At 62.8% G+C, this 55,449-nt stretch carries 60 protein-coding genes (1 of these 60 cut by a window edge); 34 read left to right on the plus strand and 26 right to left on the minus strand.

Annotated features, from left to right (window positions below):
- The 6 genes from L598_RS19955 to L598_RS19980 form a co-directional block, all read right to left on the minus strand.
- A partial coding sequence (locus tag L598_RS19955) for a TCP-1/cpn60 chaperonin family protein (protein ID WP_281407429.1) occupies positions 1 to 357 on the minus strand: 357 nt, incomplete at its 3' end.
- A 45-nt stretch (positions 358 to 402) separates the two neighbouring features.
- Positions 403 to 717: a co-chaperone GroES gene (groES, locus tag L598_RS19960; protein ID WP_144865517.1), complete on the minus strand. Its 315-nt coding sequence runs from the start codon at positions 715 to 717 to the stop codon at positions 403 to 405.
- 244 nt (positions 718 to 961) lie between these two features.
- On the minus strand, positions 962 to 1,648 hold the full coding sequence (locus L598_RS19965; RefSeq protein WP_144865519.1) for a D-lyxose/D-mannose family sugar isomerase: 687 nt from the start codon (positions 1,646 to 1,648) through the stop codon (positions 962 to 964).
- A gap of 4 nt (positions 1,649 to 1,652) precedes the next feature.
- The gene (locus tag L598_RS19970; RefSeq protein ID WP_186445125.1) at positions 1,653 to 2,462 is read right to left on the minus strand and encodes an ATP-binding cassette domain-containing protein; all 810 of its coding nucleotides are present in this window, start codon (positions 2,460 to 2,462) and stop codon (positions 1,653 to 1,655) included.
- Complete coding sequence (locus tag L598_RS19975; RefSeq protein WP_144865523.1) at positions 2,438 to 3,520, minus strand: ABC transporter permease; 1,083 nt, start codon at positions 3,518 to 3,520, stop codon at positions 2,438 to 2,440. Before L598_RS19975 ends, L598_RS19970 begins: the two co-directional genes overlap by 25 nt.
- A 119-nt stretch (positions 3,521 to 3,639) precedes the next feature.
- Complete coding sequence (locus L598_RS19980) at positions 3,640 to 4,665, minus strand: sugar ABC transporter substrate-binding protein (protein WP_144865525.1); 1,026 nt, start codon at positions 4,663 to 4,665, stop codon at positions 3,640 to 3,642.
- A 255-nt stretch (positions 4,666 to 4,920) separates the two neighbouring features.
- On the opposite strand from L598_RS19980, the gene L598_RS19985 reads away from it, so the two are divergent.
- From L598_RS19985 to L598_RS20005, 5 genes are all read left to right on the plus strand, one after another.
- Positions 4,921 to 6,153: an ROK family transcriptional regulator gene (locus L598_RS19985; protein WP_144865527.1), complete on the plus strand. Its 1,233-nt coding sequence runs from the start codon at positions 4,921 to 4,923 to the stop codon at positions 6,151 to 6,153.
- 147 nt (positions 6,154 to 6,300) lie between these two features.
- Positions 6,301 to 7,221 (plus strand): metal ABC transporter substrate-binding protein, encoded by a 921-nt coding sequence (locus L598_RS19990; protein ID WP_144865529.1) that lies wholly within the window; start codon positions 6,301 to 6,303, stop codon positions 7,219 to 7,221.
- Entirely contained in the window at positions 7,218 to 8,135 is a 918-nt protein-coding gene (locus L598_RS19995) for a manganese/iron ABC transporter ATP-binding protein (RefSeq protein WP_144865531.1), read from the plus strand. Before L598_RS19990 ends, L598_RS19995 begins: the two co-directional genes overlap by 4 nt.
- On the plus strand, positions 8,132 to 8,992 hold the full coding sequence (gene sitC / locus L598_RS20000) for an iron/manganese ABC transporter permease subunit SitC (RefSeq protein ID WP_186445126.1): 861 nt from the start codon (positions 8,132 to 8,134) through the stop codon (positions 8,990 to 8,992). The genes L598_RS19995 and sitC overlap by 4 nt, the downstream gene beginning before the upstream one ends.
- A complete protein-coding gene (locus tag L598_RS20005) occupies positions 8,989 to 9,834 on the plus strand; it encodes a metal ABC transporter permease (RefSeq protein WP_144865533.1) in 846 nt (281 codons plus the stop codon). The genes sitC and L598_RS20005 overlap by 4 nt, the downstream gene beginning before the upstream one ends.
- A gap of 62 nt (positions 9,835 to 9,896) precedes the next feature.
- Here the strand turns inward: L598_RS20005 and L598_RS20010 are convergent, their stop codons facing one another.
- A complete protein-coding gene (locus tag L598_RS20010; protein ID WP_144865535.1) occupies positions 9,897 to 10,163 on the minus strand; it encodes a glycine zipper domain-containing protein in 267 nt (88 codons plus the stop codon).
- Positions 10,164 to 10,448: 285 nt separating this feature from the next.
- Between L598_RS20010 and L598_RS20015 the strand changes: the two genes are divergently transcribed.
- The 3 genes from L598_RS20015 to sbmA all read left to right on the plus strand — a co-directional run bounded on the left by L598_RS20015 (position 10,449) and on the right by sbmA (position 14,664).
- A complete protein-coding gene (locus tag L598_RS20015) occupies positions 10,449 to 12,035 on the plus strand; it encodes a BCCT family transporter (protein ID WP_144865537.1) in 1,587 nt (528 codons plus the stop codon).
- A 158-nt stretch (positions 12,036 to 12,193) separates the two neighbouring features.
- Complete coding sequence (locus tag L598_RS20020) at positions 12,194 to 13,306, plus strand: YbfB/YjiJ family MFS transporter (protein ID WP_246658855.1); 1,113 nt, start codon at positions 12,194 to 12,196, stop codon at positions 13,304 to 13,306.
- A 98-nt stretch (positions 13,307 to 13,404) separates the two neighbouring features.
- Positions 13,405 to 14,664: a peptide antibiotic transporter SbmA gene (sbmA, locus tag L598_RS20025; protein WP_144865541.1), complete on the plus strand. Its 1,260-nt coding sequence runs from the start codon at positions 13,405 to 13,407 to the stop codon at positions 14,662 to 14,664.
- Between the two features lie 4 nt (positions 14,665 to 14,668).
- Here sbmA and L598_RS20030 read toward each other — a convergent pair whose 3' ends face one another.
- Complete coding sequence (locus L598_RS20030; RefSeq protein WP_144865543.1) at positions 14,669 to 15,658, minus strand: polysaccharide deacetylase; 990 nt, start codon at positions 15,656 to 15,658, stop codon at positions 14,669 to 14,671.
- A 254-nt stretch (positions 15,659 to 15,912) separates the two neighbouring features.
- Between L598_RS20030 and L598_RS20035 the strand changes: the two genes are divergently transcribed.
- The 8 genes from L598_RS20035 to L598_RS20070 all read left to right on the plus strand — a co-directional run bounded on the left by L598_RS20035 (position 15,913) and on the right by L598_RS20070 (position 22,124).
- A complete protein-coding gene (locus L598_RS20035) occupies positions 15,913 to 16,578 on the plus strand; it encodes a tetratricopeptide repeat protein (RefSeq protein WP_144865546.1) in 666 nt (221 codons plus the stop codon).
- 6 nt (positions 16,579 to 16,584) lie between these two features.
- Positions 16,585 to 18,021 carry a ribosome biogenesis GTPase Der gene (der, locus tag L598_RS20040; protein ID WP_144865548.1) on the plus strand — a complete coding sequence of 479 codons (1,437 nt, stop codon included), beginning with the start codon at positions 16,585 to 16,587 and terminating at the stop codon, positions 18,019 to 18,021.
- Positions 18,022 to 18,229: 208 nt separating this feature from the next.
- Positions 18,230 to 19,345, plus strand: a complete 1,116-nt coding sequence (locus L598_RS20045) for a cell wall hydrolase (RefSeq protein ID WP_246658860.1) — start codon at positions 18,230 to 18,232, stop codon at positions 19,343 to 19,345.
- Between the two features lie 205 nt (positions 19,346 to 19,550).
- The gene (locus L598_RS20050; protein WP_144865550.1) at positions 19,551 to 19,919 is read left to right on the plus strand and encodes an AtpZ/AtpI family protein; all 369 of its coding nucleotides are present in this window, start codon (positions 19,551 to 19,553) and stop codon (positions 19,917 to 19,919) included.
- A gap of 36 nt (positions 19,920 to 19,955) precedes the next feature.
- On the plus strand, positions 19,956 to 20,705 hold the full coding sequence (locus L598_RS20055; RefSeq protein ID WP_144865552.1) for a F0F1 ATP synthase subunit A: 750 nt from the start codon (positions 19,956 to 19,958) through the stop codon (positions 20,703 to 20,705).
- Between the two features lie 51 nt (positions 20,706 to 20,756).
- Complete coding sequence (locus L598_RS20060; protein WP_008595464.1) at positions 20,757 to 20,981, plus strand: F0F1 ATP synthase subunit C; 225 nt, start codon at positions 20,757 to 20,759, stop codon at positions 20,979 to 20,981.
- Between the two features lie 71 nt (positions 20,982 to 21,052).
- Complete coding sequence (locus L598_RS20065; protein WP_144865554.1) at positions 21,053 to 21,637, plus strand: F0F1 ATP synthase subunit B; 585 nt, start codon at positions 21,053 to 21,055, stop codon at positions 21,635 to 21,637.
- Position 21,638: 1 nt separating this feature from the next.
- Entirely contained in the window at positions 21,639 to 22,124 is a 486-nt protein-coding gene (locus tag L598_RS20070; protein WP_186445127.1) for a F0F1 ATP synthase subunit B, read from the plus strand.
- Between the two features lie 186 nt (positions 22,125 to 22,310).
- Here L598_RS20070 and L598_RS20075 read toward each other — a convergent pair whose 3' ends face one another.
- Positions 22,311 to 22,961 (minus strand): ribonuclease HII, encoded by a 651-nt coding sequence (locus L598_RS20075; RefSeq protein WP_144865556.1) that lies wholly within the window; start codon positions 22,959 to 22,961, stop codon positions 22,311 to 22,313.
- 152 nt (positions 22,962 to 23,113) lie between these two features.
- Complete coding sequence (locus L598_RS20080) at positions 23,114 to 24,268, minus strand: PA0069 family radical SAM protein (RefSeq protein WP_144865558.1); 1,155 nt, start codon at positions 24,266 to 24,268, stop codon at positions 23,114 to 23,116.
- Between the two features lie 163 nt (positions 24,269 to 24,431).
- On the opposite strand from L598_RS20080, the gene L598_RS20085 reads away from it, so the two are divergent.
- The gene (locus L598_RS20085) at positions 24,432 to 24,959 is read left to right on the plus strand and encodes a glycosyltransferase (RefSeq protein WP_144865560.1); all 528 of its coding nucleotides are present in this window, start codon (positions 24,432 to 24,434) and stop codon (positions 24,957 to 24,959) included.
- A 25-nt stretch (positions 24,960 to 24,984) separates the two neighbouring features.
- Positions 24,985 to 25,758, plus strand: coding sequence for a type III pantothenate kinase (locus L598_RS20090; protein WP_144865562.1), 774 nt, complete (start codon positions 24,985 to 24,987; stop codon positions 25,756 to 25,758).
- 102 nt (positions 25,759 to 25,860) lie between these two features.
- Here the strand turns inward: L598_RS20090 and moaB are convergent, their stop codons facing one another.
- From moaB to L598_RS20120, 6 genes are all read right to left on the minus strand, one after another.
- Entirely contained in the window at positions 25,861 to 26,418 is a 558-nt protein-coding gene (gene moaB, locus L598_RS20095) for a molybdenum cofactor biosynthesis protein B (protein WP_144865564.1), read from the minus strand.
- Positions 26,408 to 27,295, minus strand: coding sequence for a 4-(cytidine 5'-diphospho)-2-C-methyl-D-erythritol kinase (locus tag L598_RS20100; RefSeq protein WP_186445128.1), 888 nt, complete (start codon positions 27,293 to 27,295; stop codon positions 26,408 to 26,410). The genes moaB and L598_RS20100 overlap by 11 nt, the downstream gene beginning before the upstream one ends.
- Before the next feature lie 34 nt (positions 27,296 to 27,329).
- On the minus strand, positions 27,330 to 27,515 hold the full coding sequence (locus L598_RS20105; protein WP_144865568.1) for a hypothetical protein: 186 nt from the start codon (positions 27,513 to 27,515) through the stop codon (positions 27,330 to 27,332).
- 234 nt (positions 27,516 to 27,749) lie between these two features.
- Positions 27,750 to 28,622 (minus strand): S49 family peptidase, encoded by an 873-nt coding sequence (locus L598_RS20110; RefSeq protein ID WP_144865570.1) that lies wholly within the window; start codon positions 28,620 to 28,622, stop codon positions 27,750 to 27,752.
- A gap of 70 nt (positions 28,623 to 28,692) precedes the next feature.
- Entirely contained in the window at positions 28,693 to 29,475 is a 783-nt protein-coding gene (locus tag L598_RS20115; RefSeq protein WP_144865572.1) for a methyltransferase, read from the minus strand.
- A complete protein-coding gene (locus L598_RS20120; protein ID WP_144865573.1) occupies positions 29,468 to 29,695 on the minus strand; it encodes a DUF2007 domain-containing protein in 228 nt (75 codons plus the stop codon). The genes L598_RS20115 and L598_RS20120 overlap by 8 nt, the downstream gene beginning before the upstream one ends.
- A 154-nt stretch (positions 29,696 to 29,849) precedes the next feature.
- Here L598_RS20120 and L598_RS20125 point away from each other — a divergent pair, with 154 nt between their 5' ends.
- Positions 29,850 to 30,866, plus strand: coding sequence for a polyprenyl synthetase family protein (locus L598_RS20125; RefSeq protein WP_144865575.1), 1,017 nt, complete (start codon positions 29,850 to 29,852; stop codon positions 30,864 to 30,866).
- Positions 30,867 to 30,985: 119 nt separating this feature from the next.
- Complete coding sequence (locus tag L598_RS20130; RefSeq protein ID WP_144865577.1) at positions 30,986 to 33,040, plus strand: tetratricopeptide repeat protein; 2,055 nt, start codon at positions 30,986 to 30,988, stop codon at positions 33,038 to 33,040.
- Between the two features lie 155 nt (positions 33,041 to 33,195).
- Here L598_RS20130 and L598_RS20135 read toward each other — a convergent pair whose 3' ends face one another.
- Positions 33,196 to 33,519, minus strand: coding sequence for a hypothetical protein (locus tag L598_RS20135; RefSeq protein WP_144865579.1), 324 nt, complete (start codon positions 33,517 to 33,519; stop codon positions 33,196 to 33,198).
- Positions 33,520 to 33,695: 176 nt separating this feature from the next.
- Between L598_RS20135 and L598_RS20140 the strand changes: the two genes are divergently transcribed.
- Genes L598_RS20140 through L598_RS20160 form a run of 5 tightly spaced genes read left to right on the plus strand, consistent with a single transcriptional unit; the run spans position 33,696 to position 40,088 of the window.
- Complete coding sequence (locus tag L598_RS20140; protein WP_144865581.1) at positions 33,696 to 34,649, plus strand: glycine--tRNA ligase subunit alpha; 954 nt, start codon at positions 33,696 to 33,698, stop codon at positions 34,647 to 34,649.
- Entirely contained in the window at positions 34,649 to 35,236 is a 588-nt protein-coding gene (locus L598_RS20145; protein WP_144865583.1) for a cysteine hydrolase family protein, read from the plus strand. The genes L598_RS20140 and L598_RS20145 overlap by 1 nt, the downstream gene beginning before the upstream one ends.
- 3 nt (positions 35,237 to 35,239) lie before the next feature.
- Positions 35,240 to 37,645, plus strand: coding sequence for a glycine--tRNA ligase subunit beta (glyS, locus tag L598_RS20150; RefSeq protein WP_144865585.1), 2,406 nt, complete (start codon positions 35,240 to 35,242; stop codon positions 37,643 to 37,645).
- Positions 37,646 to 37,681: 36 nt separating this feature from the next.
- A complete protein-coding gene (locus tag L598_RS20155; protein ID WP_144865587.1) occupies positions 37,682 to 38,656 on the plus strand; it encodes an L-threonylcarbamoyladenylate synthase in 975 nt (324 codons plus the stop codon).
- A 19-nt stretch (positions 38,657 to 38,675) separates the two neighbouring features.
- Positions 38,676 to 40,088, plus strand: coding sequence for an FAD-binding oxidoreductase (locus L598_RS20160; RefSeq protein WP_144865589.1), 1,413 nt, complete (start codon positions 38,676 to 38,678; stop codon positions 40,086 to 40,088).
- A 20-nt stretch (positions 40,089 to 40,108) separates the two neighbouring features.
- Here L598_RS20160 and L598_RS20165 read toward each other — a convergent pair whose 3' ends face one another.
- The 4 genes from L598_RS20165 to L598_RS20180 all read right to left on the minus strand — a co-directional run bounded on the left by L598_RS20165 (position 40,109) and on the right by L598_RS20180 (position 43,032).
- Positions 40,109 to 40,699 (minus strand): histidine phosphatase family protein, encoded by a 591-nt coding sequence (locus L598_RS20165; protein WP_144865591.1) that lies wholly within the window; start codon positions 40,697 to 40,699, stop codon positions 40,109 to 40,111.
- Positions 40,696 to 41,514, minus strand: a complete 819-nt coding sequence (gene fabI, locus L598_RS20170) for an enoyl-ACP reductase FabI (protein ID WP_144865593.1) — start codon at positions 41,512 to 41,514, stop codon at positions 40,696 to 40,698. Before fabI ends, L598_RS20165 begins: the two co-directional genes overlap by 4 nt.
- Before the next feature lie 110 nt (positions 41,515 to 41,624).
- Positions 41,625 to 42,581 carry a DnaJ C-terminal domain-containing protein gene (locus L598_RS20175; protein WP_144865595.1) on the minus strand — a complete coding sequence of 319 codons (957 nt, stop codon included), beginning with the start codon at positions 42,579 to 42,581 and terminating at the stop codon, positions 41,625 to 41,627.
- 103 nt (positions 42,582 to 42,684) lie between these two features.
- Positions 42,685 to 43,032 (minus strand): RT0821/Lpp0805 family surface protein, encoded by a 348-nt coding sequence (locus L598_RS20180; protein WP_144865597.1) that lies wholly within the window; start codon positions 43,030 to 43,032, stop codon positions 42,685 to 42,687.
- Between the two features lie 162 nt (positions 43,033 to 43,194).
- Here L598_RS20180 and pdxH point away from each other — a divergent pair, with 162 nt between their 5' ends.
- Positions 43,195 to 43,809 carry a pyridoxamine 5'-phosphate oxidase gene (gene pdxH, locus L598_RS20185; protein WP_144865599.1) on the plus strand — a complete coding sequence of 205 codons (615 nt, stop codon included), beginning with the start codon at positions 43,195 to 43,197 and terminating at the stop codon, positions 43,807 to 43,809.
- Between the two features lie 98 nt (positions 43,810 to 43,907).
- On the opposite strand, the gene L598_RS20190 is transcribed toward pdxH, so the two are convergent.
- Both L598_RS20190 and L598_RS20195 read right to left on the minus strand, forming a co-directional pair.
- Positions 43,908 to 44,660 carry a crotonase/enoyl-CoA hydratase family protein gene (locus tag L598_RS20190; RefSeq protein WP_144865601.1) on the minus strand — a complete coding sequence of 251 codons (753 nt, stop codon included), beginning with the start codon at positions 44,658 to 44,660 and terminating at the stop codon, positions 43,908 to 43,910.
- Between the two features lie 10 nt (positions 44,661 to 44,670).
- Positions 44,671 to 46,446, minus strand: a complete 1,776-nt coding sequence (locus L598_RS20195) for an acyl-CoA dehydrogenase (RefSeq protein ID WP_144865603.1) — start codon at positions 46,444 to 46,446, stop codon at positions 44,671 to 44,673.
- Positions 46,447 to 46,615: 169 nt separating this feature from the next.
- Here L598_RS20195 and L598_RS20200 point away from each other — a divergent pair, with 169 nt between their 5' ends.
- Entirely contained in the window at positions 46,616 to 46,873 is a 258-nt protein-coding gene (locus tag L598_RS20200; protein WP_144865605.1) for a hypothetical protein, read from the plus strand.
- Between the two features lie 97 nt (positions 46,874 to 46,970).
- On the opposite strand, the gene purD is transcribed toward L598_RS20200, so the two are convergent.
- The gene (gene purD / locus L598_RS20205; protein WP_144865607.1) at positions 46,971 to 48,251 is read right to left on the minus strand and encodes a phosphoribosylamine--glycine ligase; all 1,281 of its coding nucleotides are present in this window, start codon (positions 48,249 to 48,251) and stop codon (positions 46,971 to 46,973) included.
- A 354-nt stretch (positions 48,252 to 48,605) separates the two neighbouring features.
- On the opposite strand from purD, the gene ubiA reads away from it, so the two are divergent.
- A complete protein-coding gene (ubiA, locus tag L598_RS20210) occupies positions 48,606 to 49,589 on the plus strand; it encodes a 4-hydroxybenzoate octaprenyltransferase (protein ID WP_186445135.1) in 984 nt (327 codons plus the stop codon).
- A 3-nt stretch (positions 49,590 to 49,592) separates the two neighbouring features.
- Here the strand turns inward: ubiA and L598_RS20215 are convergent, their stop codons facing one another.
- Together L598_RS20215 and L598_RS20220 are read right to left on the minus strand one after the other, a co-directional pair.
- Entirely contained in the window at positions 49,593 to 50,156 is a 564-nt protein-coding gene (locus tag L598_RS20215; protein WP_144865609.1) for a DUF6101 family protein, read from the minus strand.
- A gap of 214 nt (positions 50,157 to 50,370) precedes the next feature.
- Positions 50,371 to 50,616, minus strand: coding sequence for a DUF1344 domain-containing protein (locus L598_RS20220; RefSeq protein WP_144865611.1), 246 nt, complete (start codon positions 50,614 to 50,616; stop codon positions 50,371 to 50,373).
- Between the two features lie 226 nt (positions 50,617 to 50,842).
- Here L598_RS20220 and aroC point away from each other — a divergent pair, with 226 nt between their 5' ends.
- The 6 genes from aroC to L598_RS20245 all read left to right on the plus strand — a co-directional run.
- Positions 50,843 to 51,940 carry a chorismate synthase gene (gene aroC / locus L598_RS20225; RefSeq protein WP_144865613.1) on the plus strand — a complete coding sequence of 366 codons (1,098 nt, stop codon included), beginning with the start codon at positions 50,843 to 50,845 and terminating at the stop codon, positions 51,938 to 51,940.
- Positions 51,941 to 52,056: 116 nt separating this feature from the next.
- A complete protein-coding gene (gene ribB, locus L598_RS20230; RefSeq protein WP_144865615.1) occupies positions 52,057 to 53,157 on the plus strand; it encodes a 3,4-dihydroxy-2-butanone-4-phosphate synthase in 1,101 nt (366 codons plus the stop codon).
- Between the two features lie 87 nt (positions 53,158 to 53,244).
- A complete protein-coding gene (locus L598_RS20235) occupies positions 53,245 to 54,171 on the plus strand; it encodes a histone deacetylase family protein (RefSeq protein ID WP_144865617.1) in 927 nt (308 codons plus the stop codon).
- 3 nt (positions 54,172 to 54,174) lie between these two features.
- Positions 54,175 to 54,426, plus strand: a complete 252-nt coding sequence (locus tag L598_RS20240) for an exodeoxyribonuclease VII small subunit (protein ID WP_144865619.1) — start codon at positions 54,175 to 54,177, stop codon at positions 54,424 to 54,426.
- Positions 54,427 to 54,441: 15 nt separating this feature from the next.
- Positions 54,442 to 54,606: a PIN domain-containing protein gene (locus L598_RS21975; protein WP_348642778.1), complete on the plus strand. Its 165-nt coding sequence runs from the start codon at positions 54,442 to 54,444 to the stop codon at positions 54,604 to 54,606.
- A 31-nt stretch (positions 54,607 to 54,637) separates the two neighbouring features.
- Positions 54,638 to 55,449 carry the 5' portion of a pirin family protein gene (locus L598_RS20245; RefSeq protein ID WP_144865621.1) on the plus strand. 109 nt of this gene lie beyond the right edge of the window, so the window shows 812 of its 921 coding nt (coding positions 1–812); its start codon is at positions 54,638 to 54,640; its stop codon lies off the right edge, out of view.

The following is a 55,449-nucleotide window of genomic DNA, read 5'->3' on the forward strand; positions in this document are numbered from 1 at the left end:
GCCGCGCTTGAGGTCCATCGGGTTCATGCCGGCGGCAACGGCCTTGGCGCCTTCCTTGACGATCGCCTGGGCAAGAACCGTCGCGGTGGTGGTGCCGTCACCGGCAATGTCGTTGGTCTTCGAGGCCACCTCGCGCACCATCTGCGCGCCCATGTTCTCGAACTTGTCTTCAAGCTCGATCTCCTTGGCGACGGTGACGCCGTCCTTGGTGATGCGCGGTGCGCCGAAGGACTTGTCGATCACGACATTGCGGCCCTTTGGGCCAAGCGTGACCTTCACCGCATTGGCGAGAATGTCGACGCCGCGCAGCATGCGCTCGCGGGCATCCGTATGGAACTTAACTTCCTTGGCAGCCATTGGATACTCCTTTCAAGGCAGCATTCTTGACTGGTCGAAGCCCGCTCAGGCGGCTTTCTTGACCGTTTCTTCGGCCTCGATCACGCCCATGATGTCGGATTCCTTCATGATCAGGAGATCCTCGCCATTGAGCTTGATCTCGGTGCCCGACCACTTGCCGAAAAGAATGCGGTCGCCGACCTGAATGTCGAGCGGCTGCAACTGCCCGTTTTCGTTGCGGGCACCGGGGCCGACGGCGATGACCTCGCCTTCCTGCGGCTTTTCCTTCGCGGTGTCGGGAATGATGATGCCGCCGGCCGTCTTTTCTTCGGCCTCGATGCGGCGGACCAGAATACGGTCGTGCAAGGGACGGAACTTCATGTCGTTCTCCTCCAGGGACAAACAGTTTCGAGAGGTTCCTCCGCGCCGCATCCGAAAAGGCTTCGACGCGGGGTACGCGACCCTGACCGGCATCGCGTGCAGACGATTTGGTTTATCCATTTTCGCGTTTCAAGATGCCGACGAAAAAATTTTGGCACTCTCCCCGGGAGAGTGCCAGCGGCCTGCGAATACGTGCTTTTCCCGGAGGCTTCGTTATTCGACCCTTATCGCACCCGTCGGCGATCTACCCCAGCCACCGCTCATAGTCGGACACGAGCAGATGGGTCGGCTCCTCATCTTCCTCGATCTTGGAAAAGCGGCTGACAGGTTCGGCGAAGACATTGTCTGTCACGTCGTCATTGACCGTCGAAACCTCGCCAATGAAGACGTCTGCGTCCTCCGCCCAGAAGGCGTGCCAGACGCCCGGCATCAATGTGACGCTTTCGCCGGGCGACAGGCGCAGGATGCCGCCGGGCTCGAAACGGCACATCACGCCGTCGGTGGGGACGACCACCGGCGCCTCCTTGTCGATGGAGCCATCCGGCGCGGAAGCATAGAGCTTGAGCGCCAACGTGCCGCCGCCGCGATTGATGATGTCTTCCGCCTTGATATTGTGGCGGTGCATGGGCGAAAGCTGGTCGCGGCGCGAGATCATCGCCTTCTCCGCATAGAGCATGCCCTTGCCGCGCGTGAGATCGGCGGCATTGCCGTTGCGCAAGGTGAAGAGGAAAAGGCCGAGGCCGCCGAAATCGCCACGGCCGTAATCGGTGATATCCCAGCCGAGCCGGGCCTCCACGATGCCGGAAATCTCGCCGCGCCGCGCCTTCATTTCGGCCGGGGTCCAGTAGGCAAAAGGCGGCAGGCGGTAACCGAAGGAGCGGATGAAGGCATCGGCTTCGGCAAGGATGCGGTTGACTTCCGAACGTTTCATGGTCTCAAGCGGCCAGCGCTTCCTCGGGCGGTTTCCTGGCGCCGGTCATGAAGGCGACCGCATCCGACATGGAATGCTCCTTCGGGTTGATGACGGCGAGCCGCCGGCCGAGCCGGTGGATATGGATGCGGTCCGCCACCTCGAAGACATGCGGCATATTGTGCGAGATAAGCACGATCGGCAGGCCGCGGCGCTTCACGTCCAGGATGAGCTCCAGAACGCGGCGCGATTCCTTTACGCCGAGGGCAGCCGTCGGCTCGTCCATGATGACGACTTTGGACCCGAAGGCCGCGGCGCGGGCGACGGCGACGCCCTGCCGCTGGCCGCCGGAAAGGGTTTCGACGGCCTGACCTATATTCTGGATGGTCATCAGCCCGAGTTCCGAGAGCTTTTCGCGAGCGCGCCGCTCCATCGCCTGCCGGTCGAGCATGCGGAACACCGATCCGAGAATGCCGGGTTGCCGTATCTCGCGGCCAAGGAACATATTGTCGGCGATCGACAGGGCAGGGGAGAGCGCAAGATTCTGGTAGACGGTCTCTATGCCGGCGTCGCGCGCTTCCAGAGGCGATCGGAAGGCGACCGGCCTGCCGTCGAGATGGATCTCGCCCTCGTCCGGCGTGGTTGCTCCGGTGATCGCCTTGATCAGGGTCGACTTGCCGGCGCCATTGTCGCCGATAACGGCGAGTATTTCGCCCGGATAGAGGTCGAAATCGGCATGGTCGAGGGCAATGACACGGCCGTAGCGTTTGACGAGACCGCGGGCGGAGAGGATCGGCTGGGCTGTCTCGGTCATGCGGAAATCTTCCTGATCCATTGGTCGATGGCCACCGCGACGATGATGAGCAGGCCGATCATCAGATAGGTCCATTGCGGGTCGGTGCCCCATAGTCTCAAGCCAAGCGAGAAGACCCCGACGATCAGCGCGCCGAACAGCGTGCCCAGGATCGAGCCTCGGCCGCCGAAAAGCGAGGCGCCGCCAATGACCACGGCGGTGATCGATTCGATGTTGGAGAACTGGCCTGCCGTGGGCGAGACCGAGCCGATGCGGCCGATCAGCGCCCATCCGGCCAGCGCGCAGATGAGGCCGGCGACCACATAGACCGAGACCAGGGTGCGCTTGACCCGCACGCCGGAAAGCTCGGCCGCGACCGGGTCGTCGCCGACCGCATAGACATGCCGGCCCCAGGCGGTGTGGTTGAGCACGTACCAGATGAGAAAGACGAGAAGCACCAGCAGGATCACCGCATAGGTGAAAACTGCGCCGCCGACACGGAAGGAATTGCCGAAGAATTGCAGGATCGGCGCATTGGTCTCAATATCCTGCGCGCGGATGGTTTCGTTCGCCGAATAGAGAAAGTTGGTGGCCAGAAATATCTGCCAAGTGCCGAGAGTCACGATGAAGGGCGGCAGCCTCACATGGGCGACCAGCATGCCGTTGATCCAGCCGCATAGCGCGCCCACTGCGAAGCCGCTCAGGATCGCCAGCGGGGCCGGCAGGCCGTAGCGGAAGGTGAACTGTCCCATCACAACCGAGGTCAGCACCATGATCGCGCCAACGGAAAGATCTATGCCGGCCGTGAGGATAATGAGCGTCTGGGCCGCCGCCACAATGCCGGTGATGGCGACCTGCTGCAGGATCAGCGTCAGCGAAAAGGCCGAGAAGAAGGAGCCGCCGACGAGGAGGCCGAAGGCGATTACCGACAGGACGAGGATGATCAGCGGGACGGCGGCGGGACTCGAATGCAGGAAATGCTGGATGCGCAGGAAGAATGTCTTCTCGTGGCTCTCGAAGGAGGCCACGCCGCCTGCGCTTTGCGCCAGAACGCCTTCGAACTCCTGTGGTTCGCGCGATGCCGAAGCAGGCTCGACCATGGATTGTCCTCCCGTTTGCGCCAGCCGTTTCCCATCGGCGCCGGCGAGGGGCGGCCCGGACCGCCCCCCCGTCTGATACATCTTGCTGTAAAAGTGTCGGACCGATCCGCGAAACCGAATCAACCCCAGCACTTCTCCATGCCTTCCTCGGTGCCAATGGAAGGAACGCCATCGACGGGCTTGTCCGTTACCAGCGTTACGCCGGTATCGAAGAAGTCCTTGCCCTCGGTCGGTTCCGGCTTCTCGCCCGTATCAGCGAATTTCTTGATCGCCTCGATGCCAAGCGAGGCCATCAGCAACGGATATTGCTGGGAGGTGGCGCCGATGACGCCCTCGGCGACGTTCTTGACGCCCGGGCAGCCGCCATCGACGGAGACGATCAGCACGTCCTGCTCCCTGCCTACGGATTTCAGCGCCTGATAGGCGCCCGCAGCAGCCGGTTCGTTGATCGTGTAGACGACGTTGATGGCAGAATCCTTCTGCAGGCAGTTCTCCATTGCCGTGCGGCCGCCTTCCTCATTACCGTTGGTTATGTCGTGGCAGACATTGCGCGGGTCGGTCTCGTCTCCGATCCTGTTGGGGTCGCCGAGTTCAATGCCGAAGCCCTGCATGAATCCCTGATCGCGCAGGACGTCCACGCTCGGCTGGCTGGGGGTCAGGTCGAGATAGGCGATATGCGCATCCGCCGCGGCATCGCCGAGCGTCTTGGCGGCCCATTGGCCGATCAGTTCGCCGGCCTTGAAATTATCGGTGGCGAAGGTCGCGTCGGCGGCATCGGTCGGCTCGAGCGGCGTGTCGAGCGCGATCACCAGTATGCCGGCGTCACGCGCCTTCTGCACGACCGGCACGATGGCCTTGGTGTTGGAAGCCGTGATCAGAATGCCCTTGGCGCCGTCTGCAATGCAGCTTTCTATCGCCGCGACCTGGCTTTCATTGTCGCCGTCGATCTTGCCGGCATAGGTCTTGAGCGCAACGCCGAGTTCTTCCGCCTTGGCGGTGGCGCCTTCCTTCATCTTGACGAAGAAGGGATTGGTGTCGGTCTTGGTGATGAGACAGGCCGAGACATCGGCGGCATTTGCCGGAGCCGCAAAGGCGGCTCCAAGCGCGAGGGCGCCGAAGAGGGAATAGGTGACGGATTTCTTCACGAGGTTCCTCCCGAGTGACGAATGCCGGAATGGCCGGCTCCAGATCTCTGGCACTTTGATCGAGCAACGGATTACTCCGATGCCAAGCCTCCCGCTCCTCTCCCCGGATCATCTTACTGCCGGAGACGGGAGGCTTCCACCTCAAGCTCACACCGAAAGCCTGGTGCTGTCAATTAATAAATCCACTTGATTTATTAATTCCCCCTGTCAGATTGAGCATAGGCATCTGGCATACCCGACTGAGCCGGGGGAGGAATGGCTCGACCGAGCACCACGAAAAACGGCACGACAGCGGGCAGGGCGGCCAGCCGCGGCTCCAACCAGACCGGCGTGCGCGCCTATAACGAGCGTCTCGTCATGTCGCTGGTGCGCCGCCACAGCGGGCTGGCGAAAGCCGAGATCGCCCGGCGGACCGGGCTTTCGGCGCAGACCGTTTCGGTGATCATGCGCGCGCTGGAAAAGGACGGGCTTCTCGTGAGAGGAGCACCGGTGCGGGGTCGTGTCGGTCAGCCATCGGTGCCCATGCATCTCGACCCGGAAGGCGCCTTCTCTTTCGGCATGAAGATCGGCCGGCGCAGCGCCGACCTGGTGCTGATGGATTTCATGGGCACCGTGCGGGCGCAGCTTCACGAGGCTTTTCCCTATCCGACGACCGGGAACATGCTGCGCTTCATTGAGAAGGGGGTTTCAACCCTTGGCGCATCGCTTGATGCCCGGCAGCGTTCGCGAATAGCGGGCGTCGGCCTCGCCATGCCGTTCGAGCTTTGGAACTGGGCGGAGGAGGTTGGCGCGCCGGCGGGTGCCATCGAGGAGTGGCGCAGCTTCGATCTCATGGCGGAGGTGGCCGAAATCCTGCCCTATCCGGTCTTTCTGGAGAATGACGGAACAGCCGCCTGCGGCGCCGAGCTCGCCTTCGGCCATGGCGCGGACCATCCAGACTTCCTCTATCTCTTCATCGGTTCCTTTGTCGGCGGCGGGATCGTCCTCAACAATGCGCTCTATCCGGGCCGCACAGGCAATGCCGGCGCAATCGGCTCCATGCCTGTGCCGGGACCGGATGGCCGGCCGGTCCAACTCATCGAAGCGGCCTCGATCTTCGTGCTGGAGCGCATGTTGAAGGCCGGCGGCATCGACCCTTCGCCCCTGTGGCTCTCGCCGGACGACTGGAGCGATTTCGGTGCGCCGCTCGAGCAATGGATCGCCGGCACGGCGAAAAGCCTGGCCCATGCCGTCGTGGCTGCCTCCTCGGTCATCGATTTCCCGACCGTGATCATCGACGGCGGCTTTCCTGTCTCGGTAAAGACGCGCATCGTGGAGGCTACCGCCGCCGCGCTGCCGGATCTCGACCTGCAGGGGATCGCGGCCCCGCGCATCCTGGCGGGAGGGGTCGGAAGCAATGCGCGGGCGATCGGCGGCGCCAGTCTGCCGCTCTTCAAGCGCTACCTTCTCGACCGCAATGTGCTCTTCAAGGAAGTAATCGAGGATTGAGCCTCGTCCTGGACGGATCTTCTTTGCTCATATATTGCAATTCATTTGCATTTGCATCATATGAACAGTCATGGTTTGACTGCAGAAGGCTCGCATTGGTGAGCGCAGCTTGCCCGACATCCTGTTTTGCGACCCAAGGAGAAACATATGTTCGATAGGCTGAAGCGGCCGGTTCTGGCCGCAATGCTGGCGGCGGTGATCGCATCTCTTACGGCTGGCGGATCGGCATCGGCGCAGGAGAAATTCAAGGCGGTGACCACCTTCACCGTCATTGCCGACATGGCGAGAAACGTCGCCGGCGACGCGGCGGTCGTGGAATCCATCACCAAGCCGGGCGCGGAGATCCATAATTATGCGCCGACCCCGGGCGATATCCGGCGGGCCCAGGGCGCAAATCTGATCCTGTGGAACGGTCTCAATCTCGAAACCTGGTTCGAGAGATTCTTCCGCAACCTGAGGGATGTGCCGGGTGTGGTGGTCTCGGAAGGCGTGGAGCCTATGAGCATCACCGAGGGACCATATACGGGCAAGCCCAACCCGCATGCCTGGATGTCGCCCGAAAACGCGCTGGTCTATGTCGACAACATCCGCGACGCCTTCATGCAATACGATCCCGATAACGCCGAAACCTACAAGGCCAATGCCGAGGCCTATAAGGAAAAGATTCAAGCGGCCGTTGCGCCGATCCGGGAAAAGCTGGGCACCATTCCGGAAGACAAGCGCTGGCTGGTTTCCAGCGAGGGAGCCTTTTCCTATCTCGCGCGCGATTTCGGCCTGAAGGAACTCTATCTCTGGCCGATCAATGCCGACCAGCAAGGCACGCCCCAGCAGGTGCGCAAGGTTATCGACACCGTTCGGACCAATGGCATCCCCGCCGTCTTCAGCGAAAGCACGGTTTCCGACAAGCCTGCGAGGCAGGTCGCGCGCGAGACCGGCGCGCATTACGGCGGCGTGCTCTATGTCGATTCGCTCAGCGAGGCGGACGGTCCCGTGCCGACCTATATCGACCTGTTGCGCGTGACCTCCGATACGATCGAGAAGGGCCTGACCGAAGGGCTGTCCCAATGAACGAAAGCCTTGCCGATCCCGTTCCCGCCGACACGGGGCCGGGACTTTCCGTAAAGCCGGGACTTTCCGTAAAGGATGTGACCGTCACCTATCGCAACGGCCACACGGCCCTGCGCGATGCGAGCTTTGAGATACCGGGCGGCACCATCACGGCGCTGGTCGGCGTCAACGGTTCCGGCAAATCGACGCTGTTCAAGGCGATCATGGGCTTCGTGCGGCTGGCGAAGGGCGAGATTTCGGTTCTCGGCCAGCCGGCCGCGGCAGCGCTCAGGAAGAATCTGGTCGCCTATGTGCCGCAGGCGGAGGAGGTCGACTGGAACTTCCCGGTCCTGGTCGAGGACGTCGTGATGATGGGTCGCTACGGCCATATGGGCATGATGCGCATTCCGAAGGCCGCCGATCGAGAGGCAGTAACGGCCGCGCTCGAGCGCGTTGGCATGAGTGATTTCCGCACGCGCCAGATAGGCGAACTGTCCGGCGGTCAGAAGAAGCGCGTATTTCTCGCCCGCGCGCTGGCGCAGGACGGCCGCGTCATCCTGCTCGACGAGCCTTTCACGGGCGTCGACGTCAAGACCGAGGACGCCATCATCGCCCTGCTGCGCTCCTTGCGCGAGGAGGGCAGGGTGATGCTTGTCTCCACCCATAATCTCGGCAGCGTGCCGGAATTCTGCGACCGCACCATTCTCCTCAGAAACACCGTGCTGGCCTATGGCCGCACTTCCGAGACCTTCACGCAGGCCAATCTGGAAAAGGCCTTCGGCGGGGTTCTGCGGCATTTCGTGCTCGGCGGCGCCGGCCTTCACGACGATGACGACCAACGGCACCTTGCCGTGCTGACGGACGACGAACGGCCCTTGGTCTTCTACGGCGAGAAGGGCGCGATGCGTCAGAAGACGAGGGGGCCGAGCGAATGATAGCCATGCTTCTCGAGCCTTTCGGCTACGGCTACATGGTCAATGCCATGTGGGTGTCGGCCCTGGTCGGCGGCGTCTGCGCCTTTCTTTCCTGCTATCTGATGCTCAAGGGCTGGTCGCTGATCGGCGACGCGCTTTCGCATTCGATCGTTCCGGGCGTCGCCGGCGCCTATATGCTGGGCCTGCCCTTCTCCATCGGCGCCTTCTTTTCAGGCGGCCTTGCCGCCGCCGCGATGCTTTTCCTCAACCAGCGCACCAAGCTGAAGGAAGACGCCATCATCGGCCTGATCTTCTCGTCCTTCTTCGGGCTCGGCCTGTTCATGGTCTCGCTGTCGCCGACATCGGTGAACATCCAGACCATCGTGCTTGGCAATATTCTCGCCATCACGCCCGCGGACACGCTGCAACTCGCCGTTATCGGCTTCGTCTCGCTGGCGATCCTTCTCCTCAAATGGAAGGACCTCATGGTCGTCTTCTTCGACGAGAGCCACGCCCGCTCGATCGGCCTCAACCCGGATATGCTCAAGGTAGTCTTCTTCACGCTTTTGTCGGCCTGTACCGTCGCCGCGCTCCAGACCGTCGGCGCCTTCCTCGTCATCTGCATGGTGGTCACCCCCGGCGCGACCGCCTATCTCCTGACTGATCGTTTTCCGCGCCTGCTTGTGATTGCGGTTGCGATCGGAACCGTGACCAGTGTCATTGGCGCCTATGCGAGCTATTTCCTGGATGGTGCGACGGGCGGTATCATTGTCGTGCTGCAGACGCTCGTCTTCCTCGCGGCCTTCTTCCTCGCCCCGAAGCACGGCATGCTGGCTGCCCGCCGGCGCGCTGCGCAAGCGCTGGAGGCAAAGCCATGAGCATGGTCGAGACGCTGCTTGCGCCGTTCCAGTTCGAGTTCATGGTCTATGCCTTCATCATCTCGGTGCTGGTCGCGGTGCCGACGGCATTGCTTTCCTGCTTCCTCGTGCTGAAAGGCTGGTCGCTGATGGGCGATGCGATCAGCCACGCGGTCTTTCCTGGCGTGGTCATTGCCTACATTGTCGGCCTGCCCTATGCGATCGGCGCCTTCGTTGCCGGCATGATCTGTGCGCTGGCAACGGGCTTCCTCAAGGACAACAGCCGCATCAAGCAGGATACGGTGATGGGTATCGTCTTTTCCGGCATGTTCGGGCTTGGGCTTGTTCTCTATGTGAAAATCCAGTCCGAGGTGCATCTCGACCATATATTGTTCGGGGACATGCTCGGCGTGGGTTTGCGGGATATAGCCGAGACGGCGGCCATCGCGGCCCTGGTGGCGGGCGTTATCGCCTTCAAATGGCGGGACCTTCTGCTGCACGCCTTCGATCCGGCCCAGGCCAAGGCAGTCGGTCTGCGGGTCAATCTGCTTCATTACGGGCTGTTGTGCCTGATTTCGCTGGCAATTGTCGGCGCGCTGAAGGCGGTCGGCCTGATCCTCGCCATCGCCATGCTGATAGGGCCGGGGGCGGTCGCTTTCCTGCTGACGCGCAAGTTCAGCACCATGCTCGTCGCCTCGGCCGCCATCGCGGTGATTGCCTCTTTCCTCGGCGTCTATCTGTCCTTCTTCATCGACAGCGCGCCCGCGCCGACGATCGTTCTCCTTCTGGCAATCGCCTTTGTTGCGGCTTTCGTGTTCGCGACGCGCAGAGCGGCACGCGCCGAGGCGGGAGAGGCGGCATAGCCCGCCATAGAAAAAGGGCCGGAAACCTTTCATCCCGGCCCTTCAATCCTGCTTGTGAGCGATCAGTAGCCGCTCGGGCAGCGATCCACATATTCGCGTCCGTAGCGATCGCGATAGATACAGTTGTTCCTGTTTTCCGCCGAACGTCCGATCAATGCGCCGGCAACGGCACCGACCGCGCCGCCGATCACCGCGCCTTCAACATCATTGCCCGCTACCGCGGCGCCTACCGCAGCGCCGCCGGCGCCGCCGATCACCGCGCCTTGCTGGGTGGGCGTACAGGCCGCAACCGGCGCGATCAGCATGGCGACCATAATAAGTTTCTTCATGATATCCTCTCCTTTAAGGCATCGTCCTTCAACCGGCTGGAACGTCCGAGCGACGACTTTGTTCCCTTTTGACCAGTCATATGGCCAATTTCAGGCAATCCGGCGGGAAAATTATTGCGCGCTTGTGAGAGAAATTGCACTTCGAAGCTTCAAAATTAGTCTATTTCCGCCGGAAACAAGTCGTAATCGGAAAGATTTTGCTGTTCCTTTTGCGTCACGCTACCCTCGCAAAGACTATTGCGCCGCGAGGGGGAACGGCTCGTGGCGCCAAAAAAGGAGGGCATCATGAATGATACCCAGGCATCGGTTGACCTCGACCACGGACTGGAAGCAGGTCAGGACAACATCCGCTTTCTTGGTCTCGATGTGCACAACCCGGTTTTTTTCGTCTCCGGGGTGGCCATCGTCGCCTTCGTCATCGCGGCGCTGATCTTTCGCGAAAGCGCTGCTGAAGCTCTGGGCGGCCTGCGGGTATGGCTCACGTCCTATTTCGACTGGGTTTTCATGATCGCGGCCAATCTTTTCGTGCTCTTCTGCGTGGTTGTTGCGGCCTCGCCTCTCGGCAAGGTGCGCATCGGCGGAGCTGACGCGGTCCCGGAATTCTCCTATTCCGGCTGGTTTGCCATGCTTTTCGCTGCGGGAATGGGCATTGGCCTGATGTTCTTCGGTGTGCTCGAGCCGATGTATCATTTCAACAATCCGCCGCTCGGGCTTGCTCCGCCCGTCGTCGACGGGGCGCTTGTCGAAGGCGCGGTCGAGGATGCACGCGAATTGGGAATGGCGGCCACGATCTTCCATTGGGGCCTGCATCCCTGGGCAATCTACGCCCTGATGGGGCTGTCGCTGGCGCTGGCTACCTATAACAAGGGCTTGCCGCTTTCGATCCGCTCCGCCTTTTATCCCGTCTTCGGTGAGCGGATTCGCGGCTGGATCGGCCATGTCATCGACATCATGGCTGTTTTCGCAACGCTTTTCGGGCTTGCAACCTCGCTCGGCTTCGGCGCCTCGCAGGCTCTCGCCGGCCTTAATGCCCTCTACGGGGTGCCAGATACCGACACGATGAAGGTGGTGCTCATCATTGGCATCACGGCGATCGCTCTGGCTTCGGTTGTTGCTGGGCTGGATGCGGGCGTGAAGCGTCTGTCGGAGATCAACATGGTCCTGGCGGCCTTGCTTCTGCTGTTCGTGATCATTCTCGGGCCCACTCTAGCAATCATCACCGGCTTCTTCACCAACATGGCGGACTATGTGAAGAACCTGCCTGCGCTTGCCAACTGGGTCGGCCGGGAGGACGACGAATTCCTCCATGGCTGGACGACTTTCTATTGGGCATGGTGGATTTCCTGGTCGCCATTCGTGGGCATGTTCATCGCGCGGGTTTCCAAGGGACGGACCGTGCGCGAGTTCATCGTCAGCGTGCTCCTCGTGCCGTCGCTCGTCTCCGTGCTCTGGATGACAGCCTTCGGCGGCACGGCGCTCAACCAGTTCCTGGTGGACGGCTATGCCGGCGTGCAGCAGACCGTGGTGGACTACGTACCGGAGCTGTCGCTTTTTGCCATGCTCGAACCACTGCCGCTGGCGGGTTTCACATCGCTGATCGGCATCATTCTGGTGATCGTCTTCTTCGTGACCTCTTCGGACTCCGGCTCGCTGGTGATCGACACCATCACGGCGGGCGGGAAAGTCGACGCCCCTGTTGCCCAGCGCGTGTTCTGGGCGATCTTCGAGGGGCTGGTCGCCATTGCCCTGCTTCTTGGAGGCGGGCTTGCAGCATTGCAGGCCAGTGCCATCGCGACAGGCTTTCCCTTCGCGATATTAATGGTGCTGATGGTCTATGCGACCTGGCGATCCCTGATGACCGAACCGCGCTGATCGGAGCCGCGTGGAGTAAAAGGGAGCCCCGCTTCGGCGGGGCTTCTGCTGAGGGTGCTCCCGATCTTGCCGACGGCCGGGAATCGGGAATAAGTTCCCCCCGAATGCAGCGCGAATCGCACCCACCCCTCAGAATGGCATTTGCTGGAATGATCACCATGGCGGTTGTCATGGGGATCGGCCGCTTTGTCTATACGCCCATCCTGCCCGGCATGATGGAAGGGCTTGGCATATCCGCTTCGGATGCCGGCCTCATCGCTTCGGCGAACTATCTTGGCTATCTGATCGGTGCGATCCTTGCCGCCGGTGGATGGGCGCAGGGCCGGGAGCGGGCAATTGTGCTGGCCGGATTGGCCGCCAGCGCCATCCTTGCCGCCTGGATGGGCTTCACGGAGAGCGTTGCAGCCTTCCTGGCGATACGCTTTCTCGCCGGCATTGTCAGCGCGCTCGTCATGATTTGCGTCTCGACCATCGTGCTCGCGCGCCTGGTCTTGGCGGGCCGCAGCGATCTGCAAGCCGTCCATTTCGGCGGCGTCGGTCTCGGCATTGCGATTTCCGGGCTCATGACGGGGACGCTCTTTCTTGCCCATGCGCAGTGGCAGGCCGGATGGATCTGGTCCGGCGTGATTTCCGCCGCGGGTTTCCTCCTCGTCCTTGTCATGGTGGACCGAGCCCCGCGCGCCGCCGGGGCGGCCTTGCCGGAGCCGAACCTGCCGAAGGATCGCGCGCTCTATCAGATCATCTTCGCCTATGGCCTGTTCGGCTTCGGCTATATTGTAACGGCGACCTTCCTGGTGGCCATCGTCCGTCAGGCAGGGGCAGGGCAACTCTTCGAATCTACCGTATGGGTGGTCACAGGCCTTGCCATCCTCCCTTCCGTCTGGTTCTGGGGGACAGTGGCCAAGCGCATCGGCGCGATGGCTACCCTCGCGCTCGGCTGTTTCGTGGAGGCGATGGGCGTCGTCGCCAGTGTGACAATGGGCGGTCATGCCGGTCCCTTGATCGGAGGGGCGCTTCTCGGCGGCACCTTCATGGCCGTCACCGCGCTCGGCCTGCAGGCGGCGCGCGCCTTGGCGCCGGCAGCGCCGCGGCGGGCATATGCGCTTATGACCGCGTCATTCGGAACAGGGCAGATACTCGGACCCATGGCCGCCGGCTATCTGGCCGACTGGACGGGCAGCTTCCTGATGCCTTCCGTGATGGCCGCAATCGCGCTCGTATTTTCTGCCATCGTCGCATGGCAGGCGGGACGGGGACATCCGATGCGGTAGTGACGCCGTTGCGCTTGTCGGCAAGCGCCGGCGCCAATAAGAATGGCGGTCGGTGCGGTCCCGCCGCGCTGCAGAACAACACTCCAGAGGATCAGCCTGTGTTCGTATCTTTCTTTCCGCGGCCGACGCTGTTTTTTACGTCAGCCTGCATCTGGACCCTCGTGGCGGTGCTTTTCTGGTATTTCGGCGGCGAGGAACTCGGGGCCTTGTTCGGCATGCCCCCGCTGCCGGCCGGCACCCAGCCCATCATCGGTGTCTCCATCTTCTGGTCGCCGCAATTCCTCTGGTTCTACATCTACTACACGCTGGTCGTGCTGATCTTCGCCGGTTTCTGGTTCTGGTTCAGCCCGCACCGCTGGCAGATGTGGTCGATCCTCGGCACTGCGCTTATCATCTTCGCCACCTATTTCTCCGTGCAGGTCAGCGTGGCGGTGAATGCCTGGTACGGACCTTATTATGACCTGATCCAGCAGGCGCTGGCCAAGACCGAGCCCGTGACGGTTGGGCAGCTTTACGCCGGCATGGTCACTTTTGCCGGCATCGCCTTCCTAGCGGTGACGGTCGGCGTGCTCAACCTGTTCTTCATAAGCCACTGGATCTTCCGCTGGCGCACCGCCATGAACGAATATTACATGGCCCACTGGGACAAGCTGCGTCATATCGAAGGCGCGGCCCAGCGCGTGCAGGAAGACACTATGCGCTTTTCCACCACCATGGAGGGACTGGGCGTCAATCTTGTCCGCGCGGTGATGACGCTGATCGCCTTCCTGCCGGTGCTGTTCGCGCTTTCGGCCAATGTCACCGAACTGCCTTTTGTCGGTGAAGTGCCTTATGCGCTCGTGGTCGCGGCCATAGTCTGGTCGCTCTTCGGTACGGTGTTCCTTGCGCTTGTGGGCATCAAGCTGCCCGGACTCGAATTCCGCAATCAGCGCGTCGAAGCGGCCTATCGTAAGGAACTCGTCTACGGTGAGGACGATCCCTCGCGCGCTGACCCGCTGACGGTTGCCGAACTGTTCGCGAATGTCAGGAAGAACTATTTCCGGCTCTATTTCCACTACATGTATTTCAATATCGCACGCATTTTCTATCTGCAGGCCGACAACATTTTCGGCTTGTTCGTGCTGGCGCCGTCCATCGCGGCCGGGCGGCTGACCCTCGGCGTCATGACGCAGGTCCTGAACGTCTTCGAACAGGTGCGGGTGTCGTTCCAGTATCTCGTCACCTCATGGACGACGGTCGTCGAGCTTCTGTCGATCTACAAGCGCCTGCGGGCCTTTGAGGCGGCGATCGAGGGCGAACCTCTGCCGGAAATCGACCAGCAGTTCCTCGAAGGCAGCACTGCAGTGGAGGACGCTTGAGGATTTAGAGGTTCCCGGCATTGCCGGCGGCGGGAGGCGTTTCTTCTATATATTGCCGGTAGGAGACGCAGCGCACCTCGCCCCGGACGCAGACTTCCCTGGCGAAGCGTTCGAGCGCACGCCAATAGGCTCCGTCATTCATCAGCGTGAAGTGAAAGCCGATCTGGAGCGGCAGTCGCTTTCCGGAAAACTGCCTGTCAAAGGCCGCATGAAAGGCTGCATAGGCGCGCTCCTCGAATTCAGCCGAGCGCTCCGGCTTTTCCTTGGCGCCGGAATGACGGGCAAAGAAATTGTAGTCCATGGCGATCACGGGACGCCCCTTCGCGCCTTCGGGAATGAGGGGCAGCGAAAAGCGCATCACGCCTCCTTTCGCTGCCGGCATGACCGGTCCTTGTGAAACCGAGCCGGCCTCATAAACGAATCCCCTTTCCGCCAGCGCTTCGTAGAGCCCTGGCCCGGCCGACAGATAAGGTACACGAAATCCCTGGATTTCCTTGGCGGCGAACTGGCGCCAGCCTTTCGGCTCGAAGGGAATGTCATTGATCGTCCAGGCGTCGCGCAGAATGCGGTCGAACTGGTCGAACTCCTGCAACCACATTGCCTTGGACCAATCCTTGCCGTCGAAATGACCGCAGGCATGGCTGGCGATCTCGTGTCCCTCCAGCCGGGCAGCCCAGATCTGGCGCAGACGTTCCGCCACGTCTTCACGCGAATAACCGCTGCCGACATTCGTCCTGCCCGGCTTCATGCCGGGGCCGCGGTAAAGGTGGCGGGTTTCGGGCGACAGGAGATAGACGCAGGAGAGGAAATAAGTGAAGTCCGCGCCGGTCTGGCGCGCGAGCGCCCGGCTGCGTTCCCACTGGCTGTTATGCAGCGCGCCGTCAAAGGAGATGATGACATATTGGGGAGACAAGGCCCGGTCGCTCGCCAGGGCCGATGTCCAGGAAAGGCAAAAGGTCAACAGCAATATCGCGGCGCGCGAGAAAGCGGACATCCGAACGTCGATCTGAAATGAGAAGTCCCCAGCGAACAGGTCTGGCTAGGCTGCAATTATGGCGAGCATGGGATCGCCGCCGCCGTGAGATGCGGGGATGGTTAACATCCAATGCCGCCTTCGTTCCCGCGGACAGATAATGGATATAGGCCCGCCATTTGCGCATGCCCCCTTCCATGCGTGGGAAATTTCGTTAAAAGGCTGGCTCAACTCAGAACCGGAGCGATGCCGCCCCGGCAGGAACGGTTTTATTGATGTCCGACGACGGTTTCATTCGCGAGGTCAACGAGGAGATTCGCCAGGATCAGATGAAGGCGCTGTGGTGGCGCTATGGTCCGGCTGCGATCGTCATCGCCGTCCTCGCCGTTCTGGGAACTGCCGTCTATGTCGGCTACGATTACTGGCAGCAGACGCGCGCCAACCGGTCCGGTGATGCCTTTTCCCAGGCGCTCGAACTCGCCAATCAGGGACGCAGCGACGAGGCCCTTGCCGCACTGGAGGAACTGCAAAAGACCGGCCACGGAGCGTACCCGCTGCTCGCCCGCATGCGCGCGGCGACCGTGCTCGCCGACAAGGGAGATTATGAGGGCGCTGTAACGGCGTTCGACGAGGTGGCGAACGACCGCTCCGTGCCCGAGGCGATCCGCGACGTCGCCCGTATGCGCGCCGGTCTTATCCTGGTCGATCACGGTTCCTATGAGGATGTTTCCTCCCGGGTCGAGGAGCTTGCCGTCGATACCAATCCGATGCGCCATACCGCCCGCGAGGCGCTCGGCCTTGCCGCCTGGAAGGCGGGGCGGCTCAAGGACGCAATGAACCTTTTCGAGCAGATCGAGAACGACGCCGAAGCGCCGGCCAATGCTCGTCAGCGCGCCGGGACAATGACCGAGCTGATCGCCGGCTCCACATCCTCTTCGTGAGGAAGGATGAGCTTCAAGGTCGCCATCATCGGCAGGCCGAATGTCGGCAAGTCGACGCTTTTCAACCGGCTGGCCGGGCGCAGGCTGGCGCTTGTCGATGACACGCCGGGTGTGACGCGCGACAGGCGCGTTCATGCGGCGCGCCTGCAGGATTTGCGCTTCGAAGTCATCGACACGGCCGGTCTCGAGGATGCCGGTGCCTCGACGCTCGAAGGGCGAATGCGGGCGCAGACCGAACTGGCGATAGACGAGGCCGATGTCACCCTCTTCCTTATCGATGCCAAGGCAGGCCTCATGCCTGATGACAAGACCTTTGCCTCCCTGCTCCGGCGCCGGGGAAAGCCGGTCATCCTGGTCGCCAACAAGTCCGAGGCGCGTGGGGCCGAGGCGGGCCTGCTCGATGCCTGGGAGCTCGGCATGGGTGAGCCGGTGGCGATTTCGGCCGAACACGGGCTCGGCATGGGCGAGTTGCGCGATGCCATCATCGCCGCACTCGGAGAGGAAAAGGCGCTCCGCCGCGAACCGGAGACGGAGTTCCCGACCGCCGACACCATTCTCGTGGGCGACGACATCGATCCCGATGCCGAAGAGCCCGCCTACGATCCGACCAGGCCTCTGCGCATCGCCGTGGTTGGACGGCCCAATGCCGGCAAGTCGACGCTCATCAATACGCTGATCGGCGAGGAGCGCCTGCTGACCGGGCCGGAAGCCGGCATCACGCGCGATTCCATTTCCGTCGACTGGGAGTGGAACGGCCGCCGGATCAAGCTCTTCGATACGGCAGGCATGCGGCGCAAGTCGCGTGTGCAGGAGAAACTGGAAAAACTCTCCGTCGCCGATGGCCTGCGCGCCGTGCGCTTCGCCGAGGTCGTCATCATCCTTCTCGACGCGACGATCCCGTTCGAGAAGCAGGATCTGCAGATCGCTGATCTCATCATCCGCGAGGGCAGGGCGCCGGTCATCGCTTTCAACAAATGGGACCTGATCGAAAGCCCGCAGGAGATGCTTGCCGAACTGCGTGAGAAGACCGAACGCCTCCTGCCGCAGGTGCGCGGTGTGCAGGCGGTGCCGATTTCGGCCGAGACAGGCCGCGGTCTCGACAAGCTGATGGCGGCGATCCTGCGCACCCATCAGGTATGGAACACTCGCATTTCCACCGGCAGGCTCAACCGCTGGCTGGAAGGCGCGGTGGCGCAGCACCCGCCGCCGGCCGTGGCCGGCAGGCGGCTGAAGGTGAAATACATGACACAGGTAAAGACGAGGCCACCTGGCTTCGTGCTTTCCTGTTCCCGGCCGGAAGCCATGCCGCAATCCTATGTCCGGTATCTCGTCAACGGGCTGCGTGATTCCTTCGACATTGCCGGGGTGCCGATCCGCATGGCCCTGCGCACGTCCGAAAATCCCTATGCGGGACGCGCCCGCAAACGCCGATCCTCGACCTGACATTCTGTCGCAGACGAAAGGCCATTTTTCGGCCGTCGTTAACCGCTGATCAAGGTTAACAACCTACCTTCTTCGGAAACGGGTTGAGTTTGCGTTCGGAGAGGGTTGGGTGCATCTTCCACGTCTAGAGCCGCTGTTTCTATATGTAGAGCGGCTGGCTCCTCACTTTGTCCGCTTGCGGGCGACGATCGACCGGAATCGGGCTTTTATCGCTCCTCTGGCCGTCGGGCTTTGCCTGTCGGTGGCCTCGCCTACCGCCACGGCCTATCAGGACATGCGCAGCATGATATCCGGCCTGGAGACCGGATCGGACCGCTGGACGACCTTTGTCGAGCGCTCGGTCGCCGGTTCCGTGCATCAGGCCGAAATGCCCTTCATCGACAAGAGCATCCGCACGGGCGCGGTTTCCGGCGCGGGCGTCGAACTGCCCGGCATCGGCTCCGTCGCCTTTCGCGCCAAAGGGGGCTTCCGCGGCACGACGCCCGACGAAGTGCGGATAAACCGCGCCGAAAAGCAGGGCCGCGTTGCCAATACCGTTCCCGTCGCGCCGCCGAAATTCTTCAATGCCGGCTCGATCTTCGAGCAGAAAGCCTCTCTCCTTGGATCGTCGTCGGAATATGTGATGGCTTTCGTCAAGCCCGAGATCAAAGGGAAGGAGGTCCAGATCGCCTCGACCTTCTTCGTCAAGGAGACAGATAAGGCCGCGTCCAATTTGCCGCCGATGGTGGCTGAACTGGTCAACAACGACAAGGCCGACATATTGGCGACGGCCTTCGCACCGGCAGAGCCGAATTATGCGAAGGAATCGCCCTTCGCCAGCATCCTGAAGGACGAGAACGACGGCAGATTCATTCCGCCGGTGATGGACGACGACCATCCATGGGCAAAGACTCCATTGCCGCCGAGCGTCTTTTCCGAGCGCGAGCAGCAGTGCCTGGCCGCAGGCGTCTATTTCGAGGCGCGCGGCGAATCGGTGAAAGGGCAGGCTGCCGTCGCCCAGGTCATCCTGAACCGTGTGCGCAATCCCGCCTATCCGAGCACCATCTGCGGCGTCGTCTACCAGAACGACAAATGGCGCAACCGCTGCCAGTTCTCCTTTGCCTGCGACGGCATTCGCGACAGAGTGAAGAGCCCGTCCCACTACCGGATCGCGGAAGAGGTGGCGCTGGCCGTCACGGCGGGCAAGATCTGGCTTCCCGAGGTCGGGACCTCGACCCACTATCACGCCACCTATGTGCAGCCGCGCTGGGCCGGCGCGATGGAGAAGATGAAGAAGATCGGGCGTCACATCTTCTATCGCACCCATGGCGGCGGCTGGAACTAGCGGGCTGGCGGCGGGATTCCGCGGCGGATTCGCAACACTATTCCATCCCGCCGTCGCGCGCGCATTGTCGCACATGGTCAAGTTGTTGTTTTCATTGTATTAATCTGATGGTTTGCGGACCTTCGGCGTGGCTTGACTGGCGCGGGGCCGGTCTCTATGTTGCGCGCGACTTTGAAGCGGACAGCCGCTGACCGGCTTGCCGGGCATGGAGGTTGCGGTGGCCAACGGGGACCAGCCGAACGATCTGGATCGTCGGCGTCGCGAACTTGAGGCCGCGCTTGCATCTCGAAGGCCCAAAGAGCCGGAAGGGGGCGGAGACTCGAAGTCCGACGGCGTCGGAGGATTCGGCAATGCGCTGAGGCTTTCCAGCGAGTTCATTGCCGGGATTGTCGTCGGTGCGGGTCTTGGCTGGTTCATCGACAGGATGGCCGGTACGTCGCCCTGGGGCTTGATTGTTTTCCTGCTCCTGGGTTTCGCGGCCGGAGTATTGAATGTTCTGCGTTCGGCCGGGCTGGTCGCGGATTTCGGATCCAGGGCGCCCAAGCGGGCCCCGGATGCCGGTGATGAGAACTAGTTTGCGCTATGCGCGTTTGAGGATGAGGGGTACACGGTGGCAAACGATCCGATCCACCAGTTCCAGATTTCCAAATTGATCCCGATCGAGATCGGCGGCCTCGATTTCTCTTTCACCAATTCGGCAGCCTTCATGGTCGCGACCGTTGCGGCTTCGGGCGCCTTCCTGTTCCTGACGACCTCCAGCCGCGGCCTGGTGCCGGGGCGTTTGCAGTCCATCTCAGAGATGCTTTATGAATTCGTGGCATCGATGCTGCGCGACGCGGCAGGCTCCCACGGCATGAAGTTCTTCCCCTTCGTCTTCTCTCTCTTCATGTTCGTGCTGGTCGGCAATCTGCTTGGCTTGTTCCCCTATTTCTTCACGATCACCAGCCACATCATCGTCACCTTCGCGCTGGCGCTGCTCGTCATCGGCACCGTGATCGTTTACGGCTTCTGGAAGCACGGCCTCGGTTTCCTGAAACTGTTCGTGCCGAGCGGCGTGCCGGCGGTGCTTGTCCCGCTCGTGGTTCTGATAGAAGTCGTTTCGTTCCTTTCCCGCCCGGTCAGCCTCTCGGTTCGTCTTTTCGCCAACATGCTGGCCGGTCATATCACGCTCAAGGTTTTCGCCGGTTTCGTGACATCGCTCAGCGCCTTCGGCGTGGCCGGCATGGCCGGAGCGGTTCTTCCCTTCGTCATGGTGGTCGCGATCACCGGCCTCGAAATTCTGGTGGCCTTCCTGCAGGCCTATGTCTTTGCGGTTCTGACTTGCATGTACCTCAACGACGCCTTGCATCCCGGCCACTAGAGAACCCGCCACACCCCAATCTGGAATTCTCGATTCACAAGGAGTTCAAAAATGGAAGTAGAAGCAGCTAAGGCAATCGGCGCTGGTATCGCCTGTCTCGGCATGGGCGGCGCCGGTATTGGCCTCGGCCATATCTTCGGCAACTATCTTGCCGGCGCCCTGCGTAATCCGTCTGCCGCCGACGGCCAGTTCGGCCGCCTGATCTTCGGCTTCGCCGTGACCGAAGCTCTGGGCATCTTCTCCCTGCTGGTCGCGCTTCTCCTGCTCTTCACGTAAGAATCGGCAGGCATGCGTAAGAGCCGGCTGCGAGCCTTTTCGCGGCCGGCCTGTCATAACGGGAAAAGCACATGTTTGTGGCACCGGCATTCGCGCAATCGGCAGACGAGGGCGCTGCGGGCGAGACCCATACGGAAACGGGCGTGGAACACGGAAGCGGCCATGAGGCCGGTTTCCCGCCATTCGATTCCAGCACCTTTCCATCCCAGCTCCTCTGGCTGGCGATCACCTTCGGCCTTTTCTATCTCTTCCTGAAACGGGTCGCGCTCCCGCGCATCGGCAATATCCTGGAGGTCCGCCGCGATCGCATCGCGCAGGATCTCGATCAGGCCGCCCGCATGAAGGACGAGGCCGACGCTGCCGTGGCGGCCTATGAGCAGGAGCTTGCCGAAGCACGCAAGAAGGCCAATGTGATCGGCCAGGAAGCGCGTGATCAGGCGAAGGCCGAAGCCGAGGCCGAACGCCGGAAGGTCGAAGCCCGGCTTGATGAGCAGCTTAGCGAAGCCGACGAGCGCATCGCCACGATCAAGTCGACGGCGATGAAGGATGTCGGGGCGATCGCCGAGGAAACGGCCGCTCTCATCGTCCAGGAACTCATCGGCTCCAAGGCCGACAAGAGCGCGGTTGCCGCCGCGGTCAAGGCTGTGAGGCAGTAAGATGGCATTGGACGCTACATTCTGGGCCACGATCGGTCTCATCGTCTTCGTGGCGATCCTCATCTATATGAAGGTGCCGGGAATGCTGTCGCGCGCGCTCGACCAGCGTGCCGAGCGCATCCGCAACGAGCTCGATGAGGCGCGCCGGCTTCGTGAGGACGCCCAGCAGCTTCTCGCCGAATATCAGCGCAAGCGCCAGGAGGCCGAGAAGGAAGCGGAGGACATCGTCAACGCCGCCCGCCGCGAAGCGGAGCTGATCGCCCAGGAGGCAAGGGAGCGGACAGAAGATTATGTCGCCCGTCGCACCGCTCTGGCCGAGCAGAAGATTGCCCAGGCCGAGCGCGATGCGGTGAGCGAAGTGCGCTCCAGCGCCGTCGACATCGCCATCGAGGCGGCCCGCCGTCTCCTGACGGAAAAGGTGGACGTCAAGACCACCCATGATCTGTTCAAATCGTCGGTCCAGCAGGTCAAGTCGAAGCTCAACTGAAGTTCTGCACAGAGACATCGAACGCCGTCGGGGAGACCCGGCGGCGTTTTTGTTTGTCCAGTATGATGAAAGGCTGCCTGCCTTGGGATTTCTTTCACCATCACTGGGTGGCATTTCGATGACCACGAAGGTCAGCGGAGGTCCCGATCGAATCAGGATGACACCGGGGGTGCTTTTACGCGCAACTCACAATCGGAACGGTGCGAAGGTCATCCGATGGAGGCGGGTGATCGGGCCATGTTCCACAATGGCGCTGCGATGCCGCTCGGTGGCGTAGCCCACATGGGTTTCGAAACCGTAGTGCGGATTGACTGTGGCGCTGCGCATCATCATGCGGTCGCGGGTCACCTTGGCGACTATGGAAGCGGCGGCAATCGACTGGGAACGCTGGTCCCCCTTCACCACCGCGCGCGCGGCGCAGGGCAGGCCGGGAGGGATGTCGCGCCCGTCGGCCAGCGCAAAGGCGGGCTGCACGCAAAGCCCGCGCAGCGCCCGCCGCATGGCCTCAAGGCTTGCCCTGAGGATGTCCGACCTGTCGATGGAAGAGGCCGAAACCGACGCAACCGAGACGGCTACGGCCGTATTGAAGATCGCGGAATACAGCATCTCGCGCGTCTCGGGCGGCATCCGCTTGGAATCATCGAGGCCGTCAGGAATGCGCTCCGGATCGAGTATGACCGCGGCGGCCACGACGGGGCCGGCAAGCGGCCCGCGGCCCGCCTCGTCCAACCCTGCGACCGGCGCCAGACCGTCACGGATGACAGCCCTCTCGAGGGTGAAATCCGGCCGCACCGGAATATCGAAAAGAAGTGGAGAATCGGTCTGCGTGCGAGCCATGATGCGGCGATGCTCGCATCGCGACCGATTCTCCGCAAGTCCTTCCCGACGTCATGGGTTTACGTCAGGGAAGTCTCCGTCGGCATCGCAGGGGACGGGCGGCCGAACGGAATTCCTTGGCTATCCGCCATCGGGAAGCGGACATGCCTTTGTCACAGAAGCACGAGTTGCTCTCCGCCTCCGGACGGGGCTTTGAAGAGATCATTGCGCAGCTTGCGTCTTTCGGTATTGAAGCCGATCCGCCGCGCTGCGATCTCGAAGCGGCGGCCGATCTGCCAGGCATAGGGGCCGGTGCCCTTCATGCGCTTGCCCCATTCCGAATCATAATCCTTGCCGCCGCGCATCGACCGCACCAGCGTCATGACGTGGCGGTAGCGGTCCGGAAAATGCCGCAGTAGCCAGTCCTTGAAGATCGGGCTGACCTCCAGCGGCAGGCGCAGGATGATGTAGCCTGCCTCGCGCGCGCCGGCCGCATAGGCCGATTCCAGGATGCGTTCGATCTCATGGTCCGTCAGCCCGGGAATGACGGGGCCGATCATGACCGAGACCGAAACGCCGGCATCGCTCAACGCTCGCATGGCTTCCAGCCGCCTCGGCGGTGTGGCCGCGCGCGGCTCCATGGTCCGCGCCACCTTGCGGTCGAGCGTCGTCACCGAAAGCGCGACCTTGGCGAGACCCTGCTCGGCCATGCGCGAGAGAATGTCGATATCGCGCATCACCAGGGCCGATTTGGTGACGATCCCGACCGGATGCCTGTATTTTTCGAGCACTTCCAGGATCTCGCGCATGATGCGATATTGCCGCTCGATTGGCTGATACGGGTCCGTATTGGTGCCGATGGCTATGGTCTGCGGCTGATAGCCGTCCTTCGACAGTTCACGTTCCAGAAGAGCGGCCGCATCCGGCTTGGCGAACAGCTTCGATTCGAAGTCGAGGCCCGGCGAAAGGCCCATATAGGCATGGGTCGGGCGCGCGAAGCAGTAGACACAGCCGTGTTCGCAGCCGCGATAGGGATTGATGGAGCGGTCGAAGGAAATGTCGGGAGATTCGTTGCGCGTTATGATCCGGCGCGGCTTCTCGACCTGAACCTCGGTCTTGAAGGGCGGCAGTTCCTCCAGCGAGTTCCAGCCGTCGTCGAAGATGTGCCTTGAAACCGGCTCGAAGCGGCCCGAAGGATTGATTCCGGCCGCGCGGCCCCTGCGCCGGTCGAAACCGATGCGAATGCCGCTTTCCTCTATGACTGCATTGGCCATCGTCGCGCCTCCGCCTTTGAAGGCGGCAACGTCTGCGCGGCTGATCTGTTCCATGTTCCGGTCTCCATAAGCCGGGTTCAGCGTGAGGCGAATCGCGCCTCAAGATGAATCTATTCCTATCCATCAAATGAGAACAAATCAAGAACTTTTGCACCTGCCACAGGTGCTGCATCGCACAACTGGCGCTCGGCTCCGCTTTCGTTTATTGGCTAACCAAATGCTCAGTGTCCTGATAGAGACTTGCAACCATGAGGAGGAGCTGGCGAGGACATTGGCCTCGCTCGTGGGCGGCGCCGTTGAGGGCGTCGTGCGCGAGGTAATCGTCTGCGACACCGGTTCCACCGACAATACGCATCTGGTCGCCGAACATGCCGGCTGCCGCTATGTCGCCGAGGGCGGGATCGGCACGGCCTTGCGCCAGGCAAAGGGTGAATGGCTTGCGCTGCTGGAGCCTGGCGCCCGGCTCTGCGACGGCTGGATGGACGGCGTGCTTGACCATGTGGCGCGCTCGACCGCGCCGGCATGCTTCACGCGCTCGAAGCAGGGCAGGGCAAAATTCCTGGTACGTGTCTTTTCCGCCAAGCGACCCTTGGCTGACGGACTCCTGATAACGAAGCGGCAAGCGGCAGCGCTGGTACAGAAGGCCAGGCACGCCGACGACATCGCCCGCGGACTGGCCATGAAGCGGCTGGACGGGGAAATTTTCGTTGCCGGCCGGCCGGCGGCCACTTCTCAGCGGAAGTGAAGAGAGGCGCAGGAGGAGCCGAGCCATGCTTCTTGCCATTGAGCAGGGCAATACCAACAGCCTTTTCGCCATCCATGACGGCGAGCGATGGGTCGCGCAATGGCGCACCGCGACGGAAGCGAACCGCACCGCCGACGAATATGCGGTCTGGCTTGCGCAACTCCTCAATATGGCCGGCCTGCAGCTCAAGATGCTCGATTCCTGCATCATCTCCAGCGTCGTCCCGCAATCGATCTTCAATCTCCGCAATCTCGCCCGCCGCTATCTGAATGCCGAGCCGCTGGTGATTGGCGAGAATGCGGAGCTTGGCATCCCCATACGCACCGCCAAGCCATCGGAGGTCGGCTCCGACCGCATCGTCAATGCGCTTGGCGCGCATATCGCCTATCCCGGCCCGCTTATCGTGGTCGATAGCGGCACGGCAACGACGCTCGACGTGGTCGCCGCGGACGGAGGCTTCGAGGGCGGGGCGATCGCTCCCGGTATCCATCTTTCGGTCGAAGCCCTGCATGCCGCCGCCGCCAAGCTTCCCCGCGTGGCGCTCAGAAAGCCCGAGCGCGTCGTCGGCAACGACACCGTCAGCGCCATGCAATCGGGCGTCTTCTGGGGCTATATCTGCCTCATCGAGGGCATGATCGCGCGCATCAAGGAGGAACGTAAGGAGGAGATGACGGTGATCGCCACCGGAGGCGTGGCCTCGCTCTTCTATGACGCCACCACGGTGATCGACCATTTCGACCCGGATGTCACGATCCGTGGACTTCTGGAGATCCATCGGCGCAATACGGGTCTGGGTTAGAGCCGCTGCGGTTTTGTGCGCGGCAAGATCTTGGCTGCAAACGCTTCCCCGTCCGTCATCCTCGACCTCGAAGCTAAGCGAAGAGTGTTGGAATATGGGATTTCAGCCCGGTTTGCCCGCTCCGCGCTTCAGATGCTCGTCCAGCCGGGGCATGATCTCGACGAAATTGCACGGCATGTGCCGGTAGTCGAACTGATCCTTCAGGATCAGGTCCCATCCGTCGCGGCAGGCGCCGGGCGAGCCAGGCAAGACAAAGACGAAGGTCTGCTGAATCAGCCCGGCGGTCGCCCGCGACTGTATGGTGGAGGTGCCGATCTTGTCATAGGAGATGCGGTGGAAGACTTCCGAAAAGCCGTCCATGCGCTTTTCGAACAAGGGCTCCAGCGCCTCCGGGGTGACGTCGCGCCCGGTGAAGCCGGTGCCGCCCGTGGTGATCACCGCGTCGATGGCGGTGTCGGCGCACCATTGCAAGACGATGGCACGGATCGCCTCGATATCGTCGGGCACGATCTGGCGGTCCGCAACCTTATGACCCGCTTCGCTGATCCGGTCGCAAAGCAGCAGGCCTGACTTGTCGTCGGCGAGGCTGCGCGTGTCGGAAACCGTCAGGACGGCAAAGCCGACCGGGATGAAGGGGCGCCCTGCACCTTTATCGGCCATCATTTCCCTCCACGGGCGCAATTCTCGTTGCGGAAACGAACCATGCCGGGGCTGCGTCCGAGATTGCCGCAGCGGCGCGCTCGGCTTCGCCTTTCGACCGGAATATGCCGAAGCAGGTGGCGCCGGAGCCGGACATGCGGGCGAGGATGGCGCCATTGTCGCGCAAGGCCTGCAGCGCATCGGCTATTTCCGGGGCCAGCGACATTGCCGGCTCCTCCAGATCGTTGCGCGTGGCGCTCAGCCAGTCGATGACGGCATCCGCGTCGCCGTCAGCCGATATGACGGGCATGGTCTGGTTGTTGGCCCTGGAAAGCGCCTGGAAGACATGCGCCGTCGCCAGTGGTACGCCCGGATTGACCAGAACGACGAAAAGGGCGGGGAAACGCTTCAGCGGCTCGATCTTTTCGCCGATTCCGCGCGCCAGAAGGGGGCGCGCCGCGAGGCACATGGGCACGTCGGCGCCAAGCTGCAAACCGAGCCGCGCCAGTTCGGCATCCTCCGCCTCAAGCTTCCAGAGCCGCGCCAGCATGCGCATTGTGGTGGCCGCGTCGCTCGATCCGCCGCCGATGCCCGAGGCGACCGGCAGATTCTTTTCCAGCCGCAGCGCCACCGGCTGCGTTGCAGCGGCGCCGAAACGCTCGCGCAGGAGATCGCGTGCTCTGATAATGAGGTTGGCTTCGCCTATTGGAACCTGTGCCGCGTAGCGGCCGGCGACGGTGATGTCGTCGGCCTCGGCCGGTTCGGCGCTCAGATGGTCGCCGTCTTCAGCGAAGACGGCCAGGCTCTCGATCAGGTGATAGCCGTCGCTGCGCCTGCCGACGATGTGCAGCGCCAAATTGATCTTCGCCGGAGCGATGAAGGTAAGGGGCCCGGTCATATAACAGGTCATGAGAATGGCCGCTGGACCGCGGTCAGTCCTTGGCAAGACGGTATTCGCCCGTCTCCGGGTCCAGTACCAGAGTGCCTTGCGTTCCGGTCGCCGCTTCCCGCTCGGCGCGGCGCACGCGGGCGGTGACGCGCTTTGCCTCGCGCATCATGGAGCGGTAGCCCAGATAGCCGGCGACACCGACAATGGCGAAAAAGATCAATTGAGGCATGATCCGGTCCCTCCTCCCAAGCCCTGAATGTCGATTGGCCTCAGGTGAAGACCCATGCTATTCGCCTTGCCGCCTTATTCATAGTGCTTCGTTTCCAACATTTGCATCCCATTAATATCAGTCGCGAAGGCAAATATCAGAATAAAAACCGCCATCAACTTTATGATTTTATTGTGATTTTTGAATTTGGAATTCGATTTCCAGGCTAACATCGAACTGGTATCGAATGTCAATTCATTCCAATAATCCGTATCGCTGCCAGAGCGCATGTTCCTCGGCGGCATCGATGATGCCGGCGGCGGCAGCGGCGGCGATTTCCGGTCCGATCTCCACACGGCCGCCCAGCAAGGCAAGGCGTCGCCCTAGCAATCCCCGCTGCGGGGCGATGAGCTGGAGCCGCGTCTTGGGGCCGTAGCGCTCCTTCAGATAAGAGCGCATGTCGCCGATCGCGTCGACCAGCCCCAGCTCCTTTCCGCGCAAACCGGTCCAGAAAAGGCCGGTGAAAAGGTCCGGATGGTCGGAGAGCTTGGCGCCGCGACGCTCCTTGACGAGATTGATGAAGGTCTCGTGCACGTCGAGCTGGATCGCTTTCAGCCGCTCGACATCCTCCTTCTTCTCCGGCCGGAAGGGGTCTAGCGTGACCTTGTTTTGCCCCGCGGTATGGACGCGGCGTTCGATGCCGACCTTCTTGATCAGCTCCTGAAAACCGAAGGAGGCCGACACCACGCCGATCGAGCCGACAATGGAGGAGGGATCGGCGATGATCTCGTCGCCGGAGAGTGCGATCATGTAGCCGCCGGAAGCGGCGATATCCTCGACAAAGACCAGGACTGTCTTGTTCTTCTCCGTCGCCAGGTCGCGGATGCGCCGGTAGATCAGGCGCGACTGCACCGGCGACCCGCCGGGAGAATTGATGGAAATGGCGATGGCCGGTGCATCCTTGAAGGAGAACGCCTTCTCGATCAGCCCGGCCGTCGAGGAGAGCGAAAGATGCTGCCTGAACTGGCTTGCTCCGGCCATGATCGCGCCATGCAGGCGGATGACCGGAATGGTGACGCCTTCGGGGCGGAAGCGCTTGGGAAGCAGGCGGCTCAGGCTAGGTCTCACGGAAGGATGCTCCAGAATTGGGTCGAGATGCATGTAGGCATTTCTGCCGTTTGCGCAATGTCGGAAAGCTTCAATCCCCGAATAGCGAAGCGCGGCCGTTATTGATGTCGTCGGCGCGCGCCGTGAAGCTGTCCCCCTTTCCATGCAGGAAGAGGGGAGGGCGGACAGACAGGCCGCCGCGCGCCCCGGCGCGGGCGCGCACCACGATCCGGATCGCCGCCGCATCCTCGCGCGGATGGACCGGCAGGATCTCCGCATTGCCGAAGCGGCCGGCCATGGCCATCAGAATGGCATGAAGCGAGCCGGGCCGTGCGATCAGCGCGAGGCCCCCGCGCGGCTTCACGATTGCGGTTGCCGTCCTGATCCAGCGTTCGAACAGATCGTCATCCATGACATGGGCGAGCCGCTTCAGTGCATCAGGCGTGGCGCGGTCGACACCGGCATTGAAGGGCGGGTTCATGATGGCGAAATCGAAGGAGCGGTCTTCCAGCCCTGCGGCGTTCCTTTCCTTGCCCGCAAGCGTGACATCGGCCTCCAGAATGTCGATCCTGTTCCTCAGATCCTCGTTCTGTTCGAGCGCAAGGCTCCGTCTGGCAAATTCCAGCATTTCCGGCGAACGGTCGACAAGGGTGACGCTCGAGGCGCGACAGCGAGCGACAACGGCAAAACCTGCCGCACCCGCGCCGGAACCGAGATCGGCCAGCCTGCCTGAAAAGGAGCCGGGCACCGCGGCGGCCAGCATCATCGCATCAACGCCGGCCCGATGGCCCCGGCGCGCCGGCTGTACCAGCCAGAAGGCGCCGCGATGGAAGGCGTCGAGCGTTACCTCTTCCTCTGTCATCGCCTCATTCATTTTCGGCCGTTTCCCCGCCGATTCCTGCATCCCGCAGAAGCCTGCGCGCTTCCGCCTCGTCGGCCGGATCGATCATGACGCGGCGCGGCAGGATGCCGAGCGAACCTTCCATGATGCTCATATTCTGGTCGGCGACGAAAAACCCGATTTCGGCATCGCGCAGCAGGCTTTCGATGAACGAAATGAGGACGGGATCGTTGGTTCTGACGAGTTCTATCATGTGCGCGACGTTTGCAGGTTGAAACAAGGTTGTAAACGCCGATGAATCCGTGCAGTGGAAGATGCCGCGCCAATTCGTCGCTTGCCGACCGGAAGGGCGCAGCCCTAGAATTCGGTAAGGGAAGATATCGGCTTCCCGTAACGGAGCGTGAGTTTTGGGCGTAGTACTCAATCTGGAAGGCGGGAAACGCGAGACGGCCTCCATCAAGCGGCTCATGGAACTGACCGCGCCCGACATGGCGCGCGTCAACGAGCTGATCCTGTCCAAGGCGGGCTCGGACGTGGAGCTCATCCCGCAGATCGCCAGGCACCTGATTTCTTCAGGCGGCAAGCGTCTTCGCCCGATGGTGACGCTCGCTGCCGCCCAGATGTTCGGCTATTCCGGTGACGGGCACGTGAAGCTGGCCACCAGCGTCGAGTTCATGCATACGGCGACGCTCTTGCATGACGATGTGGTGGACGAAAGCAACATGCGGCGCGGCCGCGAGACCGCGCGCACCGTTTGGGGCAACCAGGCGAGCGTGCTTGTCGGCGATTTCCTGCTCGGTCAGGCCTTCCGGATGATGGTGGATGTAGGCTCGCTCGAGGCGCTGGACATCCTTTCCTCCGCCGCTTCCGTCATTGCTGAGGGCGAGGTGATGCAGCTCGGTGTGTCGAAGAATCTCGACACGACGGAGGACGAATACCTGACCGTGATCAAGGCGAAAACTGCCGCCCTCTTTTCGGCCGCTGCCGAAGTCGGCCCGGTGATCGCTGAAGCCTCGCGCAATGATCGCGCCGCACTTCGCTCTTATGGCACGAATCTCGGGCTTGCCTTTCAGCTTGTTGACGATGCGCTCGATTATGGCGGCACCACCAGCGAACTTGGGAAGAATGTCGGCGACGACTTCCGCGAGGGCAAGGTGACTCTTCCCGTCATCCTGAGCTATCGCCGCGGTTCGGCCGAGGAACGCGATTTCTGGAAGCGCGCCATCGAGAATGCGGAAACGGACGATGCCGCTCTCGAAAAGGCGATCGGCCTGATGGCCCGCCATGGCGCGATCGGTGACACGATAGGCCGCGCAAGGCATTTCGGCGAGATCGCCCGCGATGCCCTGGCGCCGCTCAAGGACACGCCGCAGAAGACGGCGCTGCTCGACGTCATCGACTTCTGCATCAGCCGGGTGACCTGAGACGCTTCGACTCTATCCGAAGTGACGGATTGAAGCCTAACCGCAAAAAGGCCATGCTCTTCGGCTTGAAGGGATTGCGAATCCGTCACACTGTTCAGGGACCGATGGGAAGGGAAACGATGCGGCGTATACGGGCAAGACTTCTGGCGACCGTCGGCATGGCCGTCGCACTCGCGCTGACCGCCGGGGCCGGGCTTGCGAAGGAAGAGGCGGCCAAGCCCGTCGCGACGAGTTCGTTTTCCGGCGCCTTTCTGGCTGCACGGTCGGCGGAACTGGAGAATGATCTCGACAATGCGGTCACCTTCTACGAACGTGCTCTCTCCTACGATCCGGACAATCGGGACCTCCAGCAGAGCCTCCTGCTTGGACTGATCTCCAACGGCTCCTTCGACAAGGCGCTGCCCTATGCAGAGAAGCTGAAGACCGTCCCCGAGGTTGAACGCTTCTCGCGCCTGGCGCTGGCGGTGGATGCGTTTCGCAAGGAAGACTACGCAAAGGTTCAGGACTGGCTCAATATCGTGCTGGAGTCGGACCTTGATCGCCTTATCAACGGGGTGATGGCGGCCTGGGCAAAGGTCGGTGCGGAGAATGCCGATGCCGGCCTCAAGCATCTCGATTCCCTCAATGGCCCCGATTGGTATGCGCTGTTTACCGGCTATCACCGCGCACTGATGGCGGCGGTCGGCGGGAAGCACGAGGAGGCGGTGAAGGAGTTCGACGCCGTCCTCAACAATGTCGCCGCGGGCGGTGCTGCACCGGAAACCTATATGCGCGCCGCAGAGGCCTATGCCGGCTATCTCGCAGGCGGGGGCGACAAGGACGGGGCGCTGAAAGTCCTCGACAAGGCGGAGGAATTCATCACCGGCCGCGCTTCCACGGTACTCCTGCGAGAGCGGATCGAATCCGGCAACCGCGTCGATGCAATCGTCGGCAATCCGGCCCAGGGCGCTTCCGAAATATTGCTGAATGTGGCGACGGCGCTCAATCGCGGCGGCGGCGAATCCTTTGTCCGGCTATACCTGCAATATGCGCTGGCGCTCAGACCTGCCAATGACGAGATCCTGACGCAGCTCGGTTCGGTCGCCGAACAGCAGAACCAGCCCGAGGCGGCCATTGCCTTCTACGAGAAGGTTCCCGAGGCTTCGCCGCTGCGGCGCATTGCCGAACTGCAGATCGGGCTCAATCTCGCCGATCTCGACCGCAAGGAAGAGGCGATCAGCCACATAAAGGCTGCCCTGGAGGAAGACCCGAACGACATGCGCGCCTATATCGCGCTTGGCAGCGTCTATGCCTCGCAGGAGAACTATCGGGCCGCCGCGGAGGTCTACGAGCAGGCCGTGAAACGGCTCGAGGAGCCGACGCGCGAGCATTGGAATATCTTCTATCAGCGCGGCATAGCCTATGAGCGGCTTAAGGAATGGCCAAAGGCCGAGCCCAATTTCCACAAGGCCCTGGAGCTTTATCCGAACCAGCCGCAGGTGCTGAATTATCTCGGCTATTCCTGGGTGGATATGGGCATTCACCTCGAGGAAGGCCTTGAACTGATCAAGACCGCCGTCGAACTGCGTCCGAGCGACGGATACATCGTCGATTCGCTTGGCTGGGCCTATTACCGCCTCGGGCAGTATGAGGACGCCGTCCGCGAGCTGGAACGCGCGGTTTCCCTGAAGCCGGGTGATCCGGTGCTGAACGACCACCTCGGCGACGCCTATTGGCGCGTCGGCCGCCGGCTGGAGGCGACGTTCCAGTGGTCGCATGCCCGCGATCTCGATCCCGAACCCGACCTCCTGGCTTCCGTGTCGAAAAAGCTGGAAGAGGGTCTGCCTCCCGAGGAGGACGTCAAGGTGGCCCAGGCGCCGGCTGCTGCGAAGGACGCCGTCCGCGATACAGCGGATACCCCCAAGGAACCGGTGGACGATGCCGAGGAGCCCGCGGACGCCGCTGGCGACAAGCCGCAGGAGACCGAAGACAAGGCCAAGGGTGCCGAAGCTTCCGTGAAGGATGCGGCGCAGCCCGCTTCCTATATCGTGAAGCCGGGACAGACGCTGTGGTCGATTGCGGTCGAGCGTTTCGGCGACGGCAACCGCTATCGGGACATATTGGAGCTCAATCCGCAATTGCGCACGAGCCCCGACAGCCTGCATCCCGGACAGGAGCTCCGGCTGCCGCAATAGGGCCGCAGCGGCCGTACCGGCGGGTACGGTTGCCGATCCTCGAAGACGGGCACCGGACTGCGAAGCCCGAAAAAGCTTGCTATCCGTGGCTGTTGCGGATTTTACCTTGCCGTACCCGCCGGTACGGTCAGGCCGGTAGGGGTTACGGCCGGTAGTTACGGATTGACGGAAATGCCATAGCGCGGTTTCACCGGACAGGCGACCCAATTGCCGCCCTCTGTCGTATAGCAGGCCAACCGCAGCCGGGAGAGGTTCTGTTCGCCGGGATTCTGCTTCTTGCAGATGCAGCGTGTCCCCGGCAGGCGCAGCACGCTGCAGAAATTGTTCACGCAGGGATAGCCGGAGACGAGGTCGCGGTGATGGGCTGGCCCGCCATCTCCGGGAAACTGCCCGGCCGCGGTGGTTGCAACGGAGAAGGCGAAGGCGAAAGCCGCAAGCCCGCAGCCGGTGAAGATTGCCAGTCCGGATTTCATTCTCATATGCTCGGCTCCATTCGCCAGGGGTCGCGAAAGCCCGGTCGGGACAAAAATACGCCCGGCCAAGGGATTGTACCTACCGTATCCGCTGTTATAGCACTTGCTCGTTCAAATTCACGCGAGCGTCAATTGCCTCGGAGGCGGTGGCGCTTGAAGAGACCGACCCCCGGAGAGACGTCGTGACCGTCAGCACGCCATCCCATATGGACCCCCGCCGCTCGTTTCAGGGCCTGATCCTGACCCTGCATAATTACTGGGCGGAGCAGGGTTGCGTCATCCTTCAGCCCTACGACATGGAAGTCGGCGCCGGCACCTTCCATCCGGCCACCACCTTGCGCTCGCTCGGGCCGAAGCCGTGGAATGCCGCCTATGTGCAGCCGTCGCGCCGGCCGAAGGACGGCCGCTACGGGGAAAACCCGAACCGCCTGCAGCACTATTACCAGTATCAGGTAATCCTGAAGCCGAATCCGCCGAACCTGCAGGAGCTCTATCTGGGCTCCCTGGCAGCCATCGGGCTCGATCCGCTGGTGCACGACATCCGCTTTGTGGAGGACGACTGGGAAAGCCCGACGCTAGGCGCCTGGGGGCTCGGCTGGGAATGCTGGTGCGATGGCATGGAGGTCTCGCAATTCACTTATTTCCAGCAGGTCTGCGGCATCGAATGCGCGCCGGTTTCCGGCGAACTGACCTACGGTCTTGAACGGCTCGCAATGTATGTGCAGGGGGTGGACAATGTTTACGAGCTTAACTTCAACGGGCTCGAAGGCGAGGGCAGGGTCACCTATGGCGAGGTGTTCCTGCAAGCCGAGCAGGAATATTCCCGGCACAATTTCGAATATGCCGATACTGCCATGCTGTTCCGCCATTTCGAGGATGCCGAAGGCGAGTGCCGGCGGCTGCTCGAATTGGGCGCAAACAGGCCCGCGGGCGAAGCCCATCGCATGGTCCTTCCTGCCTATGACCAGTGCATCAAGGCTTCCCACGTCTTCAACCTGCTTGATGCGCGCGGCGTGATCTCGGTGACCGAACGCCAGAGCTACATCCTGCGCGTGCGCAACCTTTCCAAGGCTTGCGGGGAAGCGTTCCTGGAGACGGAAGGGGGCGGATTCAACTACAACAGAGAGGCCGCGTGATGGCTAAGACGCTTCTGCAATTGGCGGGCGCGGACCTGACGCCGCCGAAGCTGGCCGAAACGGTGGTCGTCGTCATCGACGCGCAGCGCGAATATGTGGACGGCATGCTGCCGCTGCCGGGCGTGGAGCCGGCTCTGGACAATATCGCGCTCCTTCTCGAAGCAGCACGCAGGCAATCGGCGCCGGTCGTCCATGTCCAGCATCGCGGCAAGCCCGGCGGGCTTTTCGATCCCGAGAAGACTGCCTTCCGGTTTGCCGATCAGGCAACACCCGAGGACGGCGAAACCATTGTCGAGAAAGGCCTGCCAAACTCTTTTGCGGGAACAAAGCTGAAGGAGATTCTGGACAGCCTCGGCCGGAAGAAGCTCGTCCTCGCCGGTTTCATGACGCATATGTGCGTCTCTTCCACGGCCCGCGCCGCCCTTGATCTCGGCTTCCAGACGGTGGTCGTCTCCGACGCCAGCGCGACGCGGGATCTTCCTTCGGGAGACGGCGTGGTCGCTGCCGCCGATCTTCACCGCGCCGAGCTCGCCGCCCTGTCGGACCGCTTCTCGATCATCTGCCGCACTGCCGATCTGGTGAATTGATCCATGCCCGATCTTCTTCTCGAACTACGCTCCGAGGAAATTCCCGCACGCATGCAGCGAAAGGCGGCGGGCGACCTTCGCAAACTGGTCACCGACGGCCTTGTCGATGCCGGGCTGACCTATGAAGGCGCGCAGGAATACTGGACGCCGCGCCGGCTGGTGCTCGATGTCCGCGGTGTCACCGCGCGTTCCAAGGACGTGCGCGAGGAGCGCAAGGGACCGAGCACGAAAGCGCCGGAGCAGGCGATCCAGGGTTTTCTGCGCTCGGCCGGGCTGAATTCGGTCGATGAGGCCGAAGTGAAATCCGATCCCAAGAAGGGCGATTTCTATGTCGCGGTCATCTCGAAGCCGGGCAGGGCGGCCGAGGAGATCATCGCCGAGATGATGCCGCGCATCATCCGCGATTTCCCCTGGCCGAGATCCATGCGCTGGGGCGCGGCTTCGGCCAGTCCCGGCTCGCTGCGCTGGGTGCGCCCGCTGCAGTCGATCGTCTGTACCTTCGGCCCGGAGACCGAGGAGCCGATCGTCATCGATTTCGAGATCGACGGCATCCGCGCTGGCAATGTCACCTACGGCCATCGCTTCCATGCGCCGGAGGCCATCACCGTGCGCCGCTTCGAGGACTATGCCGCCAAGCTGGAAGCGGCGAAGGTGATCGTGGACGCCGAGCGCCGCAAGCGGATCATTCTGGACGATGCGCGCAATCTTGCCTTCGCCAATGGCCTCGAACTGGTCGAGGACGAAGGGCTTCTGGAGGAAGTTTCGGGCCTTGTCGAATGGCCGGTCGTGCTGATGGGCGAGTTCGAGGAGGAATTCCTGGAAATTCCCGCCGAGGTCATCCGGCTGACGATCCGGGCGAACCAGAAGTGTTTCGTTTGCAGCCCGCAGGATGCGCACCCCGCCCCGGCGCTACGCGCTGACCCTCCCCATGGAGGGGAGGGTAAAGTCGCGGCCGGTCTTGCCTCCCCCTCTGGTGCGGGAGGGGGTGAAGCAGTGCTTTCCAACCGCTTCATCCTCACCGCCAATATCGAGGCCAAGGATGGCGGCAAGGAGATCGCCTTCGGCAACGGCAAGGTCGTGCGCGCCCGCCTTTCCGACGCGCTCTATTTCTGGAAGACCGATCAGGCGGACCTGCCCGATCTCGACCGGCTGAAGGAGTCGGCGGAAAAATTCGGACTGGACCTGAAGAAGCCTCTCGACCAGCGCATGGCGCGACTCGATCATCTCGGCGTCACCTTCCATGCCAAGCTCGGCACGCAGGGTGAACGCGTGGAGCGTATCCGCCGTCTGGCGCGCGAACTGGCGCCGATCGTGGCACGCTCTTTCACCTCCCCCTTGAGGGGAGGTCGCAACGCCGAGCAAGGCGAAGGCGGCGCGGGCGGAGGTATTTCTGGTGCCGTCACCCCCACCCCGGACCTGCGGTCCGACCCTCCCCTCAAGGGGGAGGGTGAGGACCTTGCCGCCCTTGCCGAGCGCGCTGCCGTTCTCGCAAAGGCCGACCTGCAGACCGAAGTCGTCGGCGAGTTCCCCGAGTTGCAGGGCGCGATGGGCCGCAAATATGCGACGCTGCAGGGGGAGCATGCCTCCGTAGCCGCCGCGATCGAGGAACATTACAAGCCGCTCGGCCCCTCCGATATCGTGCCGACCGATCCGGTGTCCGTCGCAGTCGCGCTCGCCGACAAGCTAGACACGCTGGTCGGCTTCTGGGCCATCGACGAGAAGCCGACGGGCTCGAAGGATCCCTATGCGCTACGCAGGGCTGCTCTGGGCGTGATCCGGATTGTAGTGGAGAATGGGGTGCGGCTGGAGCTATTGAAGCACTGCCGACAGGCGGCCATTCTGGTTTTAGAGAATCCAAACGGGATTGCTGGACCGGGCATTGGTGCTGTGCCGGATCTCCTCTCTTTCTTCCATGACCGCCTGAAGGTCTATCTGCGCGACAAGGGCGCGCGGCACGACCTGATCGATTCCGTCATCACGCCGGAGGCGGACGACCTGTTGTTGATCGTCAGCCGTGTGGCCGCGCTGGGCTCCTTCCTCGACACCGAGGCCGGGAAGAATCTGCTCGCCGGCACCAAGCGCGCGGCGAACATTCTTGCCGCCGAGGAGAAGAAGAAAACGCGCGTCGCCGATGCCGTCGATCCGGCCCTTCTCACCGAAAAGGCCGAGATCGCGCTGTTTTCGGCGGTGAATCAGGCTGAGAAGGAAGCCGCCCAAGCTATTAAAAACCAAGACTTTTCCGCCGCCATGGCCGCGCTTGCAGCATTGCGTGAACCCGTTGATTCATTTTTCGAGGAGGTTCTCGTGAATGTTGAAGACGAAGCCGTGCGGGCGAACCGTCTGGCGCTGCTGGAGCGCATCCGCAGCGCAACGGCGCAGGTCGCGGATTTCTCCAGGATAGCAGGCTGATTGCGGCCTGCCGCCACTTGCGATTGGAGCAGGACCTTGGCTGAAATTCTTTCCGCCGATATGGCGCTGGAGCGGGCGGCCGCCCTGCTTGCGGCTGGCGAAACGGTGGCGATCCCGACCGAGACTGTCTATGGCCTCGCCGCCGACGCCACCAATGGCGAGGCGGTGGCGCGTATTTTCGAGACCAAGGGGCGGCCGCGCTTCAACCCGCTGATCGCCCATGTTTCCGATATGGCGATGGCCGAGCGCATCGCGGTCCTCGATCCTCTATCGCGCAAGCTCGCGGATGCCTTCTGGCCTGGCCCGCTGACGCTGGTCCTGCCGCTGCGGGAGGAAAGCGGAATTCATCCGCTGGTGACTGCAGGGCTCGACACGGTTGCGCTCAGGATGCCGAAAGGTTTCGGGGCCGAGGTCGTACGCCGCCTTGGTCGACCTCTCGCCGCGCCGAGCGCGAATTCTTCCGGCCGCATCAGCTCCACGACGGCGGAAGCCGTGGCAACCGATCTGGGCTCCCGTATCGCCCTTATCGTCGATGGTGGGCCGACCCCGGTCGGACTGGAATCGACCATCGTGAAGGTGGAAGACGGAGCTGTCAGGCTGCTGCGTCCTGGTGGGCTCTCCGCCGAGGAAGTCGAGAAGGTGATCGGCAATCCCATGCTGCGCGGCTCGGCAGGTGCGGTCGTGGCGCCGGGCATGCTGGCCTCGCACTACGCGCCCGCAGCACGGATGCGCCTCGACGCCGCTGAGGTGTGGCCCGGCGAGGCCCTGCTTGCCTTCGGCCCGAAGCGGGTACGGGCCGCCGAGAATGCCGTGGCCGTCGCCAACCTGTCGGAAGCGGGCGATCTGCGGGAGGCGGCGGCCAATCTCTTCTCGCATATGCTGAGGCTAGACCGTTCCGGAGCGACGACGATCGCCGTCGAGCCGGTGCCGAAGCACGGCCTGGGCGAGGCGATCAACGACCGGCTTGCGCGCGCCGCCGCTCCGCGCGACAAGCCTCTGGCCGAAGAGTGATCTCAGGAGAGCAGGTGACATGCTCGACGACGCGCTGATCCATCGCTTTGCCGAAATCGTCGGCGACAAATATGCGCTTCGCGCGGTGGGCGAGATCGCGCCTTATGTCGAGGAGCCGCGCGGTCTCTTCGCCGGCCGCACACCACTCGTGCTGAAGCCTGCGACCACGGAAGAGGTCAGCCGCATCCTCAGGCTGGCGAGCGGGACCGGCACAGCCATCGTGCCCCAGGGCGGCAATACGGGCCTTGTCGGCGGCCAGATGCCGGACCGCTCCGGGCGCGAGGTGGTGGTTTCGCTGTCGCGGCTGAACCGCATCCGCGAGGTTGATGTCCAATCAAACACGATCACGGCCGAGGCCGGCGTTATCCTGCAGACGCTCCAGCAGACGGCCGAAGAGCACGGCCGGCTGTTCCCCCTGGCTCTCGCCTCGCAGGGCTCGTGCCAGATCGGCGGCAACCTGTCCTCAAACGCAGGCGGCATCGGCGTTCTCGCCTATGGCGGTGCGCGTGAGCTCTGCCTCGGCGTAGAAGTAGTGCTGCCGACAGGCGAGGTGCTGGACGATTTGCGCAAGCTGAAGAAGGATAATACCGGCTACGACCTCAAGAACCTTTTCATCGGCGCGGAAGGCACGCTCGGCATCATCACGGCGGCAGTCCTGAAGCTCTTTCCGCTGCCGAAGGGACGAGACGTCGCCTGGGCGGCTCTGTCCTCGCCGCGTGACGCGCTCGGCTTCTTCGAACTGGCGCTGGCGCGGGCGGGCAACGGTTTGACCGCTTTCGAACTCGTCGGCGCGACGCCGCTGGAATTCGCGCTGCGTCATGTGCCGGGCGCCGTCGCGCCGCTTTCCGGCAGTCATCCCTGGTATGTGATGGTCGAGATTTCGTCCGGCATATCCGCGGAGGCTTCCGGCATGCTCATGGAGGAGGTTATGACGGCGGGCTTGGAGGCCGGACTGGTGATCGACGCCGTCATCGCGCAAAGCACCGCGCAAGCGGAAGCCTTCCGCAACCTGCGCGAGGCCCTGTCTGAATCGCAGAAGCCGGAAGGCGGCTCGATCAAGCATGACATTTCAGTGCCGGTCGTCTCCATTCCCGATTTCATCGAACAGGCGGGAAAAGCGGTGCAGAAGGTCGTTCCGGGCAGTCGTGTCGCCTGCTTCGGCCACATGGGCGACGGCAATCTTCACTACAACATCTCCCAGCCGGTGGGGGCGGACAAGCAGGAGTTCCTGTCGCATTACCGGGCCATGAACGACGCCATACACGAGATCGTGCGCGCCATGGGCGGCTCCATCTCGGCCGAGCACGGCATAGGCCGCATGAAGCGAGACGAGTTGCTGGTCACTGCTCCGCCGGTCGCCATCAACCTGATGCGCCGCATCAAGCAGGCCTTCGATCCGGCAGGGATCATGAATCCGGGCAAGGTGATTTGACGCCGCATTGCCGCCAATTCCTATAGCCACTCCAACATGCCATCCTCGACGTGCAGGATGCGATCCTGCCGGACATCCATGGCGGCGGCCCTTTCGGGTGAAGTTCCGGCGACGAGGTGGAATATGACCCGTATGATGCCACCATGGGTGACGCAGACGGTCGGGCGCTCGATTTCATCCAGCCATGGCTTCACGCGTTCGGTCAGCATGGCATAGCTCTCGGCGCCTGCGCCGGGCGGCACGAAATGCCATTTCTGGCGCGAGCGCGCCTGCGTCACGCCGGGCTGCCGGGCTTCCAGTTCGGCATAGGTGAAGCCCTGCCAGTCTCCGAAATGCACTTCGACAAGGCGCGGATCGGTACGGTAGCCTTCGGGAGCCAGGCCCATGGCGAGGCGAACGCGCTCCATCGTTTCGCGGGTGCGCCGCAGCGGGCTGGCGACGAAATCGAAGGCTGCCGGATCGTCGATCAGTTCCGCCAGTCGATGGCCGTTGCGATCTGCCTGCGAGCGGCCGACATCGTTGATGTCGGTATCGGCCTGGCCCTGCAGGCGTCTCTCGACATTCCAGTCGGTCAGGCCATGCCGGACTATGTAGAGGGGAGGGCGGGTCAATCCGTAATAGTGGAGATATCAGGCGCGTCCACCGCCTTCATGCCGACGACATGATAGCCCGAATCGACATGCAAGACCTCGCCGGTGACGCCGCGCGACAGGTTGGACAGAAGATAAAGCGCTGAATCGCCCACTTCCTCGATGGAAACGACCCGCTTCAGCGGGGAATTGTACTCGTTCCAGCGCAAAATGTAGCGGAAATCGCCGATGCCCGATGCGGCAAGCGTCTTGATCGGGCCGGCCGACAAGGCGTTGACGCGGATGCCGTTGCCGCCCAGATCGACCGCGAGGTAGCGCACGCTCGCCTCCAGGGCCGCCTTGGCGACACCCATGACATTGTAATGCGGCATGACCTTCTCGGCGCCGTAATAGGTGAGCGTCAGCATGGATCCGCCATCGCTCACCAGCGGCTCGGCGCGCTTGGCAATGGCCGTGAAGGAATAGACCGAGATATCCATGGTGCGCAGGAAGTTGTCGCGGGTGGTCTCGACATAGCGTCCGTCGAGCTCGTCCTTGTCCGAAAAGGCGATGGCGTGAACGAGGAAGTCCAGCTTGCCCCAGCGCTTCTCGACTTCGGCGAAGACGGCGTCGACGGTAGCAAGATCAGTCACGTCGCAATGGCCGACAAGGATGGCGCCAAGTTCCTTGGCCAGCGGCTCGACACGCTTCTTGAAGGCATCACCCTGATAGGTAAGCGCGAGTTCGGCGCCCTGAGCCGCACAAGCCTTGGCTATACCCCAGGCGATCGAACGGTTGTTGGCGACACCCAGGATGAGGCCGCGCTTTCCGGCCATCAGGCCACTTTCACCTGCCATGCGACGCTACTCCCGCAATCGGATCCTAGGCGCTGCCTATCGCACAGCGGGTCCAAGGCATCAAGCGAGTTGCACGGGCGGAGACGGGCTGTACACACGCAATGCGGACATCAGCCGCCCGAATCCCTGAAAAGTGCCTCCAGCTTCGGATCTCCTCCTTCCGGCAGCATGATCCGCACATGGGCATAGAGATTGCCGTTGCCGCCGGTCTTTTCCGGCAGGCCGCGGCCCTTCAACCGCAGGCGCCGGTCGGAACTGGACCAGGCGGGCACGGATACCGCCACGCGCCCCGTCGGTGTCTCGACAGCCACTTTCGCGCCGAGGACTGCGTCGCGCAGGCTGACCGGCAGGTCGACATGCAGATCGCGCCCTTCGACGCGATAGCGCGGATGCGGCTTGAAGCGGATCTTCACCAGCGCATCGCCCCGTTCGCCGAAAGGCGTCTGGTCGCCTTGCCCCTTGAGCCTGATCGTCTGGCCGTCCTCGACATAGCGCGGCAGCTTGACCGCGATGCGCCGGCCGTCAGGAAAGACCGCCTGCACCTTCTCGGCGCGGGCTACATCCTCGATGCTGACGTCGAGCGTCGCGTTGAGATCGCCCATACCGGCAGGGCGGCGGCCGCTACCACCACCAGCGCGATAGGCACGCGTGCTGCCGGCCGAACCGCCCTGACGGAAGGCCTGCCCGAAAATCTCGCTGAATATGTCGGCACCGCTCAAGGGATCACCATCGAAGCCGCTGGTGCGGAATTCGAAATGCGTCTCCCCGGGCCCGGCCCGGCCCGAGCGCCGGAAGCCGGCGAAGGGATCGCCGCCACCGGCGCCCTCGAAGCCGTGGAAGCGGGGCTTGCCCTCGGCGTCGATCTCGCCATTGTCGAAGGCCTTGCGCTTCTTCTCGTCGCCGAGAATCTCATAGGCCTGACTGATCTCGTTGAACCGTTCCTTGGCCTTGGGATCATCCGGATTCTGGTCAGGATGATACTTCTTGGCCAGCTTGCGGTAAGCCGACTTTATCTCTTTCGTCTCGGCGCTTCGGGCCACGCCCAAAGCCTCATAGGGGTCGCGCATAGTCCAATTCTGCCGGATTCGGTCATCATGACCAATGGAAATCGTCACAACCTATATGCGCACGACTAGGAAGAAATTCCAGCCCGAAGGCGAATGAGCAGCCTCAGATGGCCTCGAAGCTCCGCATGGTCCAGGCACCACTGGGGCCAAGGCAGGCCTCGCCCTGATAAAGCGCGACGCCTTCGAAGCTTTCGCGCGTCGTGGTGAAGCGGCGGCAGAGGAAGATATCGTCGCGATATTCTGCCAGATCCGTGATCCTGCCGCGCGACCCCGTTTCGGGATTGGCCCAGCCCAGCTCGCTGCCGCCAAGCTGCTCCACATCCACCGAGGAGACCGCGTTGCGGATGGTCAGGGCGTCGGAAACGTCATGATCCGCCGGTTTGGGTGCTGACGGCTTGGAAATGGAGCCGGTGATCAGGCTGCGGTCGGCGGCCAGCCGCTCGAGATCCATGCCGCCGCGCCCGCCGCAGGCGGAAACCAGAATGCCGAGAATCAGAAGTGTCGCGGAGCATGCGAACTGCCGCCAAAAAGGTCGAGTATGGAGGTCTTTCGCTTGCACTCGCCGCGACAATCGGCATTCTCCTCGTCATGCTACAGAATGCGAGCCTGCAGTATGGTTGAAACCGACTTAACAAGTGGTGACTTTACCGAAACCATGGAGCCTTTCCGGCTCTTCGCCGAATGGCTGGCGGATGCGGAGACGTCCGAGCCGAATGACCCGAACGCTGTCGCGCTCGCAACCGTGGATGCCGAAGGCATGCCGAATGTGCGGATGGTGCTCCTGAAGGGCTTCGATGAGCACGGTTTCGTCTTCTACACGAATTTCGACAGCGCCAAGGGCCGGGAAATCCTCGGGCAGCGCAAGGCGGCCATGTGCTTTCACTGGAAGAGCCTGCGTCGGCAGGTGCGTTTGCGCGGTCCGGTGGAGATCGTCAGCGACGAGGAGGCGGATGCCTATTTCGCCTCGCGTCCGCGCGGCAGTCGTATCGGCGCCTGGGCCTCGAAGCAGTCGCGGGAGCTTGAAAGCCGCTTCGCTCTGGAAAAGGCCGTTGCGGAATATACGGCCAGATATGCCATCGGCGAGATCCCGCGTCCGAGCTACTGGTCGGGCTTCCGCATCGTGCCGGGAACGATCGAGTTCTGGCACGACAGGCCGTTCCGCCTGCATGACCGGATCGTCTTCACGCGCGAAGGCGATGGCTGGAGCAAGAAGCGGCTTTATCCGTGAGATAGCCTGATCTCGACCTATATTTTCGCCTCGGCGCGGTTGGAGTTCGGCCCATCGTCAGCACCCGCCATTTGCCGTCAGGCGGTGCCCTATTTGGTCTAACCCTTCTTGCGGTTCATGAAGGCCATGAAGGCTGCCTTGGCCTCCTCGGAGGTGAGCCGCTGGCGGAAATGCACGCCTTCTTCCTCTATGCGGGCCACAATCGCATCGCGCGGGGCACGCATCAGTTTGCGGGCGATTCTCAACGCCTCGGGCGGCTTGGCAGCGATGGCTTCGGCGGCGGCAAGAACGGTTTCCTCCAGTTTCGAGACCTCCACCACCTCATAGATCAAACCAGCGGCCTTTGCCCTTTCGGCGGGGAAAGCCTCGCCCATGGCAAGAAGCGCAAAAGCCTGCTGGCGGCCCATGATCGCCGGCGCAAGCAGGCTTGATCCGGCTTCGGGCACAAGGCCGAGATCGACGAAAGGCGTGCGGAAACTGGCTTCCGGCGTGGCGAAGGTCAGGTCGCAATGCAGATGGATCGTGGTGCCGATGCCGACCGCCAGGCCGTCGACCCCGGAGACGATCGGTTTCTCGGATCGTGCCAGCGCCATCAGGAAATCATAGACCTCCCTGCCGTCTTCTCCTCCGGTCGCGACTGCCAGAAAATCGGCCAGATCGTTGCCGGAAGAGAATGCTCCGGGCACGCCGAAAAGCACCCGGCAGCGGATCGTCTTATCCGCGTCGCTTTCGGCCAGAGCCTTGGCCATGGCGGCGTACATGGCGCGCGTGATGGCATTCTTCTTCTCCGGCCGGTTCATGCGGATGATCTGGATCGCGCCCCGGCGCTCGACGGAGACATGCTCGCTCATGAAATGTTCCTCAGGCGGCCGAAAGGATGGAAGCGGCGGCGGACAGGCTTTCCGCGCCGCCGATGACGCGATCCTTGAGCGCCCCTGTCTCGCCGGCGAGATTTTCTGCGAAGAAGCGGCAAAGCCGTGCCTGCCTTTCGTCTCCGCCGGCCACCGCCCCGCGCCCGATCAGCGCTCCGCCGGCGGCGAGCGAGAAAAGGCGCAGATAGGGCGTAGCACCCGCGAGTGCCGTTTCCATGCGGCCATTGGCAAGCTCGCCCTGGATGAAGCGGGTTGCTTCTTCAAGATCCTTCAGTGCCGTTTCGAGACGCGTGGCGGCATCACCATATTCGGGCTTGTTGGACTGGCACACTGCTTCGGCATCCTTGCGCAGTTCGGCGATGAAACCATGCACATGCTCGCCGCCCGATTGCGGCAGCTTGCGGGTCACGAGGTCGATCGCCTGTATGCCGTTGGTGCCCTCGTAGATCGGCGCGATGCGCGCATCGCGGTAGAGCGCGGCCGCGCCCGTTTCCTCGATGAAGCCCATGCCGCCATGGATCTGGATGCCGATCGAGGCAACCTCGACGCCGATATCGGTCGGAAAGGCCTTGGCCAGCGGCGTCAGCAGATTGGCGCGCTCCTGCCAATACCGGCTTTCATCGCCCTCGGTAGCCCGCGCCATGTCGGTCGCATGGGCGCAGGAATAGCAGATGGCGCGCGCCGCCTGCGTCAGGGCCTTCATGGTCAGTAGGTTGCGCTGCACGTCCGGATGGCCGACGATCGGGCTCATGCCCGAACCGGTCTCTCCCGGCGCGCGGCCCTGCCGTCGCTCCTGCGCATAGGCGAGCGCCTTCTGATAGGCAGCCTCGGCCACCGCCACGCCCTGCATGCCGACCATCAGGCGCGCATTGTTCATCATGGTGAACATGCAGGCGAGCCCGCGATTTTCCTCGCCGACGAGCCAGCCGATCGCGCCCGGCCTGTCGCCATATCTGCCGTCGCCATAGATCATGGTGCAGGTCGGCGAGGCGTGGATGCCGAGCTTGTGCTCGATGGAGGCGCAGACCACGTCGTTGCGCGGTCCCGGCGTGCCGTCCTCGTTCAGAAGGAATTTCGGTACGAGGAAGAGCGAGATGCCCTTGGTGCCGGCCGGCGCATCCGGCAGGCGGGCAAGCACGAGATGAACGATATTGTCGGTGAAATCGTGCTCGCCGTAGGTGATGAAGATCTTCTGGCCGAAGATGCGATAGGTGCCATCGCCCACGGGCTCGGCGCGCGTGCGCAGCGCGTTGAGATCGGAGCCTGCCTGCGGCTCCGTCAGGTTCATGGTGCCCATCCATTCGCCGGAGACGAGCTTTTCCAGATAGGCGGATTTGAGTTCGTCGGAAGCATGCGCCTCGATAGCTTCTATCGCGCCCATGGTCAGCGTCGGGCCGAGGGCGAAGGCGAGCGAGCCGGAATTCCACATCTCGACGGCGGCCGCACCGAGCATCAGGGGAAGCCCCTGACCGCCGTGGCTTTCGGGCGCGGAAAGCGCATTCCAGCCACCCTCCCTCCAGCGGGCGTAAAGCTCTTTCCAGCCCGCCGGCATGGTGACCGAACCGTCCTTGAAGACCGCGCCCTGTTCGTCCCCGACCCGCGCCAGCGGCGCTACTTCCTCGCTGGCGAAACGGCCGGCCTCATGGAGGATCGCATCGACCAGATCTTCCGAAAGGTCACCGAAGCGGCCCTCTGCAAGGGCATTTGAAAGCCCGGCTACATGCTTCAGCGTGTAGGCGATCTCGTCGACGGGGGCGCGATACATACCGGCAATTCCTCCTCTGCGGTGGGTTATATAAGCTAGCGGCAAACCGCATTGTGGGCCACCGCCGCTTGCCACAGTGAGCTAATTTCTTTTTACGTAAGGGTCAATCCAGGCCTGCATTGCCTTGAACCGCCAGTCGGAGCTAAAAGGGTACGGCAAAGGATCGACAATGCTCGCACGACCGGAAAAACATATCTGCATCGAATGCGGCAAGACCTTCGGCCGGCCCGATTTCGCCTATTATCACGGTGATATCGCCCAGGGGCCGGCCTACTGGTCGGACCGGGGTATCCTGTGCTCCGCGCACTGCTCGATCGAGCACTACAAGAAGCGCGCGGCCGAAGGGACAGCGCCGCAGTATCCCGCGCCGGACCCGTTTGAGGACGCAAGTCTCGAACCCTTTTTCTTCAGCCGGTTTTCGAAGTAGGCTTTCTCTTCCCTCTGCAGTGGGATGCACTGTCGAGACCTGGGTTCCAAGTCTCTACGTAGCCGACGCCCGCCATCGACGACACTTGGGCCGACGTTCACTTCCCGGCCTTCTCCCGTTCCACCGCTCGCCAGCCGATGTCGCGGCGGCAGAAGCCGCCCGGCCAATCGATCCGGTCGACAGCGGCGTAGGCATGCTCGCGTGCCTCGGTGACGGTCGCGCCCGTGGCGGTCACATTGAGGACACGGCCGCCATTGGCGATGAGCGTGCCGTCGCGAAGCGCCGTGCCGGCATGGAATATCTCGACGCCATCCTCGGCAACCTCATCCAAGCCGCTGATGACACTGCCCTTTTCCGGCGTGCCGGGATAGCCCTTGGCGGCCATCACGACTGTCAGCGCCGCCTCGTTCCGCCACTTCGCCGATACGCCATCCAGCCTGCCTTCGGCAGAAGCCTGCAGAAGCGGCACGAGATCGTCCGCAAGGCGCATCATCAGCACCTGGCATTCCGGGTCGCCGAAGCGGACATTGTATTCGATGAGCTTCGGGCCCTCGGCGGTAATCATCAGGCCGGCATAAAGGACGCCTGCAAAGGGGGAGCCCATTTCAGCCATGCCGCGCATGGTCGGCTCGACGGTCTCGCGCATGACACGGTCTATAAGTTCGTGCGTCATGACCGGGGCGGGCGAATAGGCGCCCATGCCGCCGGTGTTCGGTCCGGTGTCGCCTTCGCCGACCCGCTTGTGGTCCTGCGCCGTGCCGAAAGGCAGCGCGGTTCTGCCGTCACAGAGGCAGAAGAAGCTTGCTTCCTCGCCGGTGAGGAATTCCTCCACGACGACTTCGGCGCCTGCTTCCCCGAAGGAGCCTTCGAAGCAGTCATCAATCGCGGCAAGCGCCTCATCGACGGTCTGCGCCACCGTCACGCCCTTGCCGGCGGCAAGCCCGTCGGCCTTTATCACGATCGGCGCGCCCATGCGGCGCACATAGGCCTTGGCCTTGGGCGCATTGTTGAAGCGCTCATAGGCGGCGGTCGGGATGCCGTAGCGGGCACACAGGTCCTTGGTGAAGCCCTTCGATCCTTCCAGCCTTGCAGCCGCGGCGCCTGGCCCGAAGACCGCGATGCCGGCTTCGCGCAATGCGTCGGCAAGGCCCGCGACCAGCGGGGCCTCTGGCCCGACCACCACAAGCCCGATCTCGCGCGTTTTGCAGAAATCCGCCACGGCACCATGATTGGCGACGTCGAGCGATACGCATTCGGCCAGTTTTGCAATGCCCGGATTGCCCGGCGCAGCATAGAGCTTCGTCAGCCTCGGCGAGGCCGCCAGCTTCCATGCAAGCGCATGCTCGCGCCCGCCCGAACCGATGAGAAGGATATTCATGGTTGTCTCGCCCGTTCATCGAACGGTTTTCGCCTATGGCGGCAGGCGAGGAATAGCAACCCCTTGATCGCATCCTGCCTTATTGTCCACCATCTGCTGTGACAGTTGCTCTCATACTGATTGCGGGTTCGGCGCAATGGCACATATCAAAATATGGGCATCGCGTGACTTCGCCGGAATGGTGGAAGCATCTCCGGTATGTAAAACGCCTGTTCTGGAAACGTCATCGCAAAGCCGAGCAACGCGAAGCGGCGGCGCGTCTTGCTCAACTCGGAGGTACCGAACCCCAGCTTGAAGAGCCGCGGCGGAATCGGCACGCTTGACGCCCCACGATCCGCCTGCCACTCCATCGGCATGGAACAGATACAGACAAAAGGCATAAGGGGCCGCGTCGCCGATGCGCCGTCAGGCCACTGGGTCTACCGCGCCCTGCCGCGCTGGCTCTGGCCCTATGCACAGCTTGCGCGCTGGGACCGGCCGATCGGCTGGTGGCTGCTTCTGTGGCCATGCTGGTGGTCTGCGGCATTGGCCGCCAGCGCCTATGCCATACCGGGCGAGCCGCTCGCCACGCTGCTGCCACCGGCATCGCATCTGCTCTATTTCCTTATCGGGGCGATCGCCATGCGCGGCGCCGGCTGTACCTATAACGACCTTGTGGACCAGAATATCGATTCGGAGGTCGAGCGCACGCGCTCACGGCCTTTGCCGTCAGGGCAGGTCAGTCGCAAGCAGGCATGGGCCTTTCTCGTCCTGCAGGCACTGGCCGGTCTCGCCGTGCTGCTTCAATTCGGCAGCTTCGCCATCCTTCTCGGCATTCTTTCGCTGGCCGTGGTGGCGATCTATCCTTTCGCAAAGAGATTCACCAACTGGCCGCAATTCTTTCTCGGACTTGCATTTTCCTGGGGGGCGCTGATGGGCTGGGCGGCTCAGTTCGACGACCTCGATCTCGCGCCGGTGCTGCTCTATTTCGGCTCGATCCTGTGGGTCATCGGCTATGACACGCTCTATGCCCATCAGGACAAGGAAGACGACGCGCTGATCGGCGTGCGCTCCACCGCGCTTCTGTTCGGGCAGAACACGAAGCAATGGCTGATCGGACTCTATGGCGGCGCGTTGCTGTTCTTCGCCGTCGCCTTTGCCAATGCCGAGGTCCCCATGCCGGCCCTTGCGGGGCTGGTGGCCGCAGGGGCGCATATGGCGCGGCAGATCCGCATCCTCGATATCGACAATCCGGACCAGTGCCTGCGGCTCTTCAAGTCGAACTCGACGGTCGGCTGGCTGATCTTCCTCGGCCTCCTTGGCGGCGGCGTATGGGCCTATATCAGCCCCAATTTTTGAAGATCACTGCCGGGCGACGATCTCCTCGCCGTCTATGACGAGGCGGAGACCGAGATCGCCGGTCTTGCGTCTGGCCAGGAAGCGCGGCCGGCGCGAGCGTATCGGATTTCCCTTGCGGCGTCCGGCGGGCGGCGCGGTCTTCACCTGACCCGCCGATTCCTCGAGCGTGCGTGCGACGCCGTCCGCCTCGATCAGCAGCATTGGCAGTCGATAGGCTTCTGCCCATGCACGCCAGTCGGCTGCGACATCGTCCAGATCGTCGGCGACCAGCAGCGGCACCGATAGCATGGGGTCGCTGTGAAGGAATTCCAGCGTTACGGTGACGTTGCCACCGTCGTCCTCGATGGCACGCGCCGCCACGCCGAGAAAGGCGCGGGGCGGCAATGCGAAGGTCACCGGCAGGCCGCTCCGGCCGAGCCTGCGGCGCATGGTGACGCCCCGCTCCGCGATGGTGAAACTCACCTCGCCATAGTCGTCGTGGGTTGCGTAGCTGACCGCCTGCGGCAGTCGGAAGGGATCGAGCCGCATGTTACGGCCCGCCCATACCGGCATGACACCAGTGTTCATTCTCTGCGCCTTCCTGTTATTCCTGAGAGCCGGTCTTCCGGTTCTCTCCGGGCCGGTTTTCCGGCCTCGTTTGTATGGCGCGAGACTAGCGCCCGGTTCTTACCACCGGGCTTAGAAGTTCGGTTAAATTTTGCTGAGCGCTCAGATGGTTAGCGATTTCCGACCTGCGGAAAGGAATCCGAAACCGCCCTGCCGCAAGCCGGGAGGGCCGGCCTTACTCCGGCAGGACCATGTCGGTGATCTGCCGCACGCCGTCTTGCTCGCGATAGGCGATGACCACGTCCATTCCCTCCGACAGTGCGCTGATATCGATCTCGGCGGGCAGCTTGTAGGTGTTGCCGTCTTCCAGCGTGATGGTCATCTGCTCTTCGTCGATGCTGGTGATGTTTCCTTCGGTCTCTGCGGCCAGGGCCGAAGTCATCATCAATCCGAGAGCGAAGGCGGCAGCGACAAGACGCATCGAAGAACCTCTTTCCTGATATTGTCCTCGCGGGACGCGCAACTGGTTGGCTATGGAGAATCAACCACCACAATATGTCAAAACTTATGTCACCACCCGTGTGGCTCGGGGAGCGATCATCTGTGGAACATGTCGCCGCCGCGGTCGATCTGATCGTTTGACCGACTGGTGAAACGCCAATAGAAGCGTGACGCGTAAAGCCGCCGACGGTCAGGAAACCGCATCCATGTCGCACAACACCTTCGGGCATCTGTTCCGCGTCACCACCTGGGGTGAAAGCCACGGGCCGGCGATCGGCTGTGTGGTGGATGGCTGCCCGCCGGGCATCCGCTTCACCCTGGCCGAGATACAGGCCGAGCTCGATCGCCGCCGTCCTGGCAAATCGCGCTTCGTGACCCAGCGGCGCGAGCCCGACGAGGTGAGGGTGCTTTCCGGGGTTCTGATGGAGGATGACGGCGTGACCATGGTGACGACAGGCACGCCGGTTTCCATGATGATCGAGAATATCGACCAGCGATCCAAGGATTACGGAGAGATCGCCAACCGCTATCGCCCCGGCCACGCCGACTACACCTATGAGGTCAAATACGGCTTGCGGGACTATCGCGGCGGCGGCCGTTCGTCCGCGCGCGAGACCGCCATGCGTGTCGCAGCCGGTGCGCTGGCGCGAAAGGTCGTGCCCGGCATGAAGGTGCGCGGCGCGCTCATTTCCATGGGCGAAAAGGAGATCGACCGCAGCCGCTGGGACTGGGATTTTGTGGACAGCCCCGAAAACCCCTTCTTCACGCCCGACCCGCAATCCGTGCCGGTCTTCACCGAATATCTCGACGGCATCCGCAAGGCTGGCTCCTCGGTTGGCGCGGTGATCGAAGTCGTGGCCGAGGGCGTGCCGGCAGGGCTCGGCGCACCGATCTATGCCAAGCTGGACCAGGACATCGCCTCCAACCTGATGTCGATCAATGCGGTCAAGGGCATCGAGATCGGCAACGGTTTTGCCGCGGCCCGCATCACCGGCGAGCAGAATGCCGACGAGATGCGCGCCGGCAACGAGGGCAAGCCGCGCTTCCTATCCAACAATGCCGGCGGCATACTCGGCGGCATCTCGACCGGTGAACCGATTGTGGCGCGCTTCGCGGTGAAGCCGACTTCCTCCATCCTCAATCCGCGCAGGTCCGTCGACCGGCAGGGCCAGGAGGTGGATATCGTCACCAAGGGCCGGCATGACCCCTGTGTCGGCATCCGCGCGGTGCCCATCGGCGAAGCCATGCTTGCCTGCGCCATCGCCGATCATTACCTGCGGCATCGGGGACAGACTGGGCGGTGAATGGTGAATAGTAAAATGGTGAATGGAAAGGGCTTCGCCTTATGACTTCTGCATTTCGAGCCGGCCGTCCGGCGATCGCCATTCACCATTCACCATTCACCACTCACCACTGACCCATGCCCTACGACCAGAAAAAGATCGTCGATGCCCTGCGTGCTTTCGAGTGCGGCGAAATCGTCGTCGTCATGGACGATGACGGGCGCGAGAACGAGGGCGACCTTATCGTCGCGGCAGTGCATTGCACGCCGGAAAAAATGGCCTTTATCGTTCGCCATACCTCCGGCATCGTCTGCGCGCCGATGACGCGGGACGACGCGCGCCGGCTGAACCTCACGCCGATGGTGGCCGATAACGACGCACCGCACTCTACCGCTTTCACCGTCAGCGTCGACTTCAAGCACGGCACGACCACGGGCATTTCGGCGGAGGACCGCACGCTAACCGTCCGCAATCTCGCCAATGGCAATGTCGGCGCCTCGGACTTCGTTCGCCCGGGCCATATTTTCCCGTTGGTCGCGCGCGAGGGCGGCGTGCTTATGCGCTCCGGCCATACGGAAGCGGCGGTCGATCTCTGCAAGCTCGCCGGACTGCCGCCGGTCGGCGTAATCTGTGAACTCGTCAACGACGACGGCACAGTGATGCGTGGGCCGCAGGTTACCGCCTTTGCCGAGAAACACGGGCTGAGGCAGGTTTCGGTGGCCGACCTCATTGCCTACCGCCAGCGTCAGGAGACGCTGGTCGAACGGGTCGCCAGTTTCGACATCATGACCCATGGCGGCCCCGCCAGGGCGCACACTTACACGCTGCCCTGGGAGGTGATGCAGCATCTCGCCATCGTCTATGGCGACATCCGCGACGGTCACGACATTCCGGTGCGCCTGCAGTCGGAGGATGTGGTCACCGATGTCTTCGGCACCAAGGACCGGCTGCGCGAGGTGATGGCGAAGATGGCCGAGGCCAAGCGCGGCGTCATCGTCTATCTGCGCGAAGGTTCCGTCGGCGTCGCTCATCAGTCGCGGCAGCGGCCGGGCGCAGAGGGCCGGGAAACCCATGAGGAAGCTCTGCGCCGCGAGAGCGAATGGCGCGAGGTCGGGCTCGGTGCGCAGATTCTGAAGGATCTGGGCATCTCCTCGATCAGGCTGATCGCCTCGCGCGAGCGTCATTATATCGGCCTCGAGGGCTTCGGCATCGAGATCGCCTCGACGGAGATTCTCTGAGGCCGCCTTGCCCAGTAGTCTGTTGAGCAGCCGCGCATACGCAGCTTCCGACATGGCCAAGACGCCGGATTGCGCCTATATCGGGGCATGACCACACGTTTCTATTCCCATCCGATCTATCTTGAACATCTGACGCCCGCCGGCCATCCGGAACGTCCGGATCGCCTGCGTGCCATCGCCCGGGTGCTGGAGCATGATGTCTTCGACGCCCTCGACCGCGTCGAGGCGACGCTCGGCGACGAGGCGACGATCCTCTATGCCCATCCAGCCGAGCAGCTTGAGCGCGTGAAGGCGCAGATCCCGGCGGAGGGCATCGCCCGCATCGACGCCGATACCTCGGCCAGCCCGAAAAGCTGGGAAGCGGCGCTGATGGCGATCGGCGCGGCGAATGCGGCGGTGGATGATGTCTTCACCGGCAAGGCCGACAATGTCTTTGTCGCGGCGCGACCGCCCGGCCATCATGCCGAGAAGACGAGGGCCATGGGCTTTTGCCTCTTCAACAATGCGGCGATCGCCGCCCGTCATGCCCAGAAGGCGCATGGCGCCGAACGCATTGCCATCGTCGACTGGGATGTCCATCACGGCAACGGCACGCAGGATATCTTCTGGGACGATCCGACCGTGCTTTATTGCTCCACACATCAGATGCCGCTCTATCCCGGCACCGGCGCGAAGAACGAGACCGGCGCGGGGAATATTGTCAACGCACCGCTTTCCCCTCAATCTGGCGGCGAACTGTTCCGCGAAGCCTTCGAATCGCACATCCTGCCGGCGCTCGACGATTTTCGTCCGGACCTGATCATCATCTCCGCCGGCTTCGACGCCCATCAGCGCGATCCGCTTGCCGAAATCAATCTGGAGGAGGCGGATTTCGCCTGGGCGACAGCCGAGCTGATGGACAGGGCAGGGCGCTGGTCGAACAATCGGCTCGTGAGCCTGCTCGAAGGCGGATACGACCTCCAGGGCCTTGCGCTGTCGGTGGCGGCTCATCTCGGCCGTCTGATGAAGGGTTGAAGAATGATCGAAGAAGCAAATCAGGACATCAAGGAGATGAGCTTCGAGCAGGCTTTGGAAGCCTTGGAGCGCATCGTTGAGGATCTTGAGCGCGGCGACGTGCCGCTCGACCAGTCGATCCGCATCTACGAGCGTGGCGAGGCCCTGAAGAAGCATTGCGAGACGCTTCTGAAGGCGGCCGAGGACAAGGTCGAGAAGATCCGCCTGTCACGCGAAGGCAAGCCCGCAGGTGTGGAACCGCTGGACGGGGAATAGGCACAAAGCTTCTCTTTGCTGGATGTCAACGCCACGCATGCGGCCTTTATCGAACGGCTGCCGCCTGTTCATGCTGATCCCTTTGACAGGCTGATGCTGGCACAGGCCATGATTGAGAATCTGCAATTGGTGACATTCGACCGCCATCTCTCGCGCTATGATGTAGCCATATTGACTTGATCCCAACCGACTTCACGCGAAAGGAACCGCGATGAGCTTCTTTCCCGGACCTGACCCGCTGCCCGGTGATGCCTTCGCCTGCGACGCCATCGAGACGCTGATCATTCCGCGCGCCAGCGATATCGGCGGCTTCGAGGTGCGCCGGGCTCTGCCCTCGTCGCGTCGCCGCCTCGTCGGCCCCTTCATATTCTTCGACCGCATGGGCCCAGCCGTGCTGCGCGCCGGCCAGGGGCTGGACGTGCGGCCACACCCGCATATCGGCCTGTCCACGGTCACCTATCTGTTCGACGGCAAGATCCGCCATCGCGATTCGCTCGGCACGGAAATGGTCATCGAACCGGGCGACCTGAACCTGATGACGGCGGGCAGGGGCATCGTGCATTCCGAGCGCTCGCCGGAAGAATTGCGCGGCTCGCCCATGTCTGTTTCCGGGCTGCAGACCTGGCTGGCGCTGCCCGACGGCGGCGAAGAGGTCGATCCGGTATTCGAGAACACCTCGCGAACAGTCATGCCCGAAATCGACGACGGCGGCGTCAAGGCGCGCGTGGTCATAGGCAATCTGGACGGTGCACGCTCGCCGGTGCGCACGCCGACCGACACGCTCTATGCCGACATCCGCCTGGGAGCGGGCGCACAGTTCCGTATCCCGGCCGAGGCCGAGGAGCGTGCGATCTATGTGCTGGAAGGCCATGTGGAGATCGCCGGCGATCGCTTCCCTGCCGACAGGCTCCTGGTCTTCCGCCCGGGCGACGAGATCGTCGTGCGGTCGGAGGCGGGCGCGCATTTCATGCTTTTCGGCGGCGCGGCGCTCGGGTCGCAGCGCTACATATGGTGGAATTTCGT

Source organism: Mesorhizobium sp. J18, assembly GCF_007829525.1.
Lineage (GTDB): Bacteria > Pseudomonadota > Alphaproteobacteria > Rhizobiales > Rhizobiaceae > VLJP01.

Coding starts and splice junctions, on each gene's coding strand:
- L598_RS19970 (WP_186445125.1), bottom strand. CDS start 2,462: ATGGATCAGGAAGATTTCCGCATGACCGAGACAGCCCAGCCGATCCTC.
- L598_RS19965 (WP_144865519.1), bottom strand. CDS start 1,648: ATGAAACGTTCGGAAGTCAACCGCATCCTTGCCGAAGCCGATGCCTTC.
- L598_RS20200 (WP_144865605.1), top strand. CDS start 46,616: ATGCTCGCACGACCGGAAAAACATATCTGCATCGAATGCGGCAAGACC.
- fabI (WP_144865593.1), bottom strand. CDS start 41,514: ATGGCAGGTGAAAGTGGCCTGATGGCCGGAAAGCGCGGCCTCATCCTG.
- groES (WP_144865517.1), bottom strand. CDS start 717: ATGAAGTTCCGTCCCTTGCACGACCGTATTCTGGTCCGCCGCATCGAG.
- L598_RS20145 (WP_144865583.1), top strand. CDS start 34,649: ATGGCTAAGACGCTTCTGCAATTGGCGGGCGCGGACCTGACGCCGCCG.
- der (WP_144865548.1), top strand. CDS start 16,585: ATGAGCTTCAAGGTCGCCATCATCGGCAGGCCGAATGTCGGCAAGTCG.
- L598_RS20130 (WP_144865577.1), top strand. CDS start 30,986: ATGCGGCGTATACGGGCAAGACTTCTGGCGACCGTCGGCATGGCCGTC.
- L598_RS20005 (WP_144865533.1), top strand. CDS start 8,989: ATGAGCATGGTCGAGACGCTGCTTGCGCCGTTCCAGTTCGAGTTCATG.
- L598_RS19995 (WP_144865531.1), top strand. CDS start 7,218: ATGAACGAAAGCCTTGCCGATCCCGTTCCCGCCGACACGGGGCCGGGA.
- L598_RS19990 (WP_144865529.1), top strand. CDS start 6,301: ATGTTCGATAGGCTGAAGCGGCCGGTTCTGGCCGCAATGCTGGCGGCG.
- ribB (WP_144865615.1), top strand. CDS start 52,057: ATGCCCTACGACCAGAAAAAGATCGTCGATGCCCTGCGTGCTTTCGAG.
- L598_RS20060 (WP_008595464.1), top strand. CDS start 20,757: ATGGAAGTAGAAGCAGCTAAGGCAATCGGCGCTGGTATCGCCTGTCTC.
- L598_RS20215 (WP_144865609.1), bottom strand. CDS start 50,156: ATGAACACTGGTGTCATGCCGGTATGGGCGGGCCGTAACATGCGGCTC.
- L598_RS20115 (WP_144865572.1), bottom strand. CDS start 29,475: ATGAATGAGGCGATGACAGAGGAAGAGGTAACGCTCGACGCCTTCCAT.
- L598_RS20085 (WP_144865560.1), top strand. CDS start 24,432: ATGCTCAGTGTCCTGATAGAGACTTGCAACCATGAGGAGGAGCTGGCG.
- ubiA (WP_186445135.1), top strand. CDS start 48,606: ATGGAACAGATACAGACAAAAGGCATAAGGGGCCGCGTCGCCGATGCG.
- L598_RS20080 (WP_144865558.1), bottom strand. CDS start 24,268: ATGGAACAGATCAGCCGCGCAGACGTTGCCGCCTTCAAAGGCGGAGGC.
- L598_RS20135 (WP_144865579.1), bottom strand. CDS start 33,519: ATGAGAATGAAATCCGGACTGGCAATCTTCACCGGCTGCGGGCTTGCG.
- L598_RS20030 (WP_144865543.1), bottom strand. CDS start 15,658: ATGTCCGCTTTCTCGCGCGCCGCGATATTGCTGTTGACCTTTTGCCTT.
- L598_RS20015 (WP_144865537.1), top strand. CDS start 10,449: ATGAATGATACCCAGGCATCGGTTGACCTCGACCACGGACTGGAAGCA.
- L598_RS20180 (WP_144865597.1), bottom strand. CDS start 43,032: ATGGATCTCGAGCGGCTGGCCGCCGACCGCAGCCTGATCACCGGCTCC.
- L598_RS20010 (WP_144865535.1), bottom strand. CDS start 10,163: ATGAAGAAACTTATTATGGTCGCCATGCTGATCGCGCCGGTTGCGGCC.
- L598_RS20160 (WP_144865589.1), top strand. CDS start 38,676: ATGCTCGACGACGCGCTGATCCATCGCTTTGCCGAAATCGTCGGCGAC.
- glyS (WP_144865585.1), top strand. CDS start 35,240: ATGCCCGATCTTCTTCTCGAACTACGCTCCGAGGAAATTCCCGCACGC.
- L598_RS19985 (WP_144865527.1), top strand. CDS start 4,921: ATGGCTCGACCGAGCACCACGAAAAACGGCACGACAGCGGGCAGGGCG.
- purD (WP_144865607.1), bottom strand. CDS start 48,251: ATGAATATCCTTCTCATCGGTTCGGGCGGGCGCGAGCATGCGCTTGCA.
- L598_RS20035 (WP_144865546.1), top strand. CDS start 15,913: ATGTCCGACGACGGTTTCATTCGCGAGGTCAACGAGGAGATTCGCCAG.
- L598_RS20175 (WP_144865595.1), bottom strand. CDS start 42,581: ATGCGCGACCCCTATGAGGCTTTGGGCGTGGCCCGAAGCGCCGAGACG.
- L598_RS19975 (WP_144865523.1), bottom strand. CDS start 3,520: ATGGTCGAGCCTGCTTCGGCATCGCGCGAACCACAGGAGTTCGAAGGC.
- L598_RS20220 (WP_144865611.1), bottom strand. CDS start 50,616: ATGCGTCTTGTCGCTGCCGCCTTCGCTCTCGGATTGATGATGACTTCG.
- sitC (WP_186445126.1), top strand. CDS start 8,132: ATGATAGCCATGCTTCTCGAGCCTTTCGGCTACGGCTACATGGTCAAT.
- L598_RS20240 (WP_144865619.1), top strand. CDS start 54,175: ATGATCGAAGAAGCAAATCAGGACATCAAGGAGATGAGCTTCGAGCAG.
- L598_RS20120 (WP_144865573.1), bottom strand. CDS start 29,695: ATGATAGAACTCGTCAGAACCAACGATCCCGTCCTCATTTCGTTCATC.
- L598_RS20020 (WP_246658855.1), top strand. CDS start 12,194: ATGGCGGTTGTCATGGGGATCGGCCGCTTTGTCTATACGCCCATCCTG.
- L598_RS20070 (WP_186445127.1), top strand. CDS start 21,639: ATGGCATTGGACGCTACATTCTGGGCCACGATCGGTCTCATCGTCTTC.
- L598_RS20105 (WP_144865568.1), bottom strand. CDS start 27,515: ATGCCTCAATTGATCTTTTTCGCCATTGTCGGTGTCGCCGGCTATCTG.
- pdxH (WP_144865599.1), top strand. CDS start 43,195: ATGGTTGAAACCGACTTAACAAGTGGTGACTTTACCGAAACCATGGAG.
- L598_RS20235 (WP_144865617.1), top strand. CDS start 53,245: ATGACCACACGTTTCTATTCCCATCCGATCTATCTTGAACATCTGACG.
- L598_RS20190 (WP_144865601.1), bottom strand. CDS start 44,660: ATGAGCGAGCATGTCTCCGTCGAGCGCCGGGGCGCGATCCAGATCATC.
- L598_RS20050 (WP_144865550.1), top strand. CDS start 19,551: ATGGAGGTTGCGGTGGCCAACGGGGACCAGCCGAACGATCTGGATCGT.
- L598_RS20195 (WP_144865603.1), bottom strand. CDS start 46,446: ATGTATCGCGCCCCCGTCGACGAGATCGCCTACACGCTGAAGCATGTA.
- aroC (WP_144865613.1), top strand. CDS start 50,843: ATGTCGCACAACACCTTCGGGCATCTGTTCCGCGTCACCACCTGGGGT.
- moaB (WP_144865564.1), bottom strand. CDS start 26,418: ATGGCCGATAAAGGTGCAGGGCGCCCCTTCATCCCGGTCGGCTTTGCC.
- L598_RS20100 (WP_186445128.1), bottom strand. CDS start 27,295: ATGACCGGGCCCCTTACCTTCATCGCTCCGGCGAAGATCAATTTGGCG.
- L598_RS20075 (WP_144865556.1), bottom strand. CDS start 22,961: ATGGCTCGCACGCAGACCGATTCTCCACTTCTTTTCGATATTCCGGTG.
- L598_RS20090 (WP_144865562.1), top strand. CDS start 24,985: ATGCTTCTTGCCATTGAGCAGGGCAATACCAACAGCCTTTTCGCCATC.
- L598_RS20065 (WP_144865554.1), top strand. CDS start 21,053: ATGTTTGTGGCACCGGCATTCGCGCAATCGGCAGACGAGGGCGCTGCG.